Source organism: Geodermatophilus sp. SYSU D00691, from assembly GCF_054050275.1.
The window spans coordinates 109376-165217 of the sequence record NZ_JBJGYZ010000005.1 but is presented as its reverse complement, the minus strand read 5'-3'; the positions used below and the strand labels follow the sequence as shown (position 1 = coordinate 165217).

59 protein-coding genes and 1 riboswitch (2 of these 60 only partly in view) are annotated in these 55842 nt (G+C 76.2%); of the genes, 27 read left to right on the top strand and 32 right to left on the bottom strand.

Annotation, left to right across the window (positions count from 1 at the left end; genetic code table 11):
- The 5 genes from ACI797_RS05580 to ACI797_RS05560 form a co-directional block, all read left to right on the top strand.
- A protein-coding gene (locus tag ACI797_RS05580; RefSeq protein ID WP_456857521.1) for a universal stress protein crosses the window boundary here: on the top strand, nt 1-591 show its 3' portion. The gene continues 354 nt to the left of window position 1, outside the view; only the last 591 of its 945 coding nucleotides appear in the window; its start codon lies off the left edge, out of view; it ends in the stop codon at nt 589-591.
- A 9-nt stretch (nt 592-600) separates the two neighbouring features.
- A complete protein-coding gene (locus ACI797_RS05575) occupies nt 601-1599 on the top strand; it encodes a zinc-dependent alcohol dehydrogenase family protein (protein WP_456857519.1) in 999 nt (332 codons plus the stop codon).
- A 138-nt stretch (nt 1600-1737) separates the two neighbouring features.
- Nucleotides 1738-2121 (top strand): hypothetical protein, encoded by a 384-nt coding sequence (locus ACI797_RS05570; RefSeq protein WP_456857518.1) that lies wholly within the window; start codon nt 1738-1740, stop codon nt 2119-2121.
- 61 nt (nt 2122-2182) lie between these two features.
- Nucleotides 2183-3565 carry a nitroreductase/quinone reductase family protein gene (locus ACI797_RS05565; RefSeq protein WP_456857517.1) on the top strand — a complete coding sequence of 461 codons (1383 nt, stop codon included), beginning with the start codon at nt 2183-2185 and terminating at the stop codon, nt 3563-3565.
- A complete protein-coding gene (locus ACI797_RS05560; RefSeq protein WP_456857516.1) occupies nt 3562-4293 on the top strand; it encodes a hypothetical protein in 732 nt (243 codons plus the stop codon). Before ACI797_RS05565 ends, ACI797_RS05560 begins: the two co-directional genes overlap by 4 nt.
- A 4-nt stretch (nt 4294-4297) precedes the next feature.
- Here the strand turns inward: ACI797_RS05560 and ACI797_RS05555 are convergent, their stop codons facing one another.
- From ACI797_RS05555 to ACI797_RS05520, 8 genes are all read right to left on the bottom strand, one after another.
- On the bottom strand, nt 4298-4825 hold the full coding sequence (locus tag ACI797_RS05555; RefSeq protein WP_456857515.1) for a nitroreductase family deazaflavin-dependent oxidoreductase: 528 nt from the start codon (nt 4823-4825) through the stop codon (nt 4298-4300).
- Nucleotides 4826-4914: 89 nt separating this feature from the next.
- On the bottom strand, nt 4915-6108 hold the full coding sequence (locus tag ACI797_RS05550) for a metallophosphoesterase (RefSeq protein ID WP_456857514.1): 1194 nt from the start codon (nt 6106-6108) through the stop codon (nt 4915-4917).
- Nucleotides 6109-6127: 19 nt separating this feature from the next.
- On the bottom strand, nt 6128-8986 hold the full coding sequence (locus tag ACI797_RS05545) for an alkaline phosphatase D family protein (RefSeq protein WP_456857513.1): 2859 nt from the start codon (nt 8984-8986) through the stop codon (nt 6128-6130).
- Entirely contained in the window at nt 8983-11346 is a 2364-nt protein-coding gene (locus tag ACI797_RS05540; protein WP_456857512.1) for a PEP/pyruvate-binding domain-containing protein, read from the bottom strand. The genes ACI797_RS05545 and ACI797_RS05540 overlap by 4 nt, the downstream gene beginning before the upstream one ends.
- Nucleotides 11343-11642, bottom strand: coding sequence for a hypothetical protein (locus tag ACI797_RS05535; RefSeq protein ID WP_456857511.1), 300 nt, complete (start codon nt 11640-11642; stop codon nt 11343-11345). Before ACI797_RS05535 ends, ACI797_RS05540 begins: the two co-directional genes overlap by 4 nt.
- 106 nt (nt 11643-11748) lie before the next feature.
- Entirely contained in the window at nt 11749-12087 is a 339-nt protein-coding gene (locus ACI797_RS05530) for a hypothetical protein (RefSeq protein WP_456857510.1), read from the bottom strand.
- Entirely contained in the window at nt 12084-14654 is a 2571-nt protein-coding gene (locus ACI797_RS05525; RefSeq protein ID WP_456857508.1) for a cation-translocating P-type ATPase, read from the bottom strand. Before ACI797_RS05525 ends, ACI797_RS05530 begins: the two co-directional genes overlap by 4 nt.
- Nucleotides 14651-14953: a 2TM domain-containing protein gene (locus tag ACI797_RS05520; protein ID WP_456857507.1), complete on the bottom strand. Its 303-nt coding sequence runs from the start codon at nt 14951-14953 to the stop codon at nt 14651-14653. The genes ACI797_RS05525 and ACI797_RS05520 overlap by 4 nt, the downstream gene beginning before the upstream one ends.
- A gap of 150 nt (nt 14954-15103) precedes the next feature.
- Between ACI797_RS05520 and ACI797_RS05515 the strand changes: the two genes are divergently transcribed.
- Complete coding sequence (locus ACI797_RS05515) at nt 15104-16441, top strand: wax ester/triacylglycerol synthase domain-containing protein (RefSeq protein ID WP_456857506.1); 1338 nt, start codon at nt 15104-15106, stop codon at nt 16439-16441.
- Here ACI797_RS05515 and ACI797_RS05510 read toward each other — a convergent pair.
- Nucleotides 16432-18846: a lysylphosphatidylglycerol synthase domain-containing protein gene (locus ACI797_RS05510; RefSeq protein ID WP_456857505.1), complete on the bottom strand. Its 2415-nt coding sequence runs from the start codon at nt 18844-18846 to the stop codon at nt 16432-16434. The genes ACI797_RS05515 and ACI797_RS05510 overlap by 10 nt on opposite strands.
- A complete protein-coding gene (locus tag ACI797_RS05505) occupies nt 18843-19415 on the bottom strand; it encodes a hypothetical protein (RefSeq protein WP_456857504.1) in 573 nt (190 codons plus the stop codon). Before ACI797_RS05505 ends, ACI797_RS05510 begins: the two co-directional genes overlap by 4 nt.
- Nucleotides 19416-19599: 184 nt before the next feature.
- Here ACI797_RS05505 and ACI797_RS05500 point away from each other — a divergent pair, with 184 nt between their 5' ends.
- Nucleotides 19600-20031, top strand: a complete 432-nt coding sequence (locus ACI797_RS05500) for a hypothetical protein (RefSeq protein WP_456857503.1) — start codon at nt 19600-19602, stop codon at nt 20029-20031.
- On the opposite strand, the gene ACI797_RS05495 is transcribed toward ACI797_RS05500, so the two are convergent.
- The 3 genes from ACI797_RS05495 to ACI797_RS05485 are packed head-to-tail and all read right to left on the bottom strand — an operon-like array spanning nt 19970 to nt 24122.
- Nucleotides 19970-20629 (bottom strand): phosphatase PAP2 family protein, encoded by a 660-nt coding sequence (locus ACI797_RS05495; RefSeq protein ID WP_456857502.1) that lies wholly within the window; start codon nt 20627-20629, stop codon nt 19970-19972. The genes ACI797_RS05500 and ACI797_RS05495 overlap by 62 nt on opposite strands.
- On the bottom strand, nt 20626-21696 hold the full coding sequence (locus ACI797_RS05490) for a lysylphosphatidylglycerol synthase transmembrane domain-containing protein (protein ID WP_456857501.1): 1071 nt from the start codon (nt 21694-21696) through the stop codon (nt 20626-20628). Before ACI797_RS05490 ends, ACI797_RS05495 begins: the two co-directional genes overlap by 4 nt.
- The gene (locus ACI797_RS05485; RefSeq protein ID WP_456857500.1) at nt 21693-24122 is read right to left on the bottom strand and encodes a phosphatase PAP2 family protein; all 2430 of its coding nucleotides are present in this window, start codon (nt 24120-24122) and stop codon (nt 21693-21695) included. The genes ACI797_RS05490 and ACI797_RS05485 overlap by 4 nt, the downstream gene beginning before the upstream one ends.
- 109 nt (nt 24123-24231) lie before the next feature.
- On the opposite strand from ACI797_RS05485, the gene ACI797_RS05480 reads away from it, so the two are divergent.
- Both ACI797_RS05480 and ACI797_RS05475 read left to right on the top strand, forming a co-directional pair.
- Nucleotides 24232-25875 (top strand): lipopolysaccharide kinase InaA family protein, encoded by a 1644-nt coding sequence (locus ACI797_RS05480; protein WP_456857499.1) that lies wholly within the window; start codon nt 24232-24234, stop codon nt 25873-25875.
- A gap of 12 nt (nt 25876-25887) precedes the next feature.
- On the top strand, nt 25888-26568 hold the full coding sequence (locus tag ACI797_RS05475) for an SRPBCC family protein (RefSeq protein WP_456857498.1): 681 nt from the start codon (nt 25888-25890) through the stop codon (nt 26566-26568).
- On the opposite strand, the gene ACI797_RS05470 is transcribed toward ACI797_RS05475, so the two are convergent.
- Complete coding sequence (locus ACI797_RS05470; RefSeq protein WP_456857497.1) at nt 26480-27187, bottom strand: TetR/AcrR family transcriptional regulator; 708 nt, start codon at nt 27185-27187, stop codon at nt 26480-26482. The two genes, ACI797_RS05475 and ACI797_RS05470, sit on opposite strands and share 89 nt — an antisense overlap.
- 70 nt (nt 27188-27257) lie before the next feature.
- Between ACI797_RS05470 and ACI797_RS05465 the strand changes: the two genes are divergently transcribed.
- The 6 genes from ACI797_RS05465 to ACI797_RS05440 all read left to right on the top strand — a co-directional run bounded on the left by ACI797_RS05465 (nt 27258) and on the right by ACI797_RS05440 (nt 33844).
- Nucleotides 27258-28748, top strand: coding sequence for a flavin-containing monooxygenase (locus ACI797_RS05465; protein WP_456857496.1), 1491 nt, complete (start codon nt 27258-27260; stop codon nt 28746-28748).
- Nucleotides 28745-29572: an SDR family NAD(P)-dependent oxidoreductase gene (locus tag ACI797_RS05460; RefSeq protein WP_456857495.1), complete on the top strand. Its 828-nt coding sequence runs from the start codon at nt 28745-28747 to the stop codon at nt 29570-29572. The genes ACI797_RS05465 and ACI797_RS05460 overlap by 4 nt, the downstream gene beginning before the upstream one ends.
- Nucleotides 29573-29672: 100 nt before the next feature.
- Nucleotides 29673-30326 (top strand): class I SAM-dependent methyltransferase, encoded by a 654-nt coding sequence (locus tag ACI797_RS05455; protein ID WP_456857494.1) that lies wholly within the window; start codon nt 29673-29675, stop codon nt 30324-30326.
- A 117-nt stretch (nt 30327-30443) separates the two neighbouring features.
- A riboswitch (cyclic di-AMP (ydaO/yuaA leader) is annotated at nt 30444-30599 on the top strand.
- A gap of 272 nt (nt 30600-30871) precedes the next feature.
- Nucleotides 30872-31633 carry an aggregation-promoting factor C-terminal-like domain-containing protein gene (locus ACI797_RS05450; RefSeq protein WP_456857493.1) on the top strand — a complete coding sequence of 254 codons (762 nt, stop codon included), beginning with the start codon at nt 30872-30874 and terminating at the stop codon, nt 31631-31633.
- Nucleotides 31634-31727: 94 nt separating this feature from the next.
- The gene (locus ACI797_RS05445) at nt 31728-32132 is read left to right on the top strand and encodes a YkvA family protein (protein ID WP_456857492.1); all 405 of its coding nucleotides are present in this window, start codon (nt 31728-31730) and stop codon (nt 32130-32132) included.
- Nucleotides 32129-33844, top strand: coding sequence for a glycoside hydrolase family 13 protein (locus ACI797_RS05440; RefSeq protein ID WP_456857491.1), 1716 nt, complete (start codon nt 32129-32131; stop codon nt 33842-33844). Before ACI797_RS05445 ends, ACI797_RS05440 begins: the two co-directional genes overlap by 4 nt.
- 28 nt (nt 33845-33872) lie before the next feature.
- Here the strand turns inward: ACI797_RS05440 and ACI797_RS05435 are convergent, their stop codons facing one another.
- From ACI797_RS05435 to ACI797_RS05425, 3 genes are all read right to left on the bottom strand, one after another.
- The gene (locus ACI797_RS05435) at nt 33873-34037 is read right to left on the bottom strand and encodes a hypothetical protein (RefSeq protein ID WP_456857490.1); all 165 of its coding nucleotides are present in this window, start codon (nt 34035-34037) and stop codon (nt 33873-33875) included.
- Nucleotides 34038-34165: 128 nt separating this feature from the next.
- Nucleotides 34166-34510: a DMT family transporter gene (locus tag ACI797_RS05430; protein ID WP_456857489.1), complete on the bottom strand. Its 345-nt coding sequence runs from the start codon at nt 34508-34510 to the stop codon at nt 34166-34168.
- A gap of 10 nt (nt 34511-34520) precedes the next feature.
- Complete coding sequence (locus ACI797_RS05425; protein WP_456857488.1) at nt 34521-34970, bottom strand: DUF1707 SHOCT-like domain-containing protein; 450 nt, start codon at nt 34968-34970, stop codon at nt 34521-34523.
- An 83-nt stretch (nt 34971-35053) separates the two neighbouring features.
- Between ACI797_RS05425 and ACI797_RS05420 the strand changes: the two genes are divergently transcribed.
- Complete coding sequence (locus ACI797_RS05420; RefSeq protein WP_456857486.1) at nt 35054-35776, top strand: DUF72 domain-containing protein; 723 nt, start codon at nt 35054-35056, stop codon at nt 35774-35776.
- Here ACI797_RS05420 and ACI797_RS05415 read toward each other — a convergent pair.
- Nucleotides 35773-36231: an SRPBCC family protein gene (locus tag ACI797_RS05415; RefSeq protein WP_456857485.1), complete on the bottom strand. Its 459-nt coding sequence runs from the start codon at nt 36229-36231 to the stop codon at nt 35773-35775. The genes ACI797_RS05420 and ACI797_RS05415 overlap by 4 nt on opposite strands.
- Before the next feature lie 5 nt (nt 36232-36236).
- Nucleotides 36237-36650 carry a VanZ family protein gene (locus tag ACI797_RS05410; protein ID WP_456857484.1) on the bottom strand — a complete coding sequence of 138 codons (414 nt, stop codon included), beginning with the start codon at nt 36648-36650 and terminating at the stop codon, nt 36237-36239.
- Nucleotides 36651-36768: 118 nt separating this feature from the next.
- Here ACI797_RS05410 and ACI797_RS05405 point away from each other — a divergent pair, with 118 nt between their 5' ends.
- From ACI797_RS05405 to ACI797_RS05390, 4 genes are all read left to right on the top strand, one after another.
- Nucleotides 36769-37350, top strand: coding sequence for an AAA family ATPase (locus ACI797_RS05405; RefSeq protein ID WP_456857483.1), 582 nt, complete (start codon nt 36769-36771; stop codon nt 37348-37350).
- 255 nt (nt 37351-37605) lie between these two features.
- Nucleotides 37606-37746 (top strand): hypothetical protein, encoded by a 141-nt coding sequence (locus ACI797_RS05400; protein ID WP_456857482.1) that lies wholly within the window; start codon nt 37606-37608, stop codon nt 37744-37746.
- Nucleotides 37747-37751: 5 nt separating this feature from the next.
- Complete coding sequence (gene gvpJ, locus ACI797_RS05395; RefSeq protein ID WP_456540131.1) at nt 37752-38063, top strand: gas vesicle protein GvpJ; 312 nt, start codon at nt 37752-37754, stop codon at nt 38061-38063.
- A gap of 111 nt (nt 38064-38174) precedes the next feature.
- The gene (locus tag ACI797_RS05390; RefSeq protein WP_456540128.1) at nt 38175-38504 is read left to right on the top strand and encodes a putative quinol monooxygenase; all 330 of its coding nucleotides are present in this window, start codon (nt 38175-38177) and stop codon (nt 38502-38504) included.
- A gap of 91 nt (nt 38505-38595) precedes the next feature.
- Here ACI797_RS05390 and ACI797_RS05385 read toward each other — a convergent pair whose 3' ends face one another.
- From ACI797_RS05385 to ACI797_RS05365, 5 genes are all read right to left on the bottom strand, one after another.
- Nucleotides 38596-39081, bottom strand: coding sequence for an SRPBCC family protein (locus ACI797_RS05385; RefSeq protein WP_456857481.1), 486 nt, complete (start codon nt 39079-39081; stop codon nt 38596-38598).
- Nucleotides 39078-39401, bottom strand: coding sequence for an ArsR/SmtB family transcription factor (locus tag ACI797_RS05380; RefSeq protein WP_456857480.1), 324 nt, complete (start codon nt 39399-39401; stop codon nt 39078-39080). The genes ACI797_RS05385 and ACI797_RS05380 overlap by 4 nt, the downstream gene beginning before the upstream one ends.
- A 78-nt stretch (nt 39402-39479) precedes the next feature.
- Entirely contained in the window at nt 39480-40724 is a 1245-nt protein-coding gene (locus ACI797_RS05375; protein WP_456857479.1) for a D-arabinono-1,4-lactone oxidase, read from the bottom strand.
- Nucleotides 40721-41257, bottom strand: coding sequence for a COG4315 family predicted lipoprotein (locus ACI797_RS05370; RefSeq protein WP_456857478.1), 537 nt, complete (start codon nt 41255-41257; stop codon nt 40721-40723). Before ACI797_RS05370 ends, ACI797_RS05375 begins: the two co-directional genes overlap by 4 nt.
- Nucleotides 41258-41288: 31 nt before the next feature.
- Entirely contained in the window at nt 41289-41777 is a 489-nt protein-coding gene (locus ACI797_RS05365) for an Lrp/AsnC family transcriptional regulator (protein ID WP_456857477.1), read from the bottom strand.
- A 138-nt stretch (nt 41778-41915) separates the two neighbouring features.
- Between ACI797_RS05365 and hppD the strand changes: the two genes are divergently transcribed.
- A complete protein-coding gene (hppD, locus tag ACI797_RS05360) occupies nt 41916-43121 on the top strand; it encodes a 4-hydroxyphenylpyruvate dioxygenase (RefSeq protein WP_456857476.1) in 1206 nt (401 codons plus the stop codon).
- Between the two features lie 69 nt (nt 43122-43190).
- Here hppD and ACI797_RS05355 read toward each other — a convergent pair whose 3' ends face one another.
- Both ACI797_RS05355 and ACI797_RS05350 read right to left on the bottom strand, forming a co-directional pair.
- Nucleotides 43191-43616 carry a VOC family protein gene (locus ACI797_RS05355; protein WP_456857474.1) on the bottom strand — a complete coding sequence of 142 codons (426 nt, stop codon included), beginning with the start codon at nt 43614-43616 and terminating at the stop codon, nt 43191-43193.
- On the bottom strand, nt 43613-43750 hold the full coding sequence (locus tag ACI797_RS05350) for a hypothetical protein (RefSeq protein ID WP_456857473.1): 138 nt from the start codon (nt 43748-43750) through the stop codon (nt 43613-43615). Before ACI797_RS05350 ends, ACI797_RS05355 begins: the two co-directional genes overlap by 4 nt.
- 82 nt (nt 43751-43832) lie before the next feature.
- Between ACI797_RS05350 and ACI797_RS05345 the strand changes: the two genes are divergently transcribed.
- On the top strand, nt 43833-46556 hold the full coding sequence (locus ACI797_RS05345; RefSeq protein WP_456857472.1) for an AAA family ATPase: 2724 nt from the start codon (nt 43833-43835) through the stop codon (nt 46554-46556).
- Nucleotides 46557-46562: 6 nt separating this feature from the next.
- Here ACI797_RS05345 and ACI797_RS05340 read toward each other — a convergent pair whose 3' ends face one another.
- On the bottom strand, nt 46563-47123 hold the full coding sequence (locus tag ACI797_RS05340; RefSeq protein ID WP_456857471.1) for a hypothetical protein: 561 nt from the start codon (nt 47121-47123) through the stop codon (nt 46563-46565).
- 132 nt (nt 47124-47255) lie between these two features.
- On the opposite strand from ACI797_RS05340, the gene ACI797_RS05335 reads away from it, so the two are divergent.
- From ACI797_RS05335 to ACI797_RS05325, 3 genes are read left to right on the top strand one after another with little or no spacing between them, the layout of a single operon-like run.
- The gene (locus tag ACI797_RS05335; protein WP_456857470.1) at nt 47256-47900 is read left to right on the top strand and encodes a histidine phosphatase family protein; all 645 of its coding nucleotides are present in this window, start codon (nt 47256-47258) and stop codon (nt 47898-47900) included.
- Between the two features lie 57 nt (nt 47901-47957).
- Nucleotides 47958-48794 (top strand): mycofactocin-coupled SDR family oxidoreductase, encoded by an 837-nt coding sequence (locus ACI797_RS05330; RefSeq protein WP_456857469.1) that lies wholly within the window; start codon nt 47958-47960, stop codon nt 48792-48794.
- Nucleotides 48791-49525, top strand: coding sequence for an SDR family NAD(P)-dependent oxidoreductase (locus ACI797_RS05325; protein WP_456857468.1), 735 nt, complete (start codon nt 48791-48793; stop codon nt 49523-49525). Before ACI797_RS05330 ends, ACI797_RS05325 begins: the two co-directional genes overlap by 4 nt.
- 881 nt (nt 49526-50406) lie before the next feature.
- Here ACI797_RS05325 and ACI797_RS05320 read toward each other — a convergent pair.
- Both ACI797_RS05320 and ACI797_RS05315 read right to left on the bottom strand, forming a co-directional pair.
- Nucleotides 50407-51012, bottom strand: coding sequence for a dihydrofolate reductase family protein (locus ACI797_RS05320; RefSeq protein WP_456857467.1), 606 nt, complete (start codon nt 51010-51012; stop codon nt 50407-50409).
- 245 nt (nt 51013-51257) lie between these two features.
- A complete protein-coding gene (locus ACI797_RS05315; RefSeq protein WP_456857466.1) occupies nt 51258-51542 on the bottom strand; it encodes a hypothetical protein in 285 nt (94 codons plus the stop codon).
- Nucleotides 51543-51747: 205 nt separating this feature from the next.
- On the opposite strand from ACI797_RS05315, the gene ACI797_RS05310 reads away from it, so the two are divergent.
- A complete protein-coding gene (locus ACI797_RS05310) occupies nt 51748-52572 on the top strand; it encodes a LuxR C-terminal-related transcriptional regulator (RefSeq protein ID WP_456857465.1) in 825 nt (274 codons plus the stop codon).
- A 180-nt stretch (nt 52573-52752) separates the two neighbouring features.
- Here ACI797_RS05310 and ACI797_RS05305 read toward each other — a convergent pair whose 3' ends face one another.
- From ACI797_RS05305 to ACI797_RS05295, 3 genes are all read right to left on the bottom strand, one after another.
- Nucleotides 52753-53616 (bottom strand): sugar phosphate isomerase/epimerase family protein, encoded by an 864-nt coding sequence (locus ACI797_RS05305; RefSeq protein WP_456857464.1) that lies wholly within the window; start codon nt 53614-53616, stop codon nt 52753-52755.
- A complete protein-coding gene (locus ACI797_RS05300) occupies nt 53613-54473 on the bottom strand; it encodes a glucose 1-dehydrogenase (RefSeq protein ID WP_456857463.1) in 861 nt (286 codons plus the stop codon). Before ACI797_RS05300 ends, ACI797_RS05305 begins: the two co-directional genes overlap by 4 nt.
- A 78-nt stretch (nt 54474-54551) precedes the next feature.
- Nucleotides 54552-54992, bottom strand: a complete 441-nt coding sequence (locus ACI797_RS05295) for a nuclear transport factor 2 family protein (protein WP_456857462.1) — start codon at nt 54990-54992, stop codon at nt 54552-54554.
- Nucleotides 54993-55024: 32 nt separating this feature from the next.
- Between ACI797_RS05295 and ACI797_RS05290 the strand changes: the two genes are divergently transcribed.
- A protein-coding gene (locus tag ACI797_RS05290) for a phosphotransferase (protein WP_456857460.1) crosses the window boundary here: on the top strand, nt 55025-55842 show its 5' portion. It continues 187 nt past the right edge of the window; 818 of the gene's 1005 nt are visible here — the first part of the coding sequence; its start codon is at nt 55025-55027; the stop codon falls past the right edge of the window.

The window sequence follows — 55842 nt, the reverse complement described above, 5'->3', positions numbered from 1 at the left end:
CGGGGCGGTGTGCGCAGCACCGTCGCCGGCTCGGTCGCCCTGCACTGCGCGGCCCACGCCCGCTGCCCGGTCGTCGTCGTGCACCCGGGCGCCGCGGCCGCGCCGTCGCGCGTGGTGGTCGGCCTGGACGGCTCCGACCACGCGCGCGCCGCGCTGCTCACCGCGGTGGCCCAGGCGGAGCCGCTGGGCGCCCGCGTCGACGCCGTCCTGGCGTACGAGGCACCCAACTACTGGAGCGACCTCTACGCGGTCATGGCCCCGCCGCCGGGGGAGAGCCGCGAGCACGCCCAGCAGCGGGGCGAGGCGGTGGTCCGCGACCTCCTCGGCCAGGAGGCGCTGGACCGGGGCGCGGTGCGCGTCGTCGTCGTCGAGGGGCACCCCGGCCCGGTGCTCGTCCGCGAGGCCGCGGGGGCGCGGCTGCTCGTGGTCGGCAGCCGCAGCCGCAACCAGCTGCAGGGCGTCGTCCTGGGCTCGGCGGCGCTGCACTGCGTGATGCACGCGCCCTGCCCGGTCATGGTGGTGCACCGGCAGCCCGGAGACGCCGCGGGCACGCCCGTGGACACGGTCGCCGCCACCGCGCCCGCGGGCTGAGCCGCCGCCGTGCTGGCCTGGGTGGTCGACCCGCCGGGGCCGATCGACGGGGGTCCGCTGCGGCGGGTGGAGCGGCCGGTGCCCGAGCCCGGCCCGGGCCAGGTGCGGGTGCGGGTCACCTGCTGCGGCGTCTGCCGCACCGACCTGCACCTCGCCGAGGGCGACCTGCCGCCCCGGCGGCCGCAGGTGACCCCGGGGCACGAGGTCGTCGGGGTGGTCGACGCGCGGGGCCCGGGAGCGACGCGGTTCGAGGTGGGGGAGCGGATCGGGGTCGCCTGGCTGGGCCGCACCGACGGCACCTGCGCCTACTGCCGGCGCGGTGACGAGAACCTGTGCGCGCACCCGTCGTTCACGGGCTGGGACCTCGACGGCGGGTACGCCGACGCCTGCCTGGTCGACGAGGCGTTCGCCTACCGGCTCCCGCCGGGGCTGGACGACGTCGCCGCGGCGCCGCTGCTCTGCGCCGGCATCATCGGCTACCGCGCGCTGCGCTGCGCCGCCGTGCCACCCGGCGGCCGCCTGGGCATCTACGGCTTCGGCGGCAGCGCCCACCTCACCGCGCAGGTCGCCCTGGCCCAGGGTCTGCGCGTGCACGTGTTCACCCGGGGCGAGCGCAACCGGGCGCTGGCCGCCGAGCTCGGCGCCGACTCGGTGGGCGGCGCGGCCGACGACGCACCGGAGCCCCTGGACGGCGCGATCCTGTTCGCCCCCGCCGGCGACCTCGTGCCGGTGGCGCTGCGCGCCCTCGACCGCGGGAGCACCCTCGCCGTCGCCGGCATCTGGCTGTCACCGATCCCGGCGCTGGACTACGCCGCCGAGCTGTTCGAGGAGCGCCGGCTGCGCAGCGTCACGGCCAACACCCGCCGGGACGGCGAGGAGTTCCTCCGGCTGGCCGGACGGCTCGGCGTGCGGGCGACGACGACCGCCTACCCGATGGCGGCCGCCCCGGAGGCGCTCGCCGACCTCGCGCACGGCCGCTTCAGCGGCGCCGCCGTCCTCACCACCTGACGGCTCGGGCCCGATCGGATGGTGGTCAACCGGAGGTCGACGCCGCAGAATGGGTTCCGCCGACGGGGAGCGAGAGCACGGCGCTCGCGGCCCAGTCCCGGCCGGCGCGCCCTCCGAGGCGTCGGCGAGGAGTGCGGCGTGCCGACCTACGTGGTCTTCCTCGACCGGAGCCGGCCGGACTGGCAGCTCCACGTCCCCGAGCTCGACATCTACCTCGCGGTGAGCTGGCCCTTCGGGGCGGAGCAGGTGGTGGCCGCGCAGATCGCGGCGGCCACCGGCCGAGCGCCCGGGGACTTCCGGTTGCGGGTGGTGTCCACCGACGCCCGCGACACCTACCTGCAGGACCCGGGCGGGGCGGTCGAGGTGCGGCACCGGGACGGCGGCTGGTACGCCGGCACCCGGCTCGGCTGGCTGCGCCACACGGACGGTCGCTGGCGCGCGCTGGTCTGCTACGACGTCCACGGCGTCGAGTGGGAGCGCGCGGTGCCCGGTGCGCGGCTGAGGACGGGGATCGCACCGTGATCGGGCCGGATCGGGTCCTTCGTCCCTGAGGACGGGCGGCTCCCGCCGCCACGCTGGGAGCATGCGGGGACGCCGGACGACGGAGCGCTGGCCGCCGGCACCGGGGCGTCGCGGCCCGGTGCCGGTCGCCGCGGGCGTGCACGTGCTCACCCTCGGTCCCGGGACGCCGGCCTCGAACGTCCACCTCGTCGGCTCCGGGACGTCGTGGGTGCTGGTGGACGCCGGGTGGGCCGGCGACGCCGAGGCGATCCGGCGGGCGGCCGGGTCGCTGTTCGGCCCGGGGGCGCGCCCGGCGGCCATCCTGCTCACCCACGTCCACCCCGACCACTCCGGCGCCGCCGGGGACCTGGCCCGCTGGTGGGACGTGCCGGTGCACGTGCACCCGGACGAGTTGCCGCTGGCCGCCGGGAAGTACCTGCCCGAGTACGACATGCCGCTGGACCACTGGGTCGTGGTCCCGTTGATGCGGCTGCTCCCGGCGCGGATGCGGGCCCGTGTCGAGGCGGCCGGCGACATCACCGACGTGGTGCGTCCCCTCGAGCCGGCCGGGGTGGTGCCCGGGTTGCCGGACTGGGAGTGGATCGCCGTGCCGGGGCACACGCCCGGTTCCGTGGCCTATCTCCGGCGCGGCGACGGGGTGCTCATCTCCGGGGACGCGCTGGTCACCGTGGACCTGAACTCGGTGGCGGGGCTGCTCGGCGGGCGGCGGCGGCTCGCCGGGCCCCCCTGGTGCACGACGTGGGACCGGGCGGCGGCGCGGCGGTCCGTGGCGGCGCTGGCGGCACGGGACCCGCAGGTGCTGCTGCCCGGGCACGGGTACCCGCTGACGGCCGGGACGGCGGCGGCGCTGCGCTCGTTCGCCTGCGGGGAAGGCGCCCCGCGTCCGCGGCTGGACCGCCTCCTCGTGCCGCTCGGCGACCCCGGCGCCCAGCGCTACCGGCCGCCGCCGCGGCTCTACGCCCGGCTGCAGTGGCTGGGGCACGCGCTGACCGCGCTGGGGCTCAGCCCGGGCTACGTGGTGACGCTGGAGGTGCCGGGCCGCCGCAGCGGCGCCCTGCGGCGGACGACCCTGGTGCTGGCCCGGCACGAGGGGCGGGGCTACCTGGTCTCGCTCACCGGCGAGTCCGAGTGGGTGCGCAACGCCCGCGCCGCCGGCGGGCGGGTGGTGCTGTCCCGCCGGGGACGTCGCCGGGCCGTCGCGCTGGTGGACGTGCCCGTCAGCGACCGGGCGCCGGTGATCCGCGACTACGTCCTGCGGGCGCGGCGCCGGCCGGGGTCGACCGCGGTCGCTCGTGAGGCACGCGCCTTCTTCGGTGTCGGCCCCGACCTGACCGAGGAGGAGATCGCCGGCGTCGCCGACCGGTTCCCGACCTTCCGCGTCGAGCCCGACGTCGGTGCCGACGGGCAGGTGCCAGGAGCGGTCCGCCTCGGAGCGCTGCGGTGACCGCCGGTCCCGGGGCGGGCAACCCGTTGCTGGAGGCGGCGCTGAACCTCGCCCGGTTCCACAAGGAGCACGAGCGCTTCCACGCCTCCGCCCCGCTGGAGACTGCGCTGCGGCTGCAGCGGCACGCCCGCGCCCTGCTGGCGCTGGCCGACCGGTGGACCACCGTCGCGCCGGCGGAGCACCGGGCGGGGAGCCCCTTCGCGGGGGCGGACGACCTCAACAGCGAGGCCGCCACGGCTCTCGACGGCGTCCTCTTCATGGAGGGCGAGGGGCGCCCGGCCGAGCTCACCGCCATGATCGGTGAGCTGCGGGCCGACGGCGAGGCCTTCGCCCGTGGTGGCGAGTGGCTGGTGCACGCCATGCAGGCGTCGTGGCAGCTGGCCGCGGCGATGCTGGAGTTCGACGGACTGGCCGACGTGATGGGCGAGCGGCACCGGATCATCAGCAACGACTGGCTGGCCGCGCACGAGCAGTCGCTCGTCGGGACCCTGCTGGCCCGCGCCGCCGACATGCTCGACCGGGTCGAGCTCACGCCGGCCGCGGTCCGGGCCGATCTGGCCGGACCACGGGTCGTGCCGCGACGGCTGTACGCGGTCGCCGAGGTCGTCTCCCGTGCCGCCGACCTGTGCTGCGAGTCCGCCGCGCTGGTGCACGACAACGAGCGCCGCTGGCGGGTGACCCGGGAACGCACCGAGCAGCTGGTGCGGGAGATGACCGCTCCGCAGTGAGACGTCAGGGCGTCGCCGGCCCGGCCGGCCGGAAGGCGACGAACGGGTGCTCGCGGACGAACTCCCGGCCCCGGGCGTCGTCGCGCAGGTCGCCCCAGCCGAGGACGCGGCTGAAGAAGCGCAGCCGGTGCGGGTGCTCGCGGCGGAACCGCGCGATGACGTCGAACGCCTCCTCCTCGGAGAGGAACCGCTGCTCCGGGGTGAACGTCTGCCCGCCCAGCTGCACCTGCACCGCGGGATGCGCCTGCACGTTGCGGTACCAGTCGGTCTGCGGGCCCCAGCCGGCGCAGATCACGGCCTCCCCGGTCGCCTCGTCGTAGCGCGCCACCATCGCGACCGTCCGGTGCGGCTGCCCGGTCTTCCGGCCGAGGTGGGTGAACGCGAGGAACGTGCGGCCGACCGCCGGCCCGACGCCGTGCTCGTAGGCCTTCAGCGGGAGCCGGAACACCGCGACCGCCAGCCGCCCGGGCCTGCGCCGCAGCCCCATCAGCGGCCGGCCGCCGGCCGCGCCGGTCTCGACCTCAGGCGTCATGGCCCTCACCTCCGCCGTCGTGCCCGACAGCCCACCGAACCGGGCGGGTGGGGGAGGCGACAGGGCCGACGGTCCCGGCCCGCGCAGGCCTACGGCGCGCGCAGTTCCACCACGAGCACCTCCGGGCGGGCGCCGACCCGCATCGGCGGCCCCCAGTAGCCGACGCCGGAGCTGACGTACAGCTGGGTGGCGCCGAACCGGCGGTAGCCCTCAACGACCGGTTGGCCGAGCCGGACCACGTGGTCGAGCGGCCACAGCTGGCCACCGTGCGTGTGCCCCGAGAGCTGGAGGTCGACGCCGGCGGCACGGGACTCCTCGATCTGCACCGGCTGGTGGGCCAGCAGAACCACGGGCACGGACTCGTCACGACCGTCGAGGGCGGCGTCGAGGTCCGCGCCGTGACCGGGGAGGCCCGAGCCCGCCGCGGAGACGTCGTCGACGCCGGCGAGGTCGAACGTGACGCCGCCGCGGCCGAGGGCGACGCGCTCGTTGCGGAGCACCCGCACGCCGAGCGTCTCGAGGTGCCGCAGCAGGGCCACCGTGTCGACGTAGTACTCGTGGTTGCCCGTCACGAAGTGGACCCCCTGCGGGGCCGTCAGGTCGGCCACCGGCGCCACCTCCTCCCGCATGCGGGCCAGCCGGCCGTCGACGAGGTCGCCGACGATCGCGATCGCGTCGGGGCGCTGCGCGTTCACCGCCTCGACGACCCGCTCGAAGCGGGCACCTCGGTACGTGGAGGAGAGGTGGCCGTCGGAGAAGGTCACCAGCCGCATGCCGTCGAGGGCCGGGTCGAGCGTGGGCAGGGTGATGGGCAGGCGCCGGACGACGGGCGCGGAGTTGGCGTCGCGCGCCCCGTTGCCGGCCACCACCAGCCCCGCCGCCCCCGCCGCCACCGCCAGGCCCCGCGCGAGCAGCAGGCGGCGGGACTGCTCGTCCGGCTCCGGGACGGGCGGCGCCGCGGCGGGCTCCGGGACGGCGGTCCGCCGCCGGCGGCGCAGCCAGAGGTGGCCGCCGAGCCGCACCGGTTCCAGCACGAGCAGTGCGAGGCAGGTGTAGAGGGCCAGCCCCAGCCAGCAGAAGCCCACCCACTGCAGCGGCACCAGCGCGACCGGCGGGTAGTGGACGACGAGCACGACGACCAGCACCGCCGCCAGCGCCAGGAGCAGCGCGGTGAGCCACCGCCGGGCCCGGCCCCGCCGGGTGGTGGGGCGGACCAGCCGCTCCCACAGGTAGCCGTGCAGCAGCAGGACGGCGACCAGGAGGAGGACGTCGGAGGCGGTCACGGGGCGCGCTCCGCGGCGGTCAGCCGTCCGCGCCGACGGGCACCGTCACCGTGAGGGACACCAGCTCCTCGCCGCGCCAGTTCCACCCGGCCAGCTCCAGCCGGACCGTGTCGCCGCCGTCGTCGATCACCTCGACCGTGCCGAACTGCCCGGCGCCCGGGAAGGCGCCCTCGCTGTACGGCCCGCCCTTGACGTCGCCGGGAGAGTCCAGCGCGGCGGCGTGCAGGAGCGGGAAGCCGCCGCCGCCGGTGCTGCTGTAGTCGGTGTTGGTGCCGTCGTCGGCGGCGACCATGTGCGCGTCGCCGCTGACCATGACCAGGTTCTCGATCCCGGCGCCGGCGATCGTGTCGGCGATCTGCCGCCGCTCCCCGGCGTAGCCACCCCAGTCGTCGCGCCCACCGGCGGCGGGCGCCACCCACGGGTCGGGGTTCACCCAGATCACCGCGGCGTGGGTGCGCGAGGCGGTGACCAGCTCCTCCTGCAACCAGGCCAGCTGCGAGGCGCCGAGCATGGTCGTGCCGGTCCGCGACGAGCGGGTGTCGGTGAGCACGATGCGCACGCGGCCGACGGTGAAGGCGGAGTGGATGGCCCCGCCGTCCCCCTCGACGAGCTCGTGGTGCGGCACGTAGGTGCGGTAGGCCGCCCGTGCGGCGGCGCGGCTCGGGGAGGAGGCGTCGGCGTCGTTCGGCCCGTAGTCGTGGTCGCCCCAGACGTAGGCGACCGGGACCGACCGGTAGAGCGCGGCCTGGGCGGGAGCGGTCAGCACGTCCTCGTAGCGGTCCCCGAACAGCGACACGTCGTCGGTGCCGACGTTCGCGTAGTGCAGGTCGCCCATGTGCACGAACAGCAGGGGATCGGTCTCCCGGACCGCGTCGAACACCGCTCCGCTGGACCCGGTGCGGGCGCACGAGGCGAGCGCGAGGGTGAAGGAGGCCGGCCCCTCGGGCACCGTGGTGAAGCGGCCGGTGCCGCGGGTGCCGTCGGGGTCGCCGTCCACCTCGACCGCCCACCGGTAGTCCGTGTCCGGGGTGAGCCCGGCCACGTCGAGGCGCACCACGCCCTCGGCCGTGGGGGCGACCGCGGGCGACCGCACCTCCCGGCCGCCGTCCAGGGGGCGGACGACGAGCCGGACCTCCTCGGCCGGCCCGTCCAGGGAGGCCACCACCTGCGCCGAGCGGCTCGTCACGCCGCCGCTCCAGGCCCACTCCACGGCCTCGACCGGCAGCGGCAGCGCCGCCGAGCGCGGGTGCAGCGGGCCGAAGAAGGTGTCGTTGACCGCGGCCGCCGCGCCGAGCGTCCCCGCGAGGAGCAGCGCGGTGACCATCGCGACGACGACCACCGAGCGCATGCTGCGGCGGTGCTGCCAGACCAGCCAGAAGCCGACGGCGGGCAGCAGGAAGGCGACGGCGACGAGCAGGCTGACCCACGGCTGGTAGGCGAGGGCGGCGAACACCGCCAGCCCGGTCCCCGCCACCGCGGCGAGCACCGCCCCGGCCGCCGGCCAGCGCAACGACACCAGCAGGGCGACCAGGGCCAGCGCCAGCAGGCCCAGCTGGATCGAGCGGGCCAGCGAGGGGCCGATGGCCGTGCCCTCGGGGGTGGTCGGCAACCCCTCGACCAGCGCGAGGGAGACGAACAGCGTCAGCATCGCGGTCAGCCAGCCGCGGGACAGCCGCCGCAGCCCGGTCTCCTGGTCGGGGCGCAGGCGCAGCATCCCCGGGCCGGCGGCCACGTCGCCGGGCAGCTCCCACGGGCAGGCCGAGCAGCCGCGGTGCCACCGGCGGCGCTCCAGCGCCCACCAGGTGGTCAGCACGAGCGCCAGGCCCGCGAGCACGCCGGCGACGGCGTCCGAGGGCCACGCCGCCCGGTCCCGGACCAGCTCCACGGCGACGAGCACCACGCCCGCCCCGGCGGCCGCGAGGGTGACCAGCGCCGGGGCCCGGCGCCGGGTGCGCACGAAGACCGCCAGCGACAGGAACCCGGCGAGCAGGGTCGCCTGCAGCACCGGGGCACTGGGCAGGGAGCCGGTCAGGCCGGCCATCGGCCCGTCGGGGGGGAACGCCCGCTCCAGCCGGTCGGCCACGACGGCCTGCGCGACCAGCGCCCCCGCCACGACGGTGAGCTGGCCGAGGGCGAACGGCACGCACCGCAGGCCCAGCAGGCCGACGACGACGGAGAGGGCGACCGCGACCGGGACGCTGCCGAGCAGGTGCCAGGGGAGCAGCGGCTCGCTGCGGACGGCGACCTCGTCGTCGATCTCGGCCAGCAGCTGCGGTGCACCGGCCGTCGTGAACACGAACTGCACCGCCGCGGCGGCGCCGAGCACCGCCGCCCAGCCGAGCAGCAGCACGCCGCGGGGCCGTTCCTCACCCGGTCGGGGTGGGCGCTGCCCCAGCGGCGTGCTCGCGAGCAGCGGCCGCGCCCAGCGCGGCGGGTCGGGCCACGTCGCGACGGCGACCAGCGAGTAGCCGGCCACCGCCGCGAGCGCGACCACCAGCAGGAGCAGCAGGGCGTACATCCAGGCGAGACCGGCGAACATCCCCTCGGCCGGGGCGTAGTTCTTGGTCGCGCCGCGGGCGCCGTAGACGGCCAGGCCGCCGGCCGACAGCGCCAGCAGCAGGTAGTGCACCCGGGGGCGCAGCCCGGCGGCGAGCGCGGTGTCCGGGGCGGCGCCCGTGCGGACGAACGTCGCCACGGCGCGGGCCTGCAGCGCGGCGGCCCGGTCGCGGCCGTGCCGGCGCCGGCCGTGCAGGGCGTCACGGAGCAGGGTGAAGCCGGAGATGAGCAGCCCGGCGCCCATGATCGCCGGGACGAAGATCTGCGCCCGGTCGACGTCGGCGTCGTCCCACCAGTCCTCGCGGACCCGCCGGCGGGTCACGACGGCTCCCCGTCCGGCTGCAGGACGACGGTGCCGGTGTCGCCGTCGACGGTGACCAGCCGGCCGTCGGCCACGGCGGTCGCCCCGGCCACGTTGAGGACGGCGGGCAGGCCGAGCTCGCGGGCGACGATCGCGGCGTGGGAGAGCGGGCCGCCGCGCTCGACGACGATCGCGCCGGCGCGCAGGAACAGCGGCGACCAGCCGGCGTCGGTGGCGGCGGCGACCAGCACCTCGCCCGGCGCCAGCAGCTCGGGCCGGGGCTCGGTCAGCACCCGCGCCCGTCCGGTGTGCCGGCCCGGGCTGGCCGCCCAGCCGGTCAGCCGGTCGCCGGCCGGCGGCTCGGTGGGGCGGGTGCCGGGCGTCCCGGTGAACCGCACCGGCAGCGGCGGGTCCAGCGCGCGCTGCGCCAGCCAGCGGCCGCGGCGGGCGAGTTCCGCCGGCGGGGGCGCGTGCCCGGTGGGGGCCCGCCGCAGCTCGGCGTCGCGCAGCAGGTCGACGTCCTCGGGGCGGGTCAGGATCCCGGCCGCGGTGAGCCGGCGGCCGAGCTCGAGGTGCACCCGCCGGACCTCGCCGCCGACGGCGAGGACGGCGGCCTTGACGTTCTCCCGGCGGGCCAGGCCCTCGGTCGCGTCGCCGATGAGCCGGCGCAGCACGTGCATCCGGACGTCGACGAGCTGCCCGGTCAGCACGCGCACCCGCCGCCACCTCGGCCGCCCGCTCAGCTCCTCCTCCAGCTCGGCGCGCGCGGCGTCGCGCTCCTCGCGGCGCGACGGCTGCGGCGGCAGCGCGGTCTGACCGGTCTCGGCCCAGGTCGGGCCGGCGAACACCGACCGCGACGTCGCCGCGGACCGGTCGCGGCGGCTGCCCGCGCCGACGGTCACCCGCTGTGCCGCGGTGGCCGCCTCCTGCTCGCCCAGGTGCCCGGCGAGGGTCGCCTCCAGCGCCCGGTAGGCGCCGACGGCCGCCGAGGCGACCGCCAGCTCGACCGCCGTGCCGCGGGCGCCCAGGTCGACCAGCCGGTGCCGGTAGGCGAGCAGGGCCGCGTCGGTCATGCCCTCCAGCGGCGGCGGCGCGTCGAGGACCGCGTCGGCGGCGGCCAGCACCACCTCGGCCTCGGCGGCCGCGCGGCGGCGGGCGGCGGCGGCCCGCAGCTGCACCCGCCCGGTGCGCCACCAGGGAGCCGGCTCGCCCTCGTCCGCGCCGGGGACCGCCGTGCCGAAGTACTGGCGCTCCAGCTCGGCCGGTGACCCGCCGGGGACCGCGCGGGCCGCCTCCTCCACGAGGTCGAGGTCGAGGGCGGCGCGCCCGTGCACCCGGCGGACCAGCTCGTGCGGGCCCAGGCGCCCGTCCGGCAGGCCCCACAGCCGGCCCAGCACCTCCCGCAGCGCCTCCTCGACGATGAACGAGCCGACGTCCCACACCAGCGGCGGGAGCAGCCCCGGCAGCGTCTCGCCGATGCCGGCGGTGGTGAGCTCGGCGTCGTCGGGCGGGGTGTCGCAGCCGTCGTCCAGGCGCGCGGGGCCGGTGGTGATCGGCCGCGCCTGCACCACCCAGGTGGTCGAGCCGTCCCACGCCCACTCGACGTCCTGCGGCCGGCCGCCCTCGGCCCGCTCCACGCGCAGGGCGAGCGCGGCCGCCTCGCCGACCTCCGGGGGGACGGCGCCGCCCGGCGCACCGGCGCGCGGCAGCAGGAAGACCTCGGGCGTTCGCTCCCCGGAGACGAGCGCCTCGCCGAGCTCCGGGACCGACTCCACCCGCACCCGGTCGGCCGCCCCGCCCGGGTCGACCGTGAACACCACCCCGGCCGAGCGGGCGGCGACCATGCGCATGAGCACCGCGGGCATGGCGACGTCCTCGTCGGGGATGCCCCACGCCCGCCGGTAGGCGACCGGGGCCGGGTGCCACAGCGAGGCCCAGGTGAGCCGGAGCGCGTCGAGCACCTCGTCCGGTGCCACGCCCAGCGACGAGCGGTACTGGCCGGCGAAGGAGGCGGCGGCCATGTCCTCGACGGTCGCCGAGGACCGCACCGCCAGGCGGCCGCCGGCCGCGGCCTCGCGCGCGCCGGCCACGATCGCGGCGGCCAGTTCGTCCGGCACGGGGACGGCGCGGAAGGCGGCGTCGACCTCGGCGGCCGGCACGACGGCGCCGCCGTGCCGCACCCGGTCGAGCAACCGCGCCAGCCCGGGGTCGGCGGCGACCGCCCGGTACGTGTCGGCGGTGACCACGGCGGTGGGCGGGACCGGGAAGCCCTCCTGGACGAGCCGGTCGAGGGAGGCCGCCTTGCCGCCCAGCTGGTCCACCGGCGCCGGGTGGCCGGGCAGCAGCGGCACCACGACCCGCGTGGCCGTCCGCCCGGTCATCGGGGCGCGGCGGGCTCGGCGGTCAGGCCGGCCCGGTAGGCGGCGACGCAGCGGTCGGCCAGCCGCTCGACCGGCTCACCCGTGGCGCCGGCCTGGCGGTGCAGCCAGGCGGTGAGGTCGGGCCGCAGCGCGACCGCGGACCGCCCCCGCGCGCCGGCGAGCAGGGCGCCCAGCTGGAGGACGAGCACGGCCCCCAGCAGGAGGCCGAGGTCGGGATCGGAGTCGCGGATCGTGTCGACCAGGGCCACCACGACGCCGACCAGCGCGGCGGCCTGCAGGAGCGGGATGCGACGCACGGCGGCCGTCCGGGGGTCGGGGGAGCGGGGTGGCTCCGACGCTAGGTGGCACCGCCCGGCGCGCTCCCGTGCCGACCGGCCTGGGGAGGAGGGACCTTCGGCGCGCTCAGCGGCGCCGGCGGACCGCTCGCGCGACCAGCCACGACACGACGACCCAGCCGAGGACGCCCGCCCCGACGACGCGGTTGACGTCGACGGCCGGCTGCCAGGTGACCTCGCCGTCCTTGACCACGTAGGCACCCGCGGGGCGGGCGATCAGGCCGAAGCCGCCGCCCTCGCCCTCGCCCTCCTGCGCGCCGCCCTGGCGGCCGGAGCCGCCCCCGCCGCCCCCGCGGACGACCGCGGCGGGGATGACGGTGACGCCGTCCCGCTCGTAGGGCTCGCCGAAGACGCGGCGCACCGTGAGCGCGTCGCGCACGGTCGGGATCAGTTCGGACATGGTCATGGACGGCTCCTCCGTCGTCGGGTGGTGGCTCGGATGCTCTTGTGCGCGGTGTCGGCCAGCAGCACGGCGGGGACGGCGGCGAGGGCGATGCCGAGACCGAGGACCGGGGGCACGGCCTGCCCGAGCAGGTCGGCCACGGGCGGGACGCCGAGCATGATCGCGAGGAGCAGGAGCTCGACCCCGATCGCCCAGACCAGCAGCCGGTTGCCCCGCAGGCCCACCCGGAAGAACGGCCGGGTGGCGCTCCGGCACGCCCACGCGTTGGCCACCTGGCCCAGCACCACCGCGGCGAAGGCGGCGCCGCTCGCGCCGGCGAGCACGCCCGCGTCGACGTCCTCGCCGTAGGACCAGCCCGCGCCGGTCAGCACGGCCAGGAACGCGAGCATCGACACCGCCGCCTCCACCGGCCCGAGGACGCCGAACGCCCGCCCCAGGACCGCGCCGTCGACCAGACGGCGGCGCGGGGGCGGACCGTCGAGCACCCCCGCCGACGCGGGCTCGGCGCCCAGCGCGAGGGCGGGTCCCTGGTCGGTCGCGATGTCGATGCAGAGGATCTGCAGGACACCGAGGGCGAGCGGGACGCCGCCGGCCGTCGCGGTGAAGACGAGGAAGGGCGTCAGCTCGGCGACGTTGTCCGACAGGTGGTAGGTGAGGAACCGCCGGATGTTGGCGAAGGTCGCCCGACCCTGGCGCACCGCGGCGACGATCGTGGCGAAGTGGTCGTCGAGCAGCACCAGGTCGGCGGCCTGGCGGGCGACGTCGGTGCCGCCCACGCCCATGGCGACGCCGATGTCCGCCGCCCGCAGGGCGGGCCCGTCGTTGACGCCGTCGCCGGTCATCGCCACGACGTGCCCGCGGGCCCGCAGTGCCTGCGCGATGCGCAGCTTGTCCTCGGGTGCGACCCGGGCCACGACCGCGCCGTGGCGGTCGAGCAGCTCGCCGAGGGCGGCCTCGTCCGTGGGCAGGTCCGCACCCTCGACGACCACGCTGTCCGGCCGCCACAGGCCGATCTCCCGGGCGATCGCCTCGGCGGTGGCACCGGAGTCACCGGTGATCATCGCGACCGAGATGCCGGCCCGGCGGCACTCGGCGAGGGCCTCCCCGACGTCGGGACGGGGCGGGTCCTCGATCCCGACGAGGCCGAGCAGTTCGAGCTCCCGCTCGGCGGCGTCCGCGTCCTCGGGCAGGTCGACCGCCCGGCGCGCGACCGCGAGCACGCGCAGCCCTCGGTCGGCGAGGTTCCGGGCCGCGTCGGCGGCGTCCCCGGCGTCGCGGCAGCGGGGGAGGACCGTGTCCGGGGCGCCCTTGACCGACAGCTCGCCGGCGGTCCAGACCGACATCCGCCGGCGGCGCGGGTCGAACGGGAACCGACGCCCGGCCTCGGGCGCGCCCGTCGCCGCCCCGGTCTCGCCGAGCCGCCGGGCCAGCGCGTCCAGCGCCGCCTCCATGGGGTCGCCCACGGCGACCCACGTCCCGTCGTCCTCCCGGGCGTGCCCGGTGGAGCAGAGCACGGCGGTCCGGGCCAGCGCCCGCGCGGCGGCCAGCGCGTCGGCACCGCCGTCGACCGCGGCGGTCGGCTCGTACCCGTCGCCGTGGACGGCGACCGGGCCTCGTGGGGTCCAGACCTCGACGACCGCCATCCGGTTCTGCGTCAGCGTGCCGGTCTTGTCGGTGCAGATGAACGTGGTGGAGCCGAGGGTCTCCACCGATTCCAGCCGCCGGACCAGCGCGTTCCGGTGGGCGAGCAGCTGGGCGCTGCGGGCCAGTGACAGCGTCACGGTGGGCAGCAGCCCCTCCGGCACCAGCGCGACGGTGACGCCGACGGCGAAGAGGAACCCCTCGCTCACCGGCAGCCCGAGCAGGAAGCCGGCGCCGAAGCAGACCGCGCCCAGACCCACGGCGGCCACGGTGATGAGGCGGACGACCCGGTCCAGCTCCTTCGCCAGCGGCGTCTTCGCCCGCTCGACGGTGCGGGTCAGGGTCGTGATGGACGCCAGCCGGGTGTCCCCGGCGATGGCGACCACCTCGGCGGTGGCCTCGCCCTCGACCACGAAGCAGCCGGCCGAGGCGGTGTCGCCGGCGTCCTTGTCCACCGGCACGCTCTCGCCGGTGAGGGTGGCCTCGTCGATGCGCAGGCCGTGCACGTCGACCAGCCGGAGGTCGGCGGCGATGCGGTCGCCGGCCTCCTGCAGCACCAGGTCGCCGACGACCAGGTCGACGGCGTCGACCTCCTGCCGGCGGCCGTCGCGGACCACGGTCACCCGGTGCGGCACCAGGTCGCGCAGGGCCTCGGCGGCCTTGTCCGCGCGGTACTCCTGCACGAAGGCGAAGACGCCGTTGAGGACGACGACCACCACGATGGCGACCGCCAGCTGCGGCAGCCCGCCGACGAGGGCGAGGACGGCGGCCCCCCACAGCAGCAGGGCGAAGAAGTGCACCACCTGCTGCACGAGGAGCCGCATCGGCGAGGGCGGCTGCTCGACGGGCAGCCGGTTGCCGCCGGGCGGCCGCCGGCGTGCCGCCTCGGCGGCGGTCAGGCCACCGAGGGTGGTCGCGGGCGTCGTCACCGCTGCGCCAGGCGGTCCATCTCCCGGGCGATCGCCGTCTCGTCGATCGGCCGGCTCGGCGGGCCGAACGTCGACCAGGCGTGGAAGGCCAGGCCGACGCCCCAGCCGGCCATCGGGAACAGCGGCCACGGGAAGGTGGCCCCGGCGGTCAGCGCGATGACGAGCCAGACCGCCCACAGCGCCCCGTTGACGATGCAGTACGCCACCAGGTGCTCGGCGAACTGGCGCCGGCGCTGCAGCCGGCGGATCGCCTGCGTGCGCAGGTCCGGGTGGGCGAGCGGGACGTCGTCGGTGGACATCGGGATCTCCCCGGGTCGGTCGGCGCCGCGGTGCGCGGCGGTCGGCCCAGCCTCGCGCCGTCGCCCGGGCCCGGGCGTCGTCCGTACGTCACCGATCGACGCCGACCTTCGGCCCTTCGGGAGGGTCCGGACGCCCGTCAGCGTGGACCCGTGACCGTCGAGCGCGCGGGCGCCGCAGACCTGGCCATGGCGGCGCTCTCCGCGAGAGGTGCGGTCCCCGAGCAGCTCGGCGTCGTCCTGCGGCTCGCCCCCGGGACCCGGGTGGACCCCGAGGCGCTGCGGCGGGTGGCCGCCGACCGGCTGGGGGCGGTGCCGCGGCTGCGCCAGCGGCTGGTCCGCGTGCCACCGCTGGCCGGCCGCCCGCTCTGGGTCGACGACCCGGCGTTCGACCCCGCCGCCCACGTCGACCGGCTGGTGTGCGCGGCGCCGGGCGACGAGCGGGCGCTGCTCGACCTCGCCGCGGTCCTCGCCCGGGAGCCGCTGGACCGCACGCGGCCGCTGTGGTGCGCGGCCGTGGTCACCGGGCTGACCGGGGGAGGCGCGGCGCTGGTCGTCGTCCTGGACCACGTCGTCGCCGACGGCATCGGCGGCCTCGCCGTGCTCGGCCGGCTGGTCGACCCCAAGCCCGGGCCGGCGCCGGTCCCGCTGCGCCCCCGACCGGGCTACCCCGTGCTCCTGGCCGAGGCGACCCGCGCGAAGCTCGCCGCGCTCGGCCGGGTGGCGGCGGCGTGGCCGGCCGTCCGCGCGTCGCTGCGCGCCGGCGGTGGGCTCCGGCCACCGCGTGCCGCGGCGTGCTCGCTGCTGGCCGCCACCGGCGACGACCGGCGGTTCGCCGTCGCCCGTGCCGACCTCGCCGCGCTGCACGCCACCGCGGCCGCGGCCGGCGCCACGGTGAACGACGCCGTCCTGGTGGCCGTGACCGCCGCCCTGCGCGACCTGCTCGCGGCCCGCGGCGAGTCGGTGCCCGCCTTCCGGGTGGCCGTGGTCGTCGCGGGCCGGCGGTCGGCCGACCCGGCCGCGCTGGGCAACGCCACCGCGCCGGTGGTCGTGACCGTGCCGGCCGAGGGGCCGGAGCCCGACCGGCTGCGCCGGATCGCGGGCGTGGTCCGGCGCCTCCGGGCGGACGCCGCCGGGCCGAGCGCGCTCGCCCTCGCCGGTGCGCTGTTCCGCCTGCTCGCCGAGCTCGGCCTCTACCGCGCCTGGCTGCGCCGCCAGCGGCGGTTCCACACCCTGGTGAGCAACGTCCCCGGGCCGCCCGGCCCGGTCGCGGTCGGCGGCCTCCCGGTCACCGGCATGGTGCCCTTCGCCGTCGGGGACGGCGGCGACGTGACCACGTCGTTCGTCTGCCTCTCCTACGCCGGCACCCTGGTGGTGACGGCGGTGGTCGACCCCGGGTGCGTGCCGGACCTGCCCGCGCTGACCGCCGCGCTGCAGGCGGCCCTGGACGGGCTGTGCGCTGCGGCCACGGTGCCGGCCGCTCACACGTAGTCGGCCCTCCTCAGCCAGGCGAAGGCCGCCCAGCCGGGGAGCACCGGCAGCCAGAACGTCGCGATGCGGAAGAGGAACACCGCGGGGACGGCGACCGTGTGGTCCATGCCGGCGGCGACCAGACCCGCGATGAGAGCGGCCTCCAGGGCGCCGAGGCCCCCCGGGGTCGGCGCAGCCGCGGCGACCGCTGCGCCGGCCAGGTACACGGCTCCCACGGTCGCGAGCCCCCGACCGCCACCGAAGGCCCGCGTGGACAGGTAGACGCAGACGACGTAGCCGAGGGTGACGACGGCGGACCCGCCGAGCAGGAGGGCCGACCTGCCGGGGCTGTGCAGCACGTGCGCGATGCCGGCCAGGGACCGGCGCAGCAGGGGGAGCAGCCGGCCGGCGACGAGCCGGCGGACGGCCGGCACGGCCGTCGTCGCAGCGCTCAGGGCCAGGACGGCCAGGGCTCCCCAGCCGGCCACCTCGGGGTTCGGCAGCCGCACGGAGCCGAACGCCGAGCGGCCGGCCCAGACGGCGAACGCCAGCAGCAGGGCCAGGTGGACGAGGAGGCCGGCCACGGTGCTCAGCCCGACGGCGGAGGTGGCCACCGGCAGGTCGACGCCGCTGCGCTGCAGGAAGCGGACGTTCAGCGCCATGCCGCCCAGGCCCGCCGGGACCAGCCTGCCGGCGAAGGAGGAGGCGAGCTGGGCCAGCAGCGTGGGCAGCGGGCGCAGCCGGGCCGCCACCGCTCCGGCGACGCCGAGCGCGGCGCCGACGTAGGTCAGCGCCGACGCCCCCAGGACCAGCGGCAGCCAGGTCCAGTCGGCGTCCCGGACGTGGGCGACGATCCCCGGCACGTCGCCGAGCTGGGGCGCCAGGACATAGGTGCCGACGGCCAGGGCCAGCACCGTGATCACGGTCCTGGGCCGCAGCCGGTCCAGGTGGGCGAGCCCGGGCTCGGGCACCCCGCACCGGGCGGCCACGGCCGCGCGGATCCGCCCCAGCAGGTCCCGGCGGTGCCTGAGCGCCTCCTTCGTGGCACCGCCGAACGTGTCCGGCTGCAGCCGGGGCAGCGACGCGGCCACCGGCTGGGGGCCCAGCACGGCCACCGCGGTGCTCACGACCGGCTCGACGCCGGCCTCCAGGGCCAGCGCCACGAGGAGCTGGGCGACGTCGGCGTCCAGCAGCGCGTCGTCCGCGGCGGCCTCGCTGAAGCCGAAGTCGATCAGCCACGGCCGGCCCCCACGGTCGAGGAGGACGTTGGCGAGGCGCAGGTCCCGGTGGGCGATCCGGTGCCGGTGCAGGATCGCCACCTGCTGCCAGATCTCCCGCAGCACCGGCAGGGTCACCGCGGCGGCAGGCACGCGGTCCAGCGACGAGCCGTCGACCCGGTCGAACGACAGCAGCAGGGAGTCGCGCCCCACCGTGGCGACGGTGCGCAGGCGCGGGGTCCGCACACCGGCGTCGCGCGCCAGCAGCGAGACGAGCGCCTCGTGCTCCACGGTGCGCCGCAGCGAGGAGAACGGCCGCTCGTCCCCCACGTCCTTGAGCCGGACGTACCGGTAGGCCCGGAACAGCAGGTCCGCGGCCCGCTGCTCGGCGCCGAGGACCTTGGCGAACACCCGGGTGCCGTCGTCGAGGGTGCCGAACCAGGGGACCGAGCCGCGGGCGTCGACCGCGGCCGGCTCGAGACCGACCAGCGGCAGGCCGCTGCCCCGCAGAGCCGCGGCGACGGCGGCCGCGGTGGGCCGGGAGCTCGGGCGCCCGAACGCCAGGAGCACCCCGGCGCCGGCCGCAGCGCCGAGGACCACCGCGAGGGCCAGGTCGGTCGGCCGGGTGACCGGCACGAGCAGCCGCAGCCCCACGACCAGCACGAGCACGAGCGCCCCGGCGCGCCCCCACGCGCGGGAGACGGAGGGGGCCAGCACGACGAAGGACGCGGCCGTGACGGCGAGGCCGTCGACCGCGAGGGTGGTGTCCAGGCCCCCTCGCCGCGCCACCTCGCGCGCCAGCGCATCCGTACCCGGGCGGTCGACGAGCGCTGTCGCCGCCCGCAGCAGGCCGGCCGCGAGGAGCCCACCGGCGAGCAGCGCGCTCGACAGGCGGTAGCGGCGGGTCACCAGCGGGAAGACCCACGCGGCGGCGAGCGAGGCGACCACCAGCAGCGTCGCGGCGCCGACCAGGACCCGCCCGACCGCCGGGGTCAGGAAGGACAGCCGCCGCACCAGGTCCTCGTCGAGGCGCAGCAGCGCGTCGTCGGCCCAGCCGACCAGGCCGAGCAGCAGCAGGCCGGTCAGGGAGAGGACGAGGGTGCGCAGCAGGTCGCTGGGGGAACGGACGTAGCCGGTGACCTCCTCCTCGGTCCGGTCCGCGGCGGCCGGGACGGCGACGCGCTCGGCCGCCGCGGTCGTCCCCGTCACGGCCGCCCGGTCGGCGTCGCGGTCCGGGCCCGGACCGTGAGGTAGGCCACCCGGCCGACGGACTCGAGGACGCCGGCGCTGAGCAGTGCGGTGCTGATCAGCGCGAGGGCGCTCGTCGACTCGCTGCTCACCTCGCGCTGCACCACCTGCAGGACGACGAGGACGAGCAGGACGGCCACCTCCTGCCAGGTGCGCTCCAGCACCAGCCGGCCGTCGACGCGCTCGGCCCGGCCCAGCATGTAGCGGCCGCGCACCACCCCGAGCGCCGCACCGATCAGGGCGCCCACCAGGAGCGCGACCAGGTGGGCCGAGCCCGCGGCGACGTCCTTGGCCAGGATCCCGCCGACGAGGAGCAGCGCCGCCAGCGGCTCCAGCCACTGCTGCCACAGGCGGACGGCCCGCTGCCGCCCGCCGAGGTGGTAGCGGCGGCGCAGCACCCTGCGACGCCACATGCCGGCAACCGCCAGCACGACGAGCACGGCCAGCACGACCAGCTCCAGGACACCGTTCTCCGCGGGCGGCCCGGACGCGGCCAGCGCCTGGGTCCCCGTCGACGCAGCAGTGGGCACCGGACCTCCCCGCGCCCGCCGGACGGGACCGCCGACGGGACCGGGCGCCCTCCCGCCGGGCGGGGGTGTGCGTGCCGACCGGACGCTATCGGGGCCCGGCTCCGCGCCGGAAGGTCCTCGGTCCCGACCGGGGACGACTCCCGACCCGGTCAAGGCGACCGGTCACGGCCCTAGCGTGCCGGTCATGAGCGAGCAGCTGACCCGCCCGCCGTCCACGGCCGCCCGCCGGGCGAACGCCGTGGCCGGCGTGCTGGCGAACGCCGTCCTGCTGGTGCTCGTCCACGTCTGGCCGGGCTGGGACGTCGTCCCGTTCCTCACCGACGACATGGCGCTGGTCCTGCCGTTCGTCGACGCCGCGCTGGTCGCGGGCATCGTCGTCGCGCTCGTGCAGCTGGTGCGCCCCGAGGGCTGGCTCGCCCCGGCCGGCACGCTGGTGACGACGGCGTTCGGCCTCGTCGCGACCGTGCGGGTGCTGCAGGTCTTCCCGTTCGACCTGAGCACCGGTTGGGAGACCGTCGTCCGGATCGTGCTCTGGATCGGCATCGTCGGCGCGGTCATCGGCCTGCTGGCCGCACTCGTCTCCCTGGTCCGGCTGCGGACGTTCGGGCAGCGGTAGGCACCCCGACGAGCAGGTTCAGCAGGGCGCCGGCGGTGACGCCCGCGGCGGCCCCGCCGACGACGTCCAGCGGCGCGTGGCCACCGAGGTGGATGCGGGCCAGCGAGTTGAGGACGGCGAGCAGCAGCACCACCACCTGCCAGCGCCGCCGGAGGTAGGGCAGCAGCAGGACCACGACGCCGAAGGCGATGACCGCGTGACCGGACGGGAAGGACGCCCCGGCCGACGGCACGTCGCGCAGCACGGCGCCGGGGATCGTCGTGCCGGGCCGCTCGCGGGTGACCAGCTCCTTGAGCACCGCCCGCTCGACGACCAGCTTGAGCGGCACCAGCAGCACGAGCGCGGCGGCCAGCCGCCAGCGCCGGGTGGCGGCGGCGGGGATCGCGACGAGCAACGGCATGCCGAGGACCCCGAGCAGCTGGAACAGCCACAGGACGCCGGTGACGGAGTCGGGCCACTCGTTGACGAACCGGAAGACCGACCGCTCCAGCGGCCCGACCGTGCCGCCCGCGACGGCGACGGCGCAGGCGGCGGTCACCGCCCCGGCCGCGGCGGCGGTCACCGCGTCGGCCGGCCGGCGCCGCACGGTCGTCGTCATCCCGTTCCGTCCCGGACCAGCTCGCGCGCGTGCAGGTGGTGGTCGACACCGGCGCCGTGCCGGTAGAGCAGCCAGGCCACCACCCCACCGAGGATCGGCAGGAACCACGTGAGGAAGCGGAAGAGCAGCACGACGGCGGTGGCGGCCGTGCCGTCGACGCCGACGGCGGTCAGCCCGGCGACGTAGCTCAGCTCGGCCACCCCGAGCGCGCCGGGCGTCACCGGCACCAGCGTGACCAGCCGCGTCACGGAGAAGACCGCGAGGGCGACCAGCCAGGAGATGTCGCTGCCGGCGCCGTCGACCAGCCGCAGGGTGGTGAGGAAGAGCAGGAACAGCGCCAGGTGGCTGGCCACCGCGGCGGCGCTGAGCCGGGTCCAGCGCTCGTGGACGAAGGCGAGGGAGTCGTCGCGGAAGCTCTCGGTCCGCGCCACCCAGCCGCTCGGGCGGGGCCTTCGGACCAGCGCGCACGCGACGCCGGCCACCCGTTCGGCGGCGCCGCTCACCACCGCCGCCGCGCGCGGGTGCGCGAGCACCGCGATCAGCGCACCGGCGGCTCCCGCCAGCACCACGACGCCGACGACGGCCGCGACCACGAGGCCCTCGGTCACGTCCCCGGTGGCCGCGAGGGCGGCCAGGGCGAGCGCCGGCATGGCCAGCTTCACCAGGTTGTTCCAGATGCCGGTCAGCGCGATGGCGCGGGTGATCTCGTCGGCGCCGAACCCGAAGGTGTGGAACATGACCGCGTTGACCCCGGCGCCCACCGCCCACCCCGCCGGCAGCGTGTTCGACATCGCCGTCGAGACCTGGTCGGTCAGCATCGCCCGGCCCAGCCCCAGACCCGGCAGCGCCACCGCCCACAGCGGCGCGTAGGAGAACAGGTTGACCAGGGCGACGGCCGCCAGCAGCAGCACCTCCGGGCGGGACAGCTCGCGGATGAGCCCCCACGCCGCGGAGTAGTCCCCGATCCGGGGCAGCACGCCGGCGAAGATGACGACGGCGACCAGCACGGTGAGGGCCGCGCTGCCGATCCGCGCGCGGAGCGCCCGCCGGGGCTCCGTCGCGGTCACAGCAGCAGGCGGCGCTCGAAGCGGCCGGCCAGCAGTGCTCCTCCGGCCGCCGGGAGCCAGAAGGTGAGGAGCCGGAAGACGAGGACCGCGGCACAGGCCGAGGCCAGCGGCGCGCCGAGCGCGGTGAGGACGAGCAGCAGCACCAGGTCGGCGGCGCCCGGGGTCCCGCTCACCGGGACCACCGACCACAGCAGGTGCAGCACCGCGTAGACGGACACCGTCTCCAGCAGGAGGAGGTCGCCGCCGACCGCGTGCACCACCGCGGCCAGCGTCGCGGCCTCCAGCACCACGGCCAGCGCCGCCCACCCGAGCAGCGGGCCCCGTCGCCACGACGCCTCGACGTCGTCGCCCCGGCGCATGCCCTCGCGCAGGCTGGTGACCAGCCCGCGGCGGGCCTCCGCCCGGTCGTCGCGGAGCGTCGGGTCGTGCCGCCCCGCCAGCCACTGCCCGAGGAGCACCAGCGCGGTCGCGGCCGCCCCGAGCACGACCGCCGGGACCATGGCGGCCGGCGCCCGCCAGGCGATGAGGCCGCCCTCGACGAAGGCGAGGACCAGCGCGGCGACCGCGACGACCACGGCGGCGACGACCGCGCCGGCCGTGAAGCGGTCGACGCCCCGCCGGGCGGTGACCGGCTGCACCCCGGCCCGCTCCAGGTAGCGGGCGGCGGCCCGGCGCCAGCCGACGCGGCCGTGCAGCAGCGTCGCGCCGTCGGCCACCATGGACGCGCCGTAGGTGCGCCCCAGCGCGAGCCGCCGATCGACGACGGCCAGCGCACCGGCGGCCGTCGCCGCACGGGCCAGGACGGCGAGCGCGAGCCCGGCGCCCAGCCAGCGCCAGCCGCCGACCTCGACCGACTCGACGACGGCGGTGGCATCGCCCAGCACCGGCACCCCGACCAGGACGGCGAGGGTGCCGGCGGCGGCGGCCAGCCGGGCGGGCAGGCCGGGTGGCGGGAAGGCGGGCCGGTCCGGGTCGGGCATCCCGACGCGGGCCCGGACCTCCTGCCGCAGCTCGCCGAGGCGGTCGTCGTGCCCGGCCAGCCCGGCCCGGGTGGCGGCGGTCAGGGACAGCGGGGCGAGACCCGGCAGCGCGTGGCCGACGGCGCGGGGTCCGAGGACGTCGACCGCGCTGTCGACGACGGTGGCCGGGGGGAGGCGCAGCGCCAGGGAGGCCATCAGCTCGGCGTGGTCGCCGGCCTGCTCCTGCTCGTCGGCGGAGGTCCGGGCGTTGCCGAAGTCGACGATCCACGGCCGCCCCTGCTCGTCGACGAGCACGCTGGAGGCGACGAGGTCGTGGTGGGCGATGCCCGCCTCGCGCAGGAGCGCGACCTGCTGCCAGACCTCATGGAGGAGGTCCGCGGTCACGTCGCCCGGCGGCAGCTCGTCCAGCGGCCGCCCGGTGACGTACTCCTGCACGACGACGGCGCCCCGGTGGTCCCCGCGGGCGTGGACGACCCGGGGGACGCGCGCGCCGCACTCGCGGGCGGTCAGTGCCGCGAACGCCTCCTGCTGGGCCTGCTGGTCGAGCGGGGCCACGGCGTCGGCGTCCTTGACGTCGCGGAAGACGAGCAGGCGGTAGAGGCGGTGCAGCCAGTCGCGCTCGAAGGGGTCCGGGTCCAGCAGCTTCACGTACAGCCGCCGGCCGCCGGCGTCGACCCCCTCGAAGGGGTGGGAGCTGCGCGCCCGCACCCCGGCGGGCCCCAGGTCGTGCAGGGGCAGGCCCAGGCGGCGCAGCAGCTGGCCGGCGCGGGCGGCGTCGGGGTGCCACCGGGGGACGCCGAACACCCAGTGCACCAGCGCCCCGATCGCCCAGCCGGTCGCGAGCCCGCCGACGATGTCGAGGGGCAGGTGGGCGCCGACGTAGACGCGGCCCAGCGCGACGAGCCAGGCGAGCGTCCAGACGATCCGGCGGCCGCGCCGGGACAGGTAGGGCGCGGCGGCGGCGGCGAGGGCGGCCGCGACGGCCGAGTGGCCGGAGATGAACCCGAGGCCGGTGATCGGTCCCTCGTGCAGCACGGCGCCCACGGGCAGTCCGCCGGGCCGCTCCCGGCCGACCACGCTCTTGACGAAGTCGGCGGTCACGTAGGCGAGGAGTCCCGAGATCAGCAGGTCGCGGGCCATCCGCCACCGTCGCGTGACCGCGGCGAGGCCGGCCACCACCGGGACGGCGACCACGTTGCCCAGCTGCATGACCGCCCAGACGACCGGGAAGAGGATCCCCGGCAGGTCGTTGACGAGCCGGAAGAGGTCGCGCTCGAACGCCGACAGCTCGCCCTGCTGGGCGATGAGGAAGCCGATGCCGGTGACGGCCAGCCCGAGGAGGACCCGGACCAGGTCGGTGGGGTGGCGCACCGGCCGTCCCGCGGCCCGGTCCCCGGCGCCCGTGCGGGGGGCCCGGCGCGCACCGGTGGTCAGCGTGGCATCCATGGCAGCGAGTCGACACCGCGCACGGTGGCGCCGGGCAGGGTCTTCCGGCCCTCGGGGTGGGACCGCGCGCCCCCGGCGCCCCGGACCCCCGGCGTCGATCATGATCGACGTGGAGCCGCTCCCTGCCGTCGCGCTGCCCGGCGCCCGCCGCCCGGACTGGCCGGACGGCCGACGGCGTCCCTCGGGGCTCGACGCCGCGCCACGCCGGGCACCCCGGGTCGTCTGGGGCTGGGCGACGGCGCTGGCGGTCGCCGCGGCTGCGCTGCTGGTGCTGCCCGCCGTCCGGCCGGTGGGGTTCGACGACGCCGTCCGGAGCCTCGTCGACGGGCCGGAGGCGTTCTGGCGGTGGCTCGACGGGGTCGGCGGCGCGCTGCGCTACCGGACGCTGTGGCTGCCGGTCGCGGCGGTCCTGGTGTGGACGGCGCGGTGGCGGCACCTGCTGGTCTTCGTCGGCACGGTCTCGGTCACCGCCGCGCTGGCCCAGCTGGCGGCCGGAGATGCGCGGCTGGCCGAGGTGGTCCGCGAGGGCGTCACGGGGTCACCGGAGGCCTACGAGCTGCCCGCGTGGCCGGTCGTCGTCCTCTCGGCCGTCGCCGCGGCCGCCGTGCTGGTGCTGACGCCGTCCGGCCGTGCCCGGCGCTGGGGGTGGGCCGTCGCGGCGCTGCTCGTCGCCCTCCTGGGCGGCACCCGGGTGGCGCTGGGGCTGGCCGGCGGTGCGGTCACGCTGGCCAGCGCCGTCCTGGGTGCCGCGGCCGCCGCGCTCGCCTGCCACCTGCTCGCCCCCGAGGCGCGTTTCCCCGTCACCTACCGGCGGACGGTCAAGGCGCACCTGCAGCTGGACGGGGCGCGGACCGACCGGGTCCGGGCCGCGGTGCGCGACCAGCTCGGCCTGACGCTGACCGCGCTCGAGCCGTACCGGCTCGACGGGTCGGCCGGGTCGACCCCGTGCCGGCTGCAGGTGGCCGAGGCCCCGCCGGGCGTGCTCTTCGGCAAGCTGTACGCGACCGGCCACGTGCGCTCCGACCGCTGGTACAAGCTGGCGCGCGTGCTGCGGTACGGCCGGCTGGAGGACGAGGCCCCGTTCACCTCCGTCCGCCGGCTGGCCGAGCACGAGGACTACATGCTGCGGCTGCTGCGCGACGGCGGCGTGCGCGTGCCCGAGCCGGTGGGCGTCGTGGAGGTGGAGGCCGGCCGCGAGTACCTGCTCGTGACCGAGCTGGTGCCCGGCGCCGTCGAGCTGCTCGACGCCCCGGTGGACGACGCCGTGGTCGACGACGCGCTGGACCAGGTGCGGCGGCTGTGGGCGGCGGGCGCGGCGCACCGGGACGTCAAGCCGTCCAACCTGCTGGTGCGGGGACGGCAGGTGTACCTCGTCGACGTCTCCTTCGGCGAGCTGCGGCCCTCGCGCTGGCGGCAGGCGGTGGACCTGGCGGACATGCTGCTCGTGCTCGCCCTCGCCGTGGAGCCCGCCCGGCTGGTGCGGCGGGCGGAGGCCTTCTTCTCCGGGCAGGAGCTGGCCGAGGCGTTCGCCGCCACCAGCTCGCTCACCGTGCCGCGCCAGCTCCGCCGGCGGATGGAGGCCACCGGCCGCGACCTCGTCGCCGAGTTCGCCGCCCTCCTGCCCCCGCACCCGCGGGTCCGCGTGCAGCGGTGGAGCATGCGCCGGGTGCTGCTCGCCGTCGCCACCGTCGGCGGGGTGCTGCTGACCGCCGTCCTCGTTGCGCTCAACCTGCGGGCCGGCGGCCTGCTCTGACCGGAGGACGGGATGCCCGGGATCAAGGCGGCGCTGGCCGCGGTGGCCACCGTCGGCTACGGCGTGCTCCAGTGGCTCGGCCGCGGCTACGGGGCCACCCCCGCGGAGCGGCACCGGCCGCTGCCCGGGGACGGCGTGTGCCGCGAGCCGCAGATCGTCACCACCCACGCGACGACGATCGACGCCCCGCCCGAGCGGGTGTGGCCGTGGCTGGCGCAGATGGGGTGGGGCCGTGGCCAGTGGTACACGGCCCGCTGGGTCGACCGGTTGCTGTTCCCCCGCAACGGACCGAGCGCCGAGACGGTGGTGCCCGAGTGGCAGCACCTCGCCGTGGGCGACCGCATCCTCGACGGGCCGCCCGAAGCGGGGTGCTCGTTCGTGGTGGCCGATCTCGACCCGCCGCGGTACCTCGTCCTGCACTCGACGGAGCACCTCCCGCCTGGCTGGGCGGACCGCTTCGGCGCCGGTATCGACTGGAGCTGGTCCTTCGTGCTCGACCGGGTCGGCGACGGGCGCACCCGGTTCGTCTTCCGCACCCGGGTGCGGCTCCGGCCGTGGTGGGTGACCGCCTTCTACGCGGCGGTGGTGGTCCCGGCCGACTTCGTCATGTCCCGCCAGATGCTGCGGGGGGTCGGGGTCCGCGCGGAGAGGACGGCTCCCGGTTCCGTTCGGCCCCGGTCGCCGGCGGCGTGAGGGTCCGGTAGATCGCGGCGAGCCACACGTCGAGCAGGACGTCGACGACGTCGTCCTCGCCGATCGCGGGGCCGTCGCCGGTGAGGGTCGCCTGCAGCGTGCGCTCGTTCATCGCCGTCAGCGCGAGGGCCAGGTCGCGGGCCGGCGGGCCGGGCGGCGCAGCGCCGGCGGCGCGCTCGGCCTCGATCAGCGCCGTGCCGTGCCGGACCCACTGCTCGACCACCCGCGCCCACAGCCCGCGGACCTCGGGGTTGGTCACCCGCGCCTCGGCGGCGGCCAGCGTGACGCCGCGGTGCGCGCGGAAGGTGGTGGCGTAGGCCTGGATGCCGGCCCGCCAGTCGCGCCGCCGGTCGCCGGTGCGCGCGGCCAGGGCCGCCGCGCTCGCCCGGTCGGCCTCGGCGACGACCCGGTCGAGCAGCGCCAGCAGGACGTCGTCCTTCGACCGGAAGTAGAAGTAGAACGTGGGCCGCGAGATCCCGGCGCCGCGCGCCAGGTCGTCGACGGAGACCGCGGCCAGCGGCCGGTCGGCGAGCAGCCGCTCGGCGGTGCCGAGGATGGCCAGCTCCCGGTCGTCGCCGGAGGGGCGCACCGGACGGCGGCCGCGCGTCGAAGCGGTCACGCCCGGCAGCCTAGCCGAGTTCTCGACGTCGTGTTGACGCTCTCGACACGGTGTCGATAACGTCCGGCGGGTGGCAGTGCAGCCCCTCGAGCAGACCCCGTCCTCCGCACCCGCGCCGACCGAGCACGTCGACGTCCTGATCGTCGGCGCCGGCCTGTCCGGCATCGGCGCCGCGTGCCACCTGCGCGAGGAGCTCCCCGGCAGGAGCTTCGCGATCCTCGAGTCGCGCGCCGCGATCGGCGGCACCTGGGACCTCTTCCGGTACCCCGGCATCCGCTCCGACTCGGACATGTACACCCTCGGCTACTCCTTCCGGCCGTGGACCGAGGAGCGGGCGATCGCCGACGGGCCGGTCATCCGGCGCTACATCGAGGAGACCGCGCGGGAGTACGGGGTCACCGAGGCGATCCGCTTCCACCACCGCGTCGTCTCGGCCGACTGGTCGTCGGCCGACGCCCGGTGGACGGTCACCGCGGAGCGCACCGACACCCGCGAGACGGTCCGGCTGACCTGCTCGTGGCTGTCGGTGTGCTCCGGCTACTACCGCTACGACGAGGGGTTCCGGCCGCGCTTCGAGGGCGAGGAGGACTTCGCCGGGCAGATCGTGCACCCGCAGCACTGGCCGGACGAGCTCGACGTCGCCGGCAAGCGGATCGTCGTCGTCGGCAGCGGCGCGACCGCGGTGACCCTGGTGCCGAGCCTCGCGGAGAAGGCCGGGCACGTGACCATGCTGCAGCGCACGCCGAGCTACGTCGTGTCGCTGCCGGGCAAGGACCCGCTGGCCCAGGCGCTGCGCAAGCGGCTCTCGCCCCGGCGGGCCTACCCGATCGTGCGCTGGAAGAACGTGCTGGTCTCCACGCTGCTCTACCAGTTCAGCCGGCGCCGGCCGGAGGCGATGAAGGCGTTCGTGCGCAAGGGGCTGGTCAAGCAGCTGCCGGCCGGGTTCGACGTCGACACGCACTTCAGCCCGCCGTACGACCCGTGGGACCAGCGGCTGTGCCTGGTGCCCGACGGCGACCTGTTCCGGGCGCTGCGGTCGGGGAAGGCCGAGATCGTGACCGACCGGATCCGCCGGTTCACCGCGGAGGGCGTCGCGCTCGAGTCGGGGACGACGATCCCGGCCGACGTGATCGTGACGGCCACCGGGCTGAACCTGCTGCCGATCGGCGGCATGCAGCTGTGCCGCGACGGCGAGCCGGTCGACCTGTCCTCGACCGTCTCCTACAAGGGGATGATGATCTCCGGCGTCCCGAACTTCGACATGGTCATCGGCTACACCAACGCCTCCTGGACGCTCAAGGCCGACCTGGTCAACCGCTACGTCTGCCGGCTGCTGCGGCACATGGACGCGAAGGGCTACCGGGTGGCGACGCCGGTGCCGCCGCCGGAGGGCGCGAGCGCGCCGTTCCTCGACCTGACGTCCGGGTACGTGCAGCGCAGCCTCGCGCAGCTGCCGAAGCAGGGGTCGCGGGCGCCGTGGCGGCTGCACCAGAACTACCTCAAGGACGTGCGGCTGATGCGCCGCGGCCCGCTCGAGGACGAGGGCATCCGCTTCTCGTGAGGCGGCCCTTCGTGTTCGCCGGCGCGACGGCGGTCGTCACCGGTGCGGCCAGCGGGATCGGGGAGGCGCTGGCGCACGCGCTGGCCGCCCGGGGCAGCGACCTGGTGCTGCTCGACCGCGACGCCGAACGGCTGGACGGCGTGGCCGGGGACGTGCGGGTGCTGAGCCCCGGCCGCGCGGTCACCACCCGCGTCGTCGACCTGGCCGACGACGCGGCGACCCGGGCGGTGGGGGAGCGGCTGGCCGCCGAGCACCCCGGGACGACGCTGCTGGTCAACAACGCCGGGGTGGCCCTCGGCGGGCGCTTCGACGAGGTGACCCTCGAGGAGTTCGACTGGGTGCTCGACGTCAACTTCCGGGCCGTCGTCCGCCTGACGCACGCGCTGCTGCCGGTGCTCACGGCCAACCCGGGCGCGCACCTGGTCAACGTGTCGAGCATCTTCGGCATCCTCGCCCCGCCCGGGCAGGCGGCGTACGCGGCGAGCAAGTTCGCCGTCCGCGGGTTCTCGGAGGCGCTGCGGGCGGAGCTGGCCGGCGACGGCGTGGGGGTCACCGTCGTCCACCCCGGCGGCATCCGCACCCGGATCGCGGAGTCGGCGCGCGTGGGCTCCGGCGTCGACCCGGCCGAGGCCGCCCGCGGGCGGGAGCAGTTCGCCAGGCTGCTGCGCATCCCGCCCGAGAAGGCCGCCGCGCAGATCGTCGACGCCGTCGAGCGGCGCCGTCCGCGGCTGCTCATCGGCGCCAGCGCGAAGCTCCCCGACGTCCTGGTGCGGCTGTTCCCCGGCTCCTACGGCCGCCCGCTCGCCCGCCTCGCCCGCCGCTGACGGCGACAGTCGCGCGGGGTGAGGTGCGTGTGTGGCGGGTTCTGCGGCCGGTTGCGCCGCAGACGCACATCGCCGCGGGGGAGGGGGGAAGGATGGCGTCGTGCCGCCCGTCGTGACCGCCGCCTTCGTCCGCGCCCACACCCGCCCGGCGCAGCCGTCGCTGGTGCCCGAGGTGACGCTGCAGGTGGCCGACGACGTCGTCGCGCTGTGGGACGCCATGGAGGTGGAGCACGGGGGTGGGTCGGGAGAGGGCATGGCGCAGCCGCCGTTCTGGTCGGCCGCCTGGCCGGGCGGGCAGGTGCTGGCGCGGTTCGTCCTCGACCGCCCGGACGTCGTCGCGGGGCGGCGGGTGCTCGACCTGGGCTCGGGCAGCGGACTGGTGGCGATCGCCGCGGCGCTGGCCGGCGCCGGCGACGTGCTGGCCAGCGAGGTCGACCCCTACGGCCTCACGGCGATCGAGGTGAACGCCGAGGTCAACGGGGTGACCGGCATCCGCGCCACCGGCGACCTGCTGGGCGGGCCGCCGCCGGAGGTGGACGTCGTCCTGGCCGGCGACGTCTGCTACGACCGCGAGATGACCGAGCGGGTGCTGCCGTTCCTCGACCGCGCGGGCGCGGCCGGCGCGGAGGTCTACATCGGCGACCCGGGCCGGATGTACCTGCCGGCCGACCGGCTCACCGAGGTCGCCGCCCACGACGTGCCGGAGACCGAGGGGCCGGGCATCCGCCGGACGACGGTGTGGCGGTATTCCTGAGCCGTTCCGCGACGCTTCTCACCCGGCAATCTCCCGGCCCCCGATTGTCACGAACCGATCACGGCGGTTACCGTGGCTCCCGCCCGCACCGGTCGTCACATCCCCACCGGGGAGTCCGAGCGGGCGCCGCCGAGTCGCCCCCCGGGGCGAGCCGGGGACCCACCGCAGTACTGGGGTGAATCCGCACCCGCGGCCCGTCGAGGGCCGGGGTCGGTAGGGCTGCTTCCCGCCCGAACCCGTCAGCTAACTCGGTAGGCGGCCGTCGGAAGAACGGAGAGCCGCCCCGATGGCGCGCCCCTGCCCCTGCACTCCCGCACGTTCCCGCAGCACCCGGCCCGGCCGGATGCGGGTGTGCCCGCGCATCTGAGCGCACGCGGCCGTCCCTGACGCCGCCGCCGCCCGCGGGCCACCGCCCGAGCACCCCGCTCGACCGGCTCCTCGCCGCCTCCCCGGTGCCCCGCGCCAGCCCTCGCTGCCCGCACGCCCTCCGCGCAGCACGGCCTCGCGCCCTGCTGCGTCGTACCCCCACCGGAGCACCGCAACCCATGAACCTCCGCACCACCATCGCCCGCACGTCCGCCTCCCGCCGCCGGCTGCCCGCCCCGTCGCGCCGTCCCGGCCTCTACCTCGGAGTGGCCGCCGCCGGCGCGGTCATGGTCAACGTGCTGATCGGCGCCGACCCCGCCGCCCAGGCCGACGCCGGGTCCACCCAGTCGGTGGCCGTCGCCCAGGCCCTCGGCCTGTCCGCGCAGTCCGGGCCGGCCCGGGTGACCGAGGACGACCTCGCGCCGCTGGAGGACCTGGCCGCCAGCCGGTCCACCCGCGAGGACGCCGCGACCGCCGCCGCGCAGGCCCAGGCCGCCGCCGAGCAGGCCGAGCTCGAGCGGCAGGCCGCCGAGGCCGCGGCCGCGCAGGCCGCCGCCCAGGCCGCCGCGGAGGCGGCCGCCGCCCAGGCCGCCGCCGAGGCCGCGGCCGCCGAGCAGGCGGCTGCCGCGGAAGCCGCCGCGCCGGCCCCGGGCGGCTCGTACCAGGACTACGCGCTGGCGCAGCTCGGCGGCGACGCCTCCGAGTTCTCCTGCCTCGAGAAGCTCTGGGGCCGGGAGAGCGGCTGGAACCCGAACGCGCAGAACCCGACCAGCACCGCCTACGGGATCCCGCAGTTCCTCGACTCGACCTGGGCGAGCACCGGGATCGCGAAGACCTCCGACCCCTACCGCCAGATCGACGCCGGCCTGATCTACATCAACGAGCGCTACGGCTCGCCCTGCGGCGCCTGGGCGCACAGCCAGTCCACCGGCTGGTACTAGAAGGACCCCTCTGCCCCCCACCGCTCGCACGCTCGCGGCGGGCCCCTGCAGAGGGGCCGTTCCAGCGTGTGAGGCGGTGGGGGAGGATCGCGGCATGCGCGGATGGCTGACCGGTCTCGCGATCGCCGCCGCCGTCATGGTGGTCACCTGGGCCGTGCTGATCGTGCTCGCCCGGCGCCTGCCCGAGGGGACGGCGAAGGAGCTGGCCCGGTTCCTGCCCGACTGCGTCACCGCCGTGCGCCGGCTGCGGGCGCACCCCGCCGTCCCGCGCCAGGCCAGGCTCGCCGTCGGCTTCGCCGGGCTGTGGGTGCTCTCGCCGATCGACCTCATCCCCGAGTTCCTGCCGGTCATCGGGCCCCTGGACGACGTCGTCGTCGTGGCGCTCGCGCTGCGCTACGCCGCCCGGCAGGTGCCTCGGGAGGTCGTGCTCGAGGCGTGGCCCGGCAACCCCCGGCTGATCGAGCGGCTGCTCGGTGCCGCCAAGGAAGGGATCGCGTGACCTCGTCGGGAGACATCGCCCCGTGGTGGACCAGCGCCGTCGTCTACCAGATCTACCCCCGCTCGTTCGCCGACTCCGACGGCGACGGCATCGGCGACCTCGGCGGCGTCCTGCAGCGGCTGGACCACCTCGCGGACCTCGGCGTCGACGTCCTGTGGCTCTCGCCGGTCTACCCCTCGCCGCAGGCCGACAACGGCTACGACATCTCCGACTACCAGGACGTCGACCCGCTCTTCGGGTCGCTGGCCCAGCTGGACGAGCTGATCGCCGCCCTGCACGCGCGCGGCATCAAGCTGGTCATGGACCTCGTGGTCAACCACACCAGCGACGAGCACCCCTGGTTCGTCGAATCGCGGTCCGGGCCGGACTCCCCGAAGCGGGACTGGTACTGGTGGCGGCCGCCGCGCGCCGGCCTGGCCGCCGGGGACCCCGGCGCCGAGCCGACCAACTGGGCGTCGTTCTTCTCCGGGTCGGTGTGGGAGCTCGACGAGGCCAGCGGCGAGTACTACCTGCACCTGTTCGACCGCAAGCAGCCCGACCTGAACTGGGAGAACCCCGAGGTCCGGCACGCGGTGTACGCGATGATGCGGTGGTGGCTCGACCGCGGGGTCGACGGCTTCCGCATGGACGTCATCAACATGATCTCCAAGGACGTCGGCCCGGACGGCGCGCTGCACGACGGGCCCCCGATCCCCGGCACCGGCCTCGGCGACGGCTCGGCGTCCTACCTGGGCGGGCCGCGCATCCACGAGTACCTGCAGGAGATGCACCGCGAGGTCTTCGCCGGCCACGAGAACCCGCTGCTGCTGGTCGGCGAGATGCCCGGCGTCACGGTCGAGGAGGCGCGGCTGTTCACCGACCCGGCCCGGGCCGAGGTCGACATGGTGTTCCAGTTCGAGCACGTGGGCCTGGACCACGGGGTGTCGAAGTGGGACCTGCGGCCGCTGCGCATGCGCGACCTCAAGGCCTCCTTCGGCCGCTGGCAGGCCGGCCTCGCCGACGTCGGCTGGAACTCCCTCTACTGGGACAACCACGACCAGCCGCGCGCGGTGTCGCGCTTCGGCGACGACTCGCCCGAGCACCGCCGGGACTCCGCGACCTGCCTCGCCACGCTGCTGCACCTGCACCGCGGGACGCCGTACGTCTACCAGGGCGAGGAGCTCGGCATGGCGAACTACCCGTTCGCCTCGATCGAGGACTTCCAGGACGTCGAGTCGGTCAACCAGTACCGGACGGCGGTGGCCGGGGGAGCGGACCCCGCCGAGGTCCTGGCCGGCCTGCGGAAGATGAGCCGCGACAACGCCCGGACGCCGGTGCAGTGGGACGCCACGCCGTCGGCCGGGTTCACCACCGGCACGCCGTGGCTGCCGGTCAACCCCGACCACGTCGGGTGGAACGCCGAGGCCCAGCGGGACGACGACACCTCGGTGCTGGCGCACTACCGGCGGCTGATCGCGCTGCGCCACGAGGACCCGGTCGTCGCGCGCGGCGACTTCACCATGCTGCTGCCGGACTCCGACGACGTGTACGCGTTCACCCGGGCGCTCGACGGCGACCGGCTGCTCGTGGTCTGCAACGTGACCAGCCGGCCCTGCCCGATCGGGGAGCTGCTGCCCGAGGTGGTCGGCGCCGAGCTCGTGCTCGGCAACGTGCCGGTCGGCGACCCCGCCGTCCTCGCGCCGTGGGAGGCGCGCGTCCTCCACCTGAGCTGACCCGCCGACGGCCACAGGGGGAAGCGGCTCAGCTCACCACGCCAGGCGGCAGCCCGCCGATGGTGCCCTCACGGCGCTTGCCGCACCGGAGGCAGACCTCCGCTGCATCAGGGCCGTGCGGCCGTTCGTCGGCCGGGTGCGCCTTGACGTAGGCGTGCAGCCCCATCCGGCACCTGAACGCCTTCGCCGCCACCTCGCCACGCTATGGCGGGGCCGGCCGCAGCCGACAGTGCCGTTGGCCCTGCACGGTCCGCTCCCCGCTGGTCCCGCTCGACCGTTATCCCCAACACTGGCACGCCGGGACGGCGTCGGCGCGGCAGGTCAAGCGGCGGACGGGCCACCGAGGTGGATGAGCACCACCCCGGCGACGACGAGGCCGGCGCCCACCCCCTGCCAGACGGTGACCGCCTGCCCGAGGAACGTCGCCCCGATCGCGAACACCAGCAGCGTGCCGACGGCGGACCAGATGGCGTAGGCCAGGCCGACGGGCACCGTCCTCACCACCTGCGCCAGCAGCAGGAACGAGGTGGCGTAGCCGGCGACCACCACGATGCTCGGCAGCAGGACGGTGAAGCCGTCGGTGCGGGGGAGCAGCGAGGTGGCCAGCACCTCGGCGGCGATCGCCCCGCTCAGCAGCAGGTACCCGGTCGCGCCACCCTCCCTCACCGCGCGAAGGCTAGTCCCAGCGGTCGCGGTGGTGGTCCCACCCGCCGAAGTCGCCGGCCTCGGCGGTGGCGGCGGCGGTGAGGGCGACGACGACCAGCAGCACCAGGAACACGCCGGCGAGGAGCACGAGCCGCCGCCGGGTGCGGTCGGCGGCGCCCCACGAGCCGGCGCCCATCAGCGTGGTGCGGGCCTGCAGCGCGGCCGTCGAGGCCACCGCCCGCCAGCCGGGGGCGACCGGCGCGGCGGGTCCCGGGTCGGGCAGGTCGGCGGTCAGCAGCGGCAGCTCGTCGACGTAGCGGGCGGCGAACGCGGCCGTCGTCCGCTCGTGGCCCTCGTCGATGGTCAGCATGCCGGCGGCGACGGCGTCGTGCAGCCGGTGCACCACGGCCTCGCGCTGCGCGTCCGACGCCCGGATCCGGGCGCGGGTGCCGTCGGTGGTGTCGTCGGTCGGTGCGGTCATCGTGCGCTCCCCTCTCGCAGGCAGCGCCGAGAGTGCGCCCCCATCCTGTGCGGGCGCTGTGCACCACTGGCTACCGTCGGGCGGTGACGGTGTGGATCGGCACGTCCGGGTGGAGCTACGACCACTGGGACGGCGTGCTCTACCCGCCCGGCACGCCGCCGTCGGCACGGCTGGGGCACTACGTGCGGCGGTTCGACACCGTCGAGCTCAACGCGAGCTTCTACCGCTGGCCGCGCACCGCGGCCTTCGCCTCCTGGCAGCGGCGGCTGCCGCCGGGCTTCCAGCTGTCGGTGAAGGCTCCGCGCGGCCTCACCCACGCCAAGCGGCTCTACGGGCCCGAGGCCTGGATCCCGCGGTTCCGGGAGTGCTGGCACGAGCTCGGCGACAAGCGGGCGGTGTTCCTGGTGCAGCTGCACCCGAAGCACGAGCGCGACGACGCCCGCCTCGACTTCTTCCTGGCCCAGCTGCCGGACTGGATGCGGGTGGCCGTCGAGTTCCGGCACCCCAGCTGGCACGACGAGGGGGTGTACGCGCTGCTCGAGCGGCACGGCGCCGCCTACGTCGTCATGAGCGGGGCGGGGCTGCCGTGCGTGCTGCGGGCCACCGCGCCGTTCGTCTACGTGCGCATGCACGGTCCCGACGCCACGCACCTCTACGCCGGTTCCTACCCCGACGAGGACCTGCGCTGGTGGGCCGACCGGCTGCGGGAGTGGGCCGGCCAGGGCCGGGACGCGTACGTGTACTTCAACAACGACGGCTTCGGCCACGCGGTCCGCAACGCCGAGACCCTGCGGTCGTTCGTCTAGCCCTCGACCAGCGCGGCCAGCCGGGCCAGCGACTCCCGCCAGCCGAGCTCGTTGGCCTCGGCCGGGACGACGTCGGGCAGCCCCTCGTGGACGGCGACCAGGTCGGTACCGCCGCCATCGGCGTCGGCGAGCGTGACCGTGATCGTCATGGCGCCGCGCAGCGCCGGGTCGTCGCTCTCGAACTCGTCGACCTCGACCACGCGCTCGTCGGGCACCAGCTCGGCGAAGTGCCCGGAGTAGGTGTCGGTGCGCGCCGTCGTCTTGCCGATCCCGTCGGCGCCGTCGTAGGTCAGCGAGACGCGCAGCCGGCCGCCCTCGCGTGCGTCCCACTCGTGCACCTCGGAGGTCATGCCCGGCGGCACCTTCCAGCGGGCGACCGCGTCGCGGTCGAGCAGCGCCCGGTAGACCGCCGGGCGGGGGGCGGCGATGTGCCGGGTCACCCGCGTCGGGCCCATGCCCGCTATCTCACCACCAGGGACGCGGGTCTCAGCAGCGCGACGGCCAGGCCCGCGACCACGACGCCGGTGGCGTTGAGGACGGCGTCCAGCGGCGAGACCACCCGCCCCAGGGGCAGCGCCCACTGGAGCAGCTCGATGCCGGTGCCCGCGGCGACGCCGAGGACGGCGAGCGCCGGCAGCCGCCCGAGCACCGGCCACCGGAACACGGCCAGCGCGGCGGGCACGACCAGCAGCGCGAGGTTGCCCACCAGCTGCAGGGCGACCGACGGCGAGCCCAGGCCGGTGAGGTACCAGCGCAGCTCGGACGTCGGCGCCCCCCACGACCAGCCGGCACCGTCGGGCGTGAGGGTGAGCAGCGCGACGACGGCCAGGGAGGCCAGCAGGGCGGCGGTCAGCGCGGGGCGTCGGTCGGCCATGGGCCCACCGTCCACCGGGTTCCTGTGCCGTTCCTGTGGGCGGCGGCGGTCACAGGGCACGCACACCGGGAACACAGCCGGGGCGCGGACCGTGGTAGGGGAACGAGAGGAGCGGTCCGTGCTCACGACCGAGGTCCCCCGCGCGCGGGACGGCGCGCGGTCCCCGGCCCGTCCGGTGCTCGTCGTCGTCGGTGGCCTGCCCGGCAGCGGCAAGACGACGCTGCTGCGCCGGCTGCTCGCCGGTGCGCCGCCCGGGATCGAAGGGTTCGACTCCGAACAGGTCACCGAGCGGCTGCGCGCGGCGGGCGTCCGGCTGCCGTACCGGCTGCTGCGGCCGTGGGTGCACCTCTGGCACCGGCGGCGGGTGCTCCGCGGCATCCGGTCGGCCGCGCCGGTCGTCGTCCTGACCGATCCGTGGACGCACCGGGGCTGGCGCGACGCGGTGCTCGCCGCCGCGGCGCGGGCCGGCCGCGCCGTGCGGCTGGTCCTGCTCGACGCCTCGGCGCAGCAGGCCGCCGGCGGCCAGACCGCCCGCGGCCGGAGCATCCCGCCGCGGTCGATGCGCCGGCACGTCGCCCGGTGGGACGACGTGCTGTGGACGGTGGCCGACGACGGGCCGGCAGGGGTCGCCTCGTCGCTGGTCGTGGACCGGTCGGAGGCCGACCGGCTCACCCTCGCCGAGCTCCTGCCACCGCGCTGAGGCGTCCAGCGAACTCGCAGGCCGGCGTCCAGCTCCGGCCAGACGAGGAGGTCGTCGACCAGGGCCTCGCGACCGACCCGGAGACCTCCTCCGGCCGCCGGCGCGTGCTCCGGTTCCTGGGCATCGGCGCCGCCTCGGTCGGTCTCGCGGCCTGCGGCCCTACCCGGGCGCCGCCGAGGGCGTGCCCGGGACCCTCGAGCTCACGATCGCCGACCTCGCGAACGGTGGGGGTGCCGTTCGAGGGAGGACGGCGGCGTGAGCCGGCTGGCCACCGTCACCGGCGACGTGAGCGGTGGCTGCACGGTGACGCCGGCCGTGGCCGTCGACACCACGACCACCGCGACCGGCGGCGGCGCACCGGGCGGCGGCATGGCGGGATCCCCGCCGGGTAGGTAGCGACCGTGTCCGCACCGTCCGTGAACCGCGCCCCCCGGCCCAGCAGCCTGGCCGACGTCCTCGACGTGGTCCTCGACAAGGGCATCGTCATCGACGCCTACGTCAGGGTCGCGCTGCTCGGCATCGAGCTGCTGACCGTCGACGCGCGCGTCGTCATCGCCAGCGTCGACACCTACCTGCGCTTCGCCGAGGCGGTGAACCGGCTCGACCTCTACCCGGGCGAGCAGCCGAAGGGCCTGCCCGGCCTGTTCGAGGAGGGCGTCGAGGGTGCGGCCAAGTCGGTGGTCAAGAAGAAGCTGTCGCACCCGTTCGGTTAGGACCCCGGTTCCCGGGCACGGAGGCCCCCACCCGGGCACCGTGCAGCCGCCGCCCCGGTCAGGGGCGGGCGGCGGCTGGTGCGGGCGCCGACTCGCTGACAGGCTTGGCCGATGATCTTCATCACCGCCAAGTTCCGGATCCGTCCCGAGGACGCCGACGACTGGCCGTCGATCAGCAAGGCGTTCACCGAGGCCACGCGCGCCGAGCCGGGCTGCCTGTGGTTCGACTGGTCGCGCAGCCTGGACGACCCGACCGAGTACGTCCTGGTGGAGGCGTTCCGGGACGGCGACGCCGGCGCCGCGCACGTGCAGTCCGACCACTTCAAGGCCGCGCAGCGGGAGCTCCCGCCGCACCTCGCCGAGACGCCGCGGATCGTCAACTTCACGGTCCCGCAGGACGACTGGTCGGAGCTGGGGGAGTTGCGGGTCGACCGCTCCTGAGATCGGGTCTGCCCGCCGACCGTGTGCGCAGACCGTCAGTGGGAGCGCCCCGGGCTGCCAGTTCGCGCACACGGTCGGCCGCGGCGGCCGGTCAGCTCGCCGGACCGCCGAGCAGGGCGGCGTAGCGCTCGAGGTAGAGCGGCCAGCCCTCGGGGTGGGCGACGCCGTCGGACAGCGACTCCCAGCCGGGGCCGTGCCGGTCGAGGTGGCGGTGCTCGAGCTCGACGCGCGTCCGGCCGGGCTCCTCGGCCACGAACCGGACCTCGACCTCGCTGGCGTTCTCGGGATCGGCCTCGATCTGCCAGGTGGGGCCGATGTCCCAGCTGAACACGACCCGGTGCGGCGGCTCGTAGACCAGCACCCGCGCCCAGCGGCACTCGCTGCCGTCGGTGGCCCGGTCGTAGATGTGCCCGCCGACCCGCGGCTCGAAGACGGTCTCGGCGATCGGGGCGCCGAGCAGGTTGTGCTCCGGCGGCTTGATCTCGCCGAACCGGGAGGTGAACACGGTGAAGGCCTGCTCGATCGGCGCGGCCACGACGATCTGCCGGCGGACCACCGCCGCTGGTGCCTGGGTCATCCCTGCTCCTTGTCGGGTTGCTCGACGACGTCTCCGTAGGCGGACAGGGCCCGGCTCCAGAAGGTGTCGAGCTGGTCCCGCAGTGCCGCGACCGCCGTGGGGTTGAGGCGGTAGATCCGGCGGGTGCCGGCGGACCGCTCGCTCACCAGGCCGGCGTCCTTGAGCACCTTGAGGTGCTGGGACACCGCCGGGCGGCTGACCGGGAGCTCCGCGGCGAGCTCCCCCACGGCGCGGGGCCGCTCGGCGAGGCACTCGACGATGGCGCGCCGCGTCGGATCGCCCAGCGCCGCGAAGCCCTCGTCGCTTCGGTCAGCCCCCACGAACGGTAAGTTTGCTCTTACCGATGGGTCGACGTCAAGACATGGCGCCCTGTCGCCTCGTCGACATGGCGACCGTGCTCAGCCGAGCAGCACCCGCTTCTCCAGCCATTCGTTGCGGAAGGCCCCGCGCGGGTCGAGCCGCTCGACGAGGGCGACGAAGTCGGCGTGCCGCCCGTACAGCGGGGCGATCCGCGCGGCGCCGGCGGTGAAGACCTTGCCCCAGTGCGGCCGCGCCCCGAACGGGGCGAGCGCCTTCTCGAGGGCCGGCAGCAGCGCCTCGACCTCGCGCTGCCGCGGCTGCCAGGTGAAGTGCAGGGCGACCGAGTCGCGGTCGGACGCGGTGCTCATCCACAGCCGGTCGGCGGCGACGGTCCGGATCTCGCACACCTGCAGCAGCGGGCGGATCCGGTCGGCCAGGCGGCGGACCGCCCCGATCGCCGCCACCGCGTCGGCGCGGGGGAGCAGGTACTCCGACTGCACCTCGTCGCCGGCGCTCGGGGTGAACCCCATGCGGAAGTGCGGCAGCCGGTCCGACCACGGCCCCGGCCGGCCGAGCTGCGGGGTGGCGAACCGGGGGTCCTGGCCCGGCACCGGGTTGCGGTCCTCGGGGGCGGGGACGGCGCCGAACAGCTCGTCGCCGGCCAGCTCGCCACCGCGGTCCTTGACCCAGACCTGGGCGCCGTCGTCGTCCCACCGCGTGAACACGCTGACGCTGTAGCCGCGGGCCATGACGTCGCCGAAGTGGGCGGCCAGCGCGTCCCAGGGCAGCCGTTCGTACACCCGCTGCGCCACCTCGTAGGCCGGCTCCACCTCCAGCGTGACCCGGGTGACCGCACCGAGCGCGCCCAGGCCGACGACCGCGCCGGCGAAGTCGTCGTCGCCCCGCGCCAGCCGGACGAGCTCGCCGGACGACGTGACGAGCTCCAGCGCGGCGACCGCCGTCGCCAGGTTGCCGTTGCCGACCCCCGAGCCGTGCGTCGCGGTCGCGACCGCGCCCGCGACCGAGATGTGCGGCAGCGACGCCAGGTTGTGCAGCGCCAGGCCCTCGCCGGCCAGCACCCCGGCGAGCTCCCCGTAGCGCATGCTGCCGGGCAGTGACACCGTGCCGGCCTCGTGGTCGACGACGACCTCGGCCGGCAGTGCGTCGAGGGAGAGCAGCTCGGCCGAGTCGGCGATGTCGTTGAACGAGTGCCGCGAGCCGAGCACCCGGATCCGGGGCGCCGCGGCCACCAGCTCCTGCACCTGCTCGAGGGTCTTCGGCTCGTGCAGCCGCTCCGCCCGGTAGGCGTAGTTGCCCGCCCAGGTGGTCCCGACGCCGGTCACGGCGCGGGGGTGCCGGCCGGCGTGACGACGAGCCAGACCCCGCCGTACTCCTCGACGTCGTGGCAGAAGACCTGCCCGGGGTCCTCGTGGGCGTAGTAGTACAGCGGATGACCGGCGTAGGTGACCTGCACGGACCCATCTTCGCGCGGCGTCGTCCCGAGCAGGTCGGCGCGCACCTCGCCGGCGGCGACCGGCGGCCCGTCGGTGAGCACCGGCGGCCAGTCGACGGCGCAGTCGTCGTAGCAGTCCGGGGTGCTCGTCGTCTCCCGGTCGAACAGGTAGATCGCCTGCCCGACGTCGTCGAACAGCATCGTCCCGTAGTCGCTGCCCCCGGTGGTGACCACCTGACCGGGCGCGACCGGGCTGGGCGGGGGCGTGGTCTGCGAGGGAGCCGCCGTCGTCGAGGTCGCGGTGGGGGAGGACGTCGACGGCGACGTCGTCCCGGCCGCCGACGACGACGGCTCGCCGCCGCAGCCGGCGACGAGCAGGCACGCGACGCCTGCTAGGCCGGCTGCCCGCACCCGCGGCTGCATGCCCGTCATCCTGCCGGGAGCAGCGGTCCTGTCAACGCCGCATCGCCGACCGGCCGGCCCCGGGCGACGCCTCGGCCGCGAGCAGCGGCAGCGGCCGCCACGGGACCAGCACCGACAGCGCGATGACGCTGGTCGAGCGGACGACGTTGGGCGAGCGGCCCAGCTCCACGAGCACCTGCTGCAGGGCCTCGTGGGAGCGCGCGGCGACCCGGCACAGGACGTCGCCGCTGCCGGTCGTCGCGTGCGCCTCGAGCACGCCGGGGATCGCCTCCAGGTCGTGCCGGACGGCGTCGAGCGCGCCCTGCGCGATCTCCAGGGTGACGAAGGCCTGGACGCCGAAGCCGGCCGCGGCGACGTCGACGTCGGGCCCGTGCCCGGTGACGACGCCGGTGCGCTCCAGCCGCTCCAGCCGGGCGGTGACCGTCCCGCGGGCCACGCCGAGCAGCCGGGAGAGCTCCAGGTCGCCGGCCCGCGGGTGCTCGCGCAGGGCGGTGAGGAGGGCGACGTCGAGGGTGTCCACGGCTGTGCAGTCTGCACAGCACCTGGCCGTGAGCGCTAGACCGAGCGGTCACCAGTGACAGCATCGGGCGTACCGCTTGCGCAGTGCGCCGGACCGGGTGTGCGCTGGACCACGACCCCCGTGCGCGAAGGAGGAGCCATGAGCCTGGACTCGGTGCTCAACGACGAGGAGCGCCTGGCGCAGCTGGACCTCGACCAGCTCAAGCAGCTCGTCGGCCTGGTCGAGCACGACGACTCGACCGACCCGTTCCCCGTGTCGGGCTGGGACGCGCTGGTGTGGACCGTCGGCAACGCGGTGCAGACCGCGCACTTCTTCCAGTCCGCGTTCGGCATGGAGCTGGTCGCCTACTCCGGCCCGGAGACCGGCAACCGCGACCACCACGCCTATGTGCTGACCTCCGGGGCCGCCCGGTTCGTCGTCCAGGGCGCCTACGACCCGGCCAGCCCGCTGGCCGACCACCACCGCGCGCACGGCGACGGCATCGTCGACATCGCGCTGACCGTTCCTGACGTCGACCGCTGCATCGCCCACGCCCGCGCGCAGGGGGCGACGGTGCTCGAGGAGCCGCACGACGTCACCGACGAGCACGGCACCGTCCGCCGGGCCGCGATCGCCGCCTACGGCGACACCCGGCACTCGCTCGTCGACCGCTCGCGCTACTCCGGGCCGTACCTGCCCGGCTTCGTCGAGAAGCACTCCACGTTCGTGAAGCGCCCGGGCGCGCCCAAGCGGCTGTTCCAGGCCGTCGACCACGTCGTCGGCAACGTCGAGCTCGGCGCCATGGACGCCTGGGTCGACTTCTACAACCGGGTCATGGGCTTCACCAACATGGCCGAGTTCATCGGCGAGGACATCGCCACCGACTACTCGGCGCTGATGAGCAAGGTCGTCGCCAACGGCAACCACCGGGTCAAGTTCCCGCTCAACGAGCCGGCGCTGGGCAAGAAGAAGTCGCAGATCGACGAGTACCTGGAGTTCTACGGCGGGCCCGGCGCGCAGCACGTGGCACTGGCGACCAACGACATCGTCGGCACCGTCGACGCCATGCGCGCCGAGGGCATCGAGTTCCTCACGACGCCGGACTCCTACTACTCCGACCCCGAGCTGCGGGCCCGCATCGGCACCGTCCGTGCGCCGATCGAGGAGCTGCAGGAGCGGGGCATCCTGGTCGACCGCGACGAGGACGGCTACCTGCTGCAGATCTTCACCAAGCCCACCGGCGACCGGCCGACCGTCTTCTTCGAGCTCATCGAGCGGCACGGCTCGCTCGGCTTCGGCAAGGGCAACTTCAAGGCCCTCTTCGAGGCCATCGAGCGCGAGCAGGAGCGCCGCGGCAACTTCTGAAAGGACCCCGCCGCCCCCCACCGCTCGCACGCTCGCAGCCGGAGCCTGCAGCGGGGCCGTTCCAGCAGCTCACCAGGTCGCTTCCGCGACGATCCCCAGCCAGGCGGCCCCGGCGGGGGAGAGCACGAACAGCTCCACCGGGAAGCCGTCGGGGCCGCGCAGGTTGAGGTGACCCCCGGCATCGGTCCGGACGACGCCGGAGTTCTCGACGCCGAGCTCGTCGAGGCGCCGCACCCAGGCCTCGAGGGCCGCGTCGTCGGGCACGGCGAGGGCCAGGTGGTCCAGGCCGGTGCGGCGCTCGTCGAACGGGCCGGTGACCGCGCCGCCGTGGTCGGTCAGCCCGACCGCGACCAGCGCCGTCCGGTGCAGCAGGAACGCGAACGCCTCCTGCCGCTCGACCAGCTCGAAGCCCATCGCGCGGCTCCAGAAGGCGACCGCCGCGTCGACGTCGGGGACGCTGAGGCCGACGTGGCTGAAGCCGGCGAGGGCGGTCACCGCCGGTGCCCGTCCAGGCGGGCCTCGGTGAGCGCCCGCAGGCGGACGGGGGCGCCGCAGCACATCGCGACGAGCCCCATGCACGTGCCGAGCGCGGTGAGCAGGCGGCGGGGGAAGGTGTCCTGATCTGCCATGCGGCGAGCGTCGCGGCGGAGCGGGGACCGTCGCGTCGGGGAAACCCCTCGACACGTCCGCCGGGGCATAGCGTCCAGGGCCGTGCTCGTGGGACGCGCGGCGGAGCTCGCGGCGATCGCCGCGACGCTGGACGACGCCCGCGCCGGCCGGTGCCGCGCCCTCCTCCTCGAGGGCGAGCCGGGCGTCGGCAAGACGACGCTGCTCGACGCGGCCGTCGCGCGGGCCGACGGGTTCCGCTGCCTGCGCACGACCGGGGTCGAGGCCGAGCTCGGCCTCGGGCACGCGGGCCTGCTGGAGCTGCTCACCCCGCTGCGCGCCCTCCTGCCGGAGCTGCCCGTCCCGCAGGCGCGGGCCCTCGCCGCAGCGCTCGGCTGGGCGGACGGGCCGGCGGCGGGGGAGCGGTTCCTGGTCGCGGCGGCGACGATGGCCCTGCTGGCCCGGGCGGCGGAGGACGACCCGGTCGCCGTCGTCGTCGACGACGTGCAGTGGGTGGACCGGGAGTCCGCGCGGGCGGTGGCGTTCGCCGCCCGGCGGCTGCGGCACGACCGGGTGGCGTTCGTGCTCGCCCGCCGGCCGCCCGCGGACGACGACGAGCTCGCCGACCTGCCCCGGCACCGGCTGGCCGGGCTGACCCCGGCCGCGGCGGCGGAGCTGCTCGGCACCGCGGTGGCGCCCGCCCTGGTCGCCCCGCTGGTGGCGGCGACCGCGGGCAACCCCCTCGCCCTGGTCGCCACCGCCCGGTCGCTCACCGCCGAGCAGCGCCGCGGGTCCGCGCCGCTGCCCGAGGTGCTCCCCGGGGCCGACCGGCTCGACGGCTTCGACCGGCTCGTCGCAGCGCTGCCGCCCGCCGCCCGGCGGGCCGCCCTGCTCGCCGCGCTGTCCGGCGGTCCGGAGGCCGGACCGGTGGGCGAGGCGCTGCGCGCGGCCGGTGAGGACGCCGAAGCCGCCCTGGGCGAGGCCGAGCGCGCCGGCGTGCTCCGCCTCGGCCCGGGCACGCTCGCCTTCCCCCACCCGCTGCTGCGGTCGGCGGTGCTCCGGTCGGCCGCGCCGGACGCGCGCCGGGCCGGGCACGCCGCGCTGGCCGACGCGCTCGCCGGCGATCCCGACCGCGCCGTCCGGCACCGGGCGCAGGCGGTCGTCGGCGCCGACGACGCCCTCGCCGACGACCTCGAGCGCCTGGCCGCGCGCGAGCGGGTGCGCAGCGGCTTCGCCGCCGCCTCCGCCCTCCAGGAGCAGGCGGCCCGCCTGCACGCTGCCTCCGACACCGCGGCGACCGCCCGGTCCGGGGCGGTCGAGGACGCGTTCCTCGCCGGCGACCCGGGCCGGGTGCGGACGCTCGCCGCGCACGTGCTGGCCGGTCCTGCGCCGGCCGGGGCCCGCGGCCGCGCGCTGCTGTGCCTGGGCACGCTCGAGCACTACGCGGGCTCGGTGCCGGCGGCGCCGGCGCTGCTGCGGGAGGCCGCGGCGTGCACGACCGGCGTCGTCCGGCTGCGGGCGCTCACCGAGCTCGGCGTGACCGGCTACCGCCTCGCCGCGCCGGCCACGGTCACCGAGGTCGCCGACGAGATCGCGGCCACCGCCGACCGCACCGACCCCGAGCAGGCGGTGCTCGCCGACTACGCCCGGGCCGCCGCGCTCGGGTTCGCCGGCGAGTGGGCCGCGGCCCGGCCGTTCGCCCTGCGGGCCTTCGCCGTGCTGGAGCGCGAGCCGAGCCTGCGCGACGAGCCCCGCTACCTGTTCCTCGCCCTCCTCGCGCCCGGGTGGGCCGACGACCTGACGCTCCTCGACGGGGTGCTCGACCGCCGGCTGGCCGCGGCGCGGGCCGCCGGCGCGCTGGGCGTGCTGCCGCCGGTCCTCGGCCTGATCGCCACCGGCGCCCTGGCCACCGGCGAGCACCGGGTGGCCTACGCCGCCGCGGGCGAGTCCGTCGAGCTCGGCACCGAGCTGGGCTACGTCGCCGACGTCGCCACCGCCTGCGAGGTGCTGGCCTGGGAGGAGGCGGCGCGTGGCCGGCACGCGCAGGCGGCGGACGCGCTCGCCCGCGCCCGCGAGCTGGAGGAGCGGGCCGGCGTCCTGGACGGGGCGGTGCAGCTGCACCTCGCCGACGCCTTCACCGCGCTCTGCCGCGGCGACCTGGCCCGCGTCGCCGCCGTCCTGGAGGGTCGGATCGCCGCCGACGGCGGTCGGCTGATGCGGGGTGAGTACGAGCTGGCCGTCGCCCCCGACCTGGCCGAGGCCTACCTGGGCCTCGGCCGCCGGGACGACGCCGCCGCGCTGGCCGCCCGGCACGCGGCACTGCACCGCGACTCGCCGGTGCCCGGCATCCGGGCCGACGTCGAGCGGCTCGCCGGCCTGCTCGCCGCCGACGACGCGGCGGCCGACGCCGCGTTCGAGCGCGCGCACGAGGCGCTCGCGGCGGCGGCCGACCCGTTCGCCGCGGCCCGCACCCGGCTGCTGCACGGCGCACGGCTGCGGCGGGCCGGGCGGCGGGTCGAGGCCCGCGCGCAGCTGGACCGCGCCGCGGAGGCGTTCGACGGCATGGGCCTCGACGGCTGGACCCGGCGGGCCCGCGACGAGCTGGCCGCCACGGGGCTGCGGGCGCGGCGCGGGCCGGCCGCGGGGGAGGAGCTGACCTCGCAGGAGACCCGGGTCGCCCTGCTGGTGGCGCAGGGCCTGGCCAACAAGGACGTGGCCGCGGCGCTGTTCCTCAGCCCCAAGACCGTGGAGCACCACGTGACGAGCATCCTGCGCAAGCGGGGCCTGCGGTCCCGCGCCGCCGTGGCCGCGGAGTTCGCCGGCCGCTGACGGGGCTCAGCGGAGGCCGCGCGTGCGGAGCTCGTCGAGGAGCAGCGCGGCCGTCGGCTCGGTGGTCCGCAGGCCGCCGGTGCCGCCGTGCCCGTGCAGCGAGCGCCACTCCGCGAGCAGCACGTCGTCGGGCAGCGACGCCAGCAGCCGACGGTGCAGGTCCGCGTCGGTCCCCGGACCACTCGCGGGCCCGGCCCGGCGCGGTTCGGGGGTCGCCAGCAGCCAGTGCCAGGTGAGGAACGTCCCGCCGAGGATCAGGGCGGTCAGGAGGACGCCGCCGATCGGCCCCAGGTGCTCCGCCGCGGCCGCCGCCCCCGGGAGACCCGCCACGAGGACCGCGACGGCGACCGGGTGCGGCACGGGTGGGAGGCCGTCGGGGGCGCGGCGCAGCAGGGCGGCGACCGCCCCGCCCACGGCGGCCACCGCCGCGGCGGTGATGGCGACGGTCGCCGGGTGCAGGAGCACACCGGTGAGGGCGAGCGTGACGTAGACGAGCAGGGCGCCCGCGCGCACGAACGGCAGCAGCGCAGTTGCCCGCACCGGCGGCCAGGAACCGTTCCTCCCCATCGCTGCCTCCTCCGTCGACCCGCGAGCCGTCGATACCCAGAGGGATGGCCCGCCACCGGCCCGGGCTCACGCGATGGGGGCGTTCGTCATCCCATCGCAGAGCGCGACCGTGGCGGGCGGCAGGATGCCGGCATGCCGATCGTCCTGCTCGTCCGCCACGGCCAGGCCTCCTTCGGGGCGGCGGACTACGACAGCCTCTCCGAGCTCGGGCGGCGGCAGGCCGAGCTCACCGGCCGCTGGCTGGCCGGCCGCGGGCTGCGCGACCCGGTCGCCGTCCACGGCTCGCTGCGCCGCCAGCGCGACACCGCCGCGCTCGCCCTCGCCGCGGCCGGCCTCGACGTGACGCCGGCCGCCGACCCGCGCTGGGACGAGTACGACCACATCGACCTGGTCCGCCGCTACGCCGGCGCGCAGGGGAGGGACGAGCCGCGCAGCTCGCGGGAGTTCCAGGTCGTCCTGGACGCCGCGCTGACCGCGTGGGTGGAGCACGGCGACGAGGGCGGCTGGCCGGCGTTCACGTCGACCGTCGGCGCGGCGCTGCGCGAGCTCGTCGCCGGTGTGCGGCCGGGGCAGGACGCCGTCGTCTTCACCTCCGCCGGCGTCATCGCCGCGGTGTGCGCCGAGCTGCTCGGCAGCGGCGCCGGCGGGCTCGTGGCCCTCAACCGGGTGGCCGTCAACGGCGCCGTCACCAAGCTCGCCGCCGGGCGCTCCGGGCTGGCCCTGCTGACCTTCAACGAGCACAGCCACCTGGGCGGCGACGACCTCACCTACCGGTGACCCCGGCCGCCGACTAACTTGGTGGGCAGTGCAGTAACCCCCCACAGGGAGGCCCGCATGGCCAGGCTCGAGGGCAAGGTCGCGTTCATCACCGGGGCGGCCCGCGGGCAGGGGCGCGCGCACGCCGTCCGGTTCGCCGAGGAGGGTGCCGACGTCGTCGCCGTCGACGCGCTGGCCGACGTCGGCAGCGTCGGCTACCCGATGGCCACCGAGGCGGACCTGGAGGAGACCGTCCGGCTGGTCGAGCAGCGGGGACGGCGGATCGTCGCCCGCCGGGCCGACGTCCGTGACGGCCCGGCGCTGCAGCGGGCGCTCGACGAGGCGGTCGCCGAGCTCGGCCGGCTCGACGTCGTCGTCGCCAACGCCGGCATCGCGTCGTTCGGCCCCGCCGAGGAGCTCTCGGACGCCATGTGGGACGACATGATCGACATCAACCTCAGCGGTGTCTTCCGCACGGTCCGCGCGGCGATCCCGCACCTGAAGCGCACCGGGGACGGCGGCGCCGTCGTGCTCATCGGCTCGGTCGGCGGGCTGCGCGGCATCGCGAACATCGCCCACTACAGCGCCGCCAAGTTCGGCCTGGTCGGGTTGATGAAGGTGCTCGCCCTGGAGCTCGCCGGGCACCGCATCCGGGTCAACGTCGTCCACCCGACCAACGTCGACACCCGGATGATCCACAACGACGCGCTCTACCGCCTCCTCTTCCCCGACCGGGACCCGTCCACGGTCAGCCGCGAGGAGGCCTGGGAGGTGATGAGCGGGATGCCGCTGCTACCGATCGGGTGGGTCGACACCGCCGACGTCACCGAGGCGTTGCTCTACCTGGTCTCCGACAGCGGCCGGCACGTCACCGGGATCGAGCTGCCGGTGGACGCCGGGCACTCCCTCCGGTGAGGATCCGGGGCGCCACGGCGCTGGTCACCGGCGCCAACCGCGGCCTCGGCCGGGTGTTCGTCGAGGCGCTGCTCGCCCGCGGGGCGGCGACGGTGTACGCCGGGGCCCGCGACCCGCGCTCGGTGGACGTGGCCGACGGCCGGGTGGTGCCGGTCCGGCTCGACGTCACCGACGCCGCCGACCGCCGGGCCGTCGCCGACCGGTGCACCGAGCTCGACCTGCTGGTCAGCAACGCCGGGCTGGCGCCGGCCGGCCCGGTCCTGGGCACGTCCGAGGCGGTCGCCCGGGAGACCTTCGAGGTCAACGTGTTCGGTCCGCTGGCCCTGGTCCAGGAGCTGGCGCCGGCGCTGCGCCGCCGCCGCGGGGGCGTGCTGTTCGTCAACTCGGTGACCGGCCTGGTCGTCTCCCGCAGCTCGCCGGTCTACGGGGCCAGCAAGGCCGCCGCCCGCATGCTCGCCCTGGCGGTGCGGGAGCAGCTCGCGGCCGACGGCGTCGTCGTCACCACCTCGCACCCGGGGTTCGTCGACACCGACATGGCGGCCGGAGTGCCGTACCCGAAGGCGTCGCCGGCCGAGGTGGTCGAGCGCTCGCTGGACGGGTGGGAGGCGGGGGAGACGGCGGTGTTCCCCGACCGGCTCGCCGAGCTGGTCCGGCAGGCCCTGTCCGAGCGGACGGCGGAGGCGCTCGGCGAGCCGCAGCGGCTGATGACCGGCCTGGTGGCCGAGCTCTGAGAGCCACCGGCCGGTCCGTCGTCCGCGCTGCTCGAGCCGCTGAGCCCGCCGTCGGACGTTCCCGCGGGAACGCCGCAAGGCCCGTCGCTTGCGGCGTTCCCGCGGGAACGTCGACTCGACGTCACCGCGCGGAGCAGGGGCGTGAGGGGACCGGTGCTGCGGTTGCGGCACCGCTCTCTCGGTTCACGACCATCCGGCTGATGTGAGTCCCGTTCGTTCACGCGACCGGGCAGGAGCCGGCCCTGCTCCGAGGAGGCGTTAGGGAGACCGTCGCCGCGGCGGCGTGCAACTCTCCGAAGCCGTGCTGCGACGATCGGGACCACCGGCTTCGTCATCATCCTGGCCGGCATCCTGATCGCCGGATGCCGCCGCTGGCGTCGCGGGAAGGGGGCCCCGCGACATGCTGGCGACTGCGTCCTCGCAGGCAGAGGCCCGGCCGACTGGTCCTGGTACGTGCCAGCGGGGCTCGCAGCCCTCGTGACAACGGTCGTCCTGGCCCGCATCTACTTCCGCAAACGTTCTGCCCTCGGACGGCTGGCGTGTCCTCAAGCGGCCCACTCCGGGACACCCAGAGGCTGAGGACATCGCGGGAGGGCGAAGCGACTGGGCGGCCGAAGGCAGCGAAGTTCAGGGGCCGTGGAGCGGCTGCACCTACCGGCTCACGAGCAGGACCAACGCGGCAGTGCAAGGGGCGCTGACAGCGCTGTTCGTTCTGAGTCGGGCACCATCCGGGGCAGCTGCGACCATCTCACTCGAGATCGCTCACGAGAGGGGCGCCATCATCGCCGAGCACGATGGTCAGGCGCCGGGCTGTCTCATGACCAAGCCGGTCCACCGCGGCCTGTACGTCGGGCGGCCGTCCTGCCGGCAGACGGGCGACGTCACACAGGGGCGCCGAGTGGTGGGTGCTCGAGCACGCGGGGCCTGTACTCGACCATCTGGATGCGGCCGTCGAAGGTGCGGTGCTCGATCATCTCTAGGGCGACGTCCGGATAGCCGTCGTAGATGCGTTCAGTGCCCGTGGCCCCTGTGATCACCGGGAACATCCCGACCCGGAAGCGGTCGACGAGTCCGGCCCGTAGCAGAGACCGGCACAGGCTGAGGCTGCCGATCGTGCTGAGGAGCCCCGAGCTGTTCTCCTTCATGGCGCGGACCGCCTCGACGGCGTCGCCGCGGACGAGCGTGCAGTTGGCCCACGTCAGCGGCTCCTCGAGCGAGGAGGAGAACACCACTTTGGACGCTTGCGTGAGCTCGTCGACGGACGCCTCTTCTTCGGGCCTGAACTCGTCTTGGCCATCCGGGACCTCACCGGCGGCAAAGCCCGACATCAAGCGGTAGGTGTTCGCTCCCATCAGGTACGTGACCTCCGGCTGCTCACCGAGCCAGGCGAGGTACTCCGGGCCCTCGAGGCCCCAGAACCCAGGCCATCCCTCACCCGATGCGTAGCCGTCGAGGGAGGTGATGAAATCGACGAGAAGCTCCGACATGGCGGTGTCCCTTCCTCGGATGTCACGAGCGTGGACCGGCCGGGAGCCACGGACTCATCGGCTGCTCTGTGGGGTGACGGGGAGTTCCCGCGGGAACGTCGAGCCGGACACGACGGGGCCGAAGCGTCTTCCTGGTCATCCGGTTGTCCCTGAGCGGCCCACTCAGGGCGACTCACGGCGGGGCGTTCAGACTCGCGGCGGGTTGAACGAGGCGAGCCGGTGTGGCGACGTGCTGCATCCGGCGCTCATCCGAGCCAACAGCGGATGGCTCGGATGGCTCGAGAGCCACCTGCAGCGCGCATCGGCGGCGTCGCACGAGTCCGGAGATGTTCAGGGGCGATGCTCGCTCCGAGCACTCCGGCGGCCAGCCTAGGGAGGAGGTGGGCCTGATCCAGTCCCAGCGCAGCAAGCACGTCGGCGTCGAGCCAGGTGTCGATCCCCTCCGGCAGCTTCGCGGCGACCCGGTCGGCGAGCCTGTTGTCCCCCTGGGCGCGCAGCATCCTCACCAACTCGTCGCGATTGATCTTCATGGTTCCCCCAGCCCTTCGAGTGCGGCCGCGGCGCCTGTGCTCCGTGGCAGCGCGCAGTGTTCTCCCGGGAAGGAGGGCTGATCACCTCCGAAAGGAGGAGGCCGGTGCACATGCCAGTGCCAGACTTCGGTCGGAAGTTCGTACCGGGCACCGGGGCTGTCTGAATCGAGGTTCCGACATGACCACTTCGGTGACGGGTCCCGACGTGGACCGCCTGATCCGTCTGGCGCTCCCACAGCTGCGCAGAGCGACCGGGGTCGAGAGTGCGATCGGCGGTCCGGTGAGCCGCGGCGGACGGCGGCTGGTCATCACCAGTCTCGACACGATGCTCACGCCCGTGTTCCTCGGGCAGGTGTTCTCACCCGGCATGGGCGTGAACGGCAAGGCGCTGCAGCTCGGCCGGCCGGTCGCGGTCGACAACTACCTCGCCTCCACGCGGATCACCCACCCGTTCGACGCCAAGGTTCGCCAGGAGCACCTCCAGAGCATCTTCGCGGTGCCAGTCCACGCCGGCGGCCACATCCAGGCGGTCCTCTCGGGCGGGCTGCGGAGCGGGGAGCCTCTCGGGGATCGGGTGCTCGACGCCGCGGTCTCGGTCGCCGCGGCGCTCGGGCGGGAGATCGCCATCGAACAGGAAATGACCCGTCGGCTCCAGGCCATCGAGCAGCACCGGCAGCGCACGGAGTGGCGGGGCCTCACGGCCGACGAGTCGCGCGAGATCTACGACGAACTGCGGTCGATCGCCTCCGCGACCGGTGACTCGCTTCTCAGCGGTCGTCTGCGGGTCGTGTGCGACCGCATGGCGCTCGCCGTCGAGCCGCCCGCGACGCACGGCCCGTACCTCACCAACCGGGAGCGCGCCGTGCTCGTGGAGGTGGCCCTCGGTCGGACGAATCAGGAGATCGCCGACCGGCTGGCGATCATGCCCACCACCGTGAAGACCTACCTGCAGAACACCATGCGCAAGCTCGGCACCCGCAATCGAGTCGAGACCATCCAGGCCGCTCGACGTGCGGGAGTGCTGGCGTAGCTCGGACTTCCAGAGCCCGGGGCGAACTGAGACGCGGCACGCGGCCGTCTCGGGGCGATCGCCTCAGGCTCGGTTCGGCCCGACGTGTGTCCCCTCAGCCGCCTTCAGGGACACAGAGCGCCGCAGCTGAAGCGCTGACAGCGATGCGGGCGCAGCGCACGCGCTCCGGTGCATGGAGCTTCACCCGCGGGCCGCGGCCTGCACCGCCCGGGTGCCGGCGTGCAGCCGGCGGGCCAGCTCGTCGGCCGGCAGCTCGAGCAGCGCGGTGGAGAGCACCTCCACCGAGAGCGGCAGGCGCACGCCCATCCCGTCGAGCAGCCGCAGGAACCCGACCAGGTCGAAGTCGCCCTCGCCCGGGACCTCCCGGTAGCGGGTGCAGTCGGTGTAGTAGTCGGCGTCCACCCGCAGCCGCGGCCCGTCGCCGAACTGGACGGCGAAGACCCGCTCCGGCGGGATCCGGCGCAGCATCTCCTCGTCGGCCGCGCCGCGGACGTGGTGCCACACGTCCAGGCAGATGCCGCCGTTGGCCCGTCCGGCCCGGCGCACGATCTCCATCGCGGTGCCGGCGTCGGGGATGTTCGACATCTCGGGCAGGAACTCGATCGCCGCGGCGAGGCCGTGCTCGGCGGCGCGGTCGCACACCCCGGCGAAGGCCTCGGCGGCGTCGTCCAGGCCGCCCTCGAACGGGCCGATGACCTGCACGTGGTGCGCCGGGCCGAGCGCCTCGCCCATGGCGAACAGCTCCTGCTCGGCCGCCCGGTAGGCCGCCTGCTCCGGCCCGGTGGCCGACCAGCCGCGCAGCGCCTCGAGCTCGACCACGCGCAGCCCGTGCGCGTCGAGGACGGCGCGCAGATCGGCGTCGGTCGCGCCCTCGGCGCGCAGCCGCCGGTACTCGGCGACGTAGAGCCCCATCGCGGCGAACCCGGCCCCCGCCGCCGCCCGCACCCGCTCCTCGAACGGCCGGGCGCGGCCGAGGCTGAAGTGGCTGAGCACCAGGTCGTCCGGCCCCAGGTCGGGGTAGCCGGGTAGGTCGGTCGACGTCATGCGGTGGGCACGCCGCTGCGCCCGGCCTCGCGGACCAGGTCGCGGCGGCTGGCCCACCGGCCGTGCTCGCCGGGTGCGACGTCCTCCTTGGACCCGGTGGTGAGCCCGCCGTCGACGACCAGGGTGTGCCCGCTGACGAAGCCGGCGTCGTCGCTGGCCAGCCACAGCGCGGCCTGGGCGATGTCGGACGCCTCGCCGATCCGGCCGCGCAGCGGGGTGCGGGTGCGGAAGGCCTCGCGGGCCTCGTCCAGGGCGTCGGGGTCGCCGACGATGTTCGCCGCGTTCATGGGCGTGAGGATCTTGCCGGGCGCGATCGCGTTGACCCGGATCGACCAGGCGCCCAGCTCGGCCGCGACGTTCCTGGTCAGCGCGATGACGGCGGCCTTGGCGGCGCCGTAGACGTGCGGGCCGAGGCCGCCCTGCAGCGCGCCGATGCTGGTCGTCGACAGGATCACGCCCGACCGCTGGGGCTTCATCACCCGGGCCGCGTGCTTCATGCCCAGGAAGACCGAGCGCAGCAGCACGGCCATCGTGAACTCGTACTCCTCGAGCGGGATCTCGTCGATCCCGCCGTGCGCCCCGACGATGCCGGCGTTGTTGAACATGCAGTCGAGCCGCCCGAACTCGCGCACGGCGGTGTCCACGACCGCGGCGACCTCGGGCTCGGCGGTGACGTCGCAGCGGAGGTAGCGTGCCGCGTCGCCGAGCTCGGCGGCGAGCCGTGCGCCGCGGTCGTCCTGGATGTCGGCGAGCACGACCCGCGCGCCCTCGGCCGCCATGAGCCGGGCGGTGGCCTCGCCGAGCCCGCTGGCCGCACCGGTGATCGCGACGACCCTGCCGGTCATGCGTCCGCTCACCGCGCACCTCCGGGGCTGGTCCGAGTATCTTGTGACCGCCTACACTAACCAGCCGTGCGGGTGCCGACCAGAGCCTCTTCAGCGGGCCGTGACCTCCGGGTTCCCGGCGGTCCACCAGCGCTCGAGCACCCGGTGCGCGATGCGCCAGCCGTCGGCGGTGCGCACGAACCGGTCGACGTACCGGCCGGCGATCACGTACTGCTCGCCGCCGGGCACCCCGGCCCGCACGTGCTGGGCGTGCAGCGAGCAGCGCGCCGCCGCCCCGTCGCCGTCGACGTCCACCTCGACGTTCGTGACCAGGTGCTGGGTGCGGGTCAGCGGCGCCACCGCGGTGCGGATCGCCGCCTCGATCGCCGCGCGGCCGTGCAGCGGCCGGCCGGGGTGGTAGACGCCGACGGCGTCGGGCACGAAGCACGACCGCAGCCGCGCCCAGTCGCGGTCGTCGATGGCGGTGGCGTACCGCACGCACACCGCGGCGATCGCCCGCTCGTCGAGCAGGGCCTGGATCAGCGGGTCCACGTCGTTCCCCTCTCCCGTGCGGTGGTCGCGCGGTGACCGGTCCCACGGTCACCGCGGAGGCGCTGGCGGGCTTCCTCGCCGAGGCCGAGCCGCGGCGGAGCGCCGTCGTGACGGCGTTCCGGCCCATCTCCGGCGGCTACAGCCGGCTCAGCGCCGTCGCCGACGTCCGGTGGGACGACGGCGCGACGCAGCGGCTGGTGCTGCGCGCCGATCCGCCCGCGGGCTCCGGCGTCTTCGTCAGCGACCGCGACGCGGAGTGGCGGCTGCTGCAGGCGCTGGCCGCCGCCCGCGCCGTCCCCGTCGCCCGGCCCCGCTGGTACGACGCCACCGGCGCGCACTTCGGCACGAAGTGCATCGTGTTCGACCACGTCGCCGGCCGGCACCTGCAGCAGGTCCTGAGCACGGCGAAGGACCCCACGGCACCGGCGGAGCTGTTCGTCGACACCGTGGCGCGGGTGCACGCCACGCCGCTGTCGGCGGTCGACGGTGTCCTCGAGCGGCCGGAGAGCTGGGACGCCCACCTCGACGCCGTGCTCGAGACCTACCGCGCGGTGGAGCGGGAGATCGCCGACAGCAGCCCCGTGCTGCGCTACGCGTGCGCGCGGCTGGGCGGGCACCGCCCGCCGCCGGTCCCGTTCACGCTGGTCCACGGCGACTGCCAGCCCTCCAACGTCCTGGTGCCGGAGTCCGGCGGGCCCGTCGTCATCGACTGGGAGTTCGCCCGCATCGGCGATCCCCGCGAGGACCTCGGCTACTACACGCAGATCCCGACGGCGCCCAACGTCTACCGGCGCGACCCCGGCGGCTTCCTGGCCCGCTACCGCGAGCGCACCGGGCTCACCGAGGAGCA

Coding starts and splice junctions, on each gene's coding strand:
- ACI797_RS05445 (WP_456857492.1), top strand. CDS start 31,728: ATGCGCGGATGGCTGACCGGTCTCGCGATCGCCGCCGCCGTCATGGTG.
- ACI797_RS05415 (WP_456857485.1), bottom strand. CDS start 36,231: ATGGGCCCGACGCGGGTGACCCGGCACATCGCCGCCCCCCGCCCGGCG.
- ACI797_RS05520 (WP_456857507.1), bottom strand. CDS start 14,953: ATGTCCACCGACGACGTCCCGCTCGCCCACCCGGACCTGCGCACGCAG.
- ACI797_RS05410 (WP_456857484.1), bottom strand. CDS start 36,650: ATGGCCGACCGACGCCCCGCGCTGACCGCCGCCCTGCTGGCCTCCCTG.
- ACI797_RS05565 (WP_456857517.1), top strand. CDS start 2,183: ATGCGGGGACGCCGGACGACGGAGCGCTGGCCGCCGGCACCGGGGCGT.
- ACI797_RS05500 (WP_456857503.1), top strand. CDS start 19,600: ATGAGCGAGCAGCTGACCCGCCCGCCGTCCACGGCCGCCCGCCGGGCG.
- ACI797_RS05370 (WP_456857478.1), bottom strand. CDS start 41,257: ATGCAGCCGCGGGTGCGGGCAGCCGGCCTAGCAGGCGTCGCGTGCCTG.
- ACI797_RS05540 (WP_456857512.1), bottom strand. CDS start 11,346: ATGACCGGGCGGACGGCCACGCGGGTCGTGGTGCCGCTGCTGCCCGGC.
- ACI797_RS05390 (WP_456540128.1), top strand. CDS start 38,175: ATGATCTTCATCACCGCCAAGTTCCGGATCCGTCCCGAGGACGCCGAC.
- ACI797_RS05450 (WP_456857493.1), top strand. CDS start 30,872: ATGAACCTCCGCACCACCATCGCCCGCACGTCCGCCTCCCGCCGCCGG.
- ACI797_RS05530 (WP_456857510.1), bottom strand. CDS start 12,087: ATGACCATGTCCGAACTGATCCCGACCGTGCGCGACGCGCTCACGGTG.
- ACI797_RS05495 (WP_456857502.1), bottom strand. CDS start 20,629: ATGACGACGACCGTGCGGCGCCGGCCGGCCGACGCGGTGACCGCCGCC.
- ACI797_RS05350 (WP_456857473.1), bottom strand. CDS start 43,750: ATGGCAGATCAGGACACCTTCCCCCGCCGCCTGCTCACCGCGCTCGGC.
- ACI797_RS05385 (WP_456857481.1), bottom strand. CDS start 39,081: ATGACCCAGGCACCAGCGGCGGTGGTCCGCCGGCAGATCGTCGTGGCC.
- ACI797_RS05330 (WP_456857469.1), top strand. CDS start 47,958: ATGGCCAGGCTCGAGGGCAAGGTCGCGTTCATCACCGGGGCGGCCCGC.
- hppD (WP_456857476.1), top strand. CDS start 41,916: ATGAGCCTGGACTCGGTGCTCAACGACGAGGAGCGCCTGGCGCAGCTG.
- ACI797_RS05425 (WP_456857488.1), bottom strand. CDS start 34,970: ATGACCGCACCGACCGACGACACCACCGACGGCACCCGCGCCCGGATC.
- ACI797_RS05320 (WP_456857467.1), bottom strand. CDS start 51,012: ATGTCGGAGCTTCTCGTCGATTTCATCACCTCCCTCGACGGCTACGCA.
- ACI797_RS05485 (WP_456857500.1), bottom strand. CDS start 24,122: ATGGATGCCACGCTGACCACCGGTGCGCGCCGGGCCCCCCGCACGGGC.
- ACI797_RS05315 (WP_456857466.1), bottom strand. CDS start 51,542: ATGAAGATCAATCGCGACGAGTTGGTGAGGATGCTGCGCGCCCAGGGG.
- ACI797_RS05305 (WP_456857464.1), bottom strand. CDS start 53,616: ATGACGTCGACCGACCTACCCGGCTACCCCGACCTGGGGCCGGACGAC.
- ACI797_RS05475 (WP_456857498.1), top strand. CDS start 25,888: ATGCCCGGGATCAAGGCGGCGCTGGCCGCGGTGGCCACCGTCGGCTAC.
- ACI797_RS05340 (WP_456857471.1), bottom strand. CDS start 47,123: ATGGGGAGGAACGGTTCCTGGCCGCCGGTGCGGGCAACTGCGCTGCTG.
- ACI797_RS05555 (WP_456857515.1), bottom strand. CDS start 4,825: ATGACGCCTGAGGTCGAGACCGGCGCGGCCGGCGGCCGGCCGCTGATG.
- ACI797_RS05335 (WP_456857470.1), top strand. CDS start 47,256: ATGCCGATCGTCCTGCTCGTCCGCCACGGCCAGGCCTCCTTCGGGGCG.